Annotated in this window: 48 protein-coding genes, 1 tRNA gene and 1 riboswitch (1 of these 50 only partly in view); of the genes, 25 read left to right on the plus strand and 24 right to left on the minus strand. The window is 67.0% G+C overall.

What is annotated here, in order from left to right:
* Positions 1-391: 391 nt before the first annotated feature.
* The 4 genes from AC1D14_RS17305 to AC1D14_RS17320 are packed head-to-tail and all read left to right on the plus strand — an operon-like array spanning position 392 to position 4,453.
* Positions 392-1,111, plus strand: a complete 720-nt coding sequence (locus AC1D14_RS17305) for an ABC transporter ATP-binding protein (RefSeq protein ID WP_230121485.1) — start codon at positions 392-394, stop codon at positions 1,109-1,111.
* On the plus strand, positions 1,108-3,144 hold the full coding sequence (locus tag AC1D14_RS17310; RefSeq protein ID WP_230121484.1) for a YhgE/Pip family protein: 2,037 nt from the start codon (positions 1,108-1,110) through the stop codon (positions 3,142-3,144). The genes AC1D14_RS17305 and AC1D14_RS17310 overlap by 4 nt, the downstream gene beginning before the upstream one ends.
* Positions 3,141-3,824 (plus strand): TetR/AcrR family transcriptional regulator, encoded by a 684-nt coding sequence (locus AC1D14_RS17315; protein ID WP_230121483.1) that lies wholly within the window; start codon positions 3,141-3,143, stop codon positions 3,822-3,824. Before AC1D14_RS17310 ends, AC1D14_RS17315 begins: the two co-directional genes overlap by 4 nt.
* A gap of 8 nt (positions 3,825-3,832) precedes the next feature.
* Positions 3,833-4,453 (plus strand): single stranded DNA-binding domain-containing protein, encoded by a 621-nt coding sequence (locus AC1D14_RS17320; RefSeq protein WP_230121482.1) that lies wholly within the window; start codon positions 3,833-3,835, stop codon positions 4,451-4,453.
* Here AC1D14_RS17320 and AC1D14_RS17325 read toward each other — a convergent pair.
* From AC1D14_RS17325 to AC1D14_RS17345, 5 genes are all read right to left on the minus strand, one after another.
* Positions 4,437-5,864 (minus strand): D-alanyl-D-alanine carboxypeptidase family protein, encoded by a 1,428-nt coding sequence (locus tag AC1D14_RS17325; protein ID WP_230121481.1) that lies wholly within the window; start codon positions 5,862-5,864, stop codon positions 4,437-4,439. The genes AC1D14_RS17320 and AC1D14_RS17325 overlap by 17 nt on opposite strands.
* Positions 5,865-6,032: 168 nt before the next feature.
* Complete coding sequence (locus AC1D14_RS17330) at positions 6,033-6,560, minus strand: SixA phosphatase family protein (RefSeq protein WP_230120200.1); 528 nt, start codon at positions 6,558-6,560, stop codon at positions 6,033-6,035.
* 45 nt (positions 6,561-6,605) lie between these two features.
* Positions 6,606-6,809, minus strand: coding sequence for a dodecin family protein (locus AC1D14_RS17335; protein WP_230120199.1), 204 nt, complete (start codon positions 6,807-6,809; stop codon positions 6,606-6,608).
* A 330-nt stretch (positions 6,810-7,139) separates the two neighbouring features.
* Positions 7,140-8,012: a winged helix-turn-helix domain-containing protein gene (locus tag AC1D14_RS17340; RefSeq protein WP_230120198.1), complete on the minus strand. Its 873-nt coding sequence runs from the start codon at positions 8,010-8,012 to the stop codon at positions 7,140-7,142.
* 607 nt (positions 8,013-8,619) lie between these two features.
* Entirely contained in the window at positions 8,620-9,570 is a 951-nt protein-coding gene (locus AC1D14_RS17345) for a hypothetical protein (RefSeq protein WP_476875154.1), read from the minus strand.
* A gap of 196 nt (positions 9,571-9,766) precedes the next feature.
* Here AC1D14_RS17345 and AC1D14_RS17350 point away from each other — a divergent pair, with 196 nt between their 5' ends.
* The 6 genes from AC1D14_RS17350 to AC1D14_RS17375 all read left to right on the plus strand — a co-directional run bounded on the left by AC1D14_RS17350 (position 9,767) and on the right by AC1D14_RS17375 (position 18,524).
* Complete coding sequence (locus tag AC1D14_RS17350; RefSeq protein ID WP_230120196.1) at positions 9,767-10,507, plus strand: response regulator transcription factor; 741 nt, start codon at positions 9,767-9,769, stop codon at positions 10,505-10,507.
* 3 nt (positions 10,508-10,510) lie between these two features.
* Positions 10,511-12,058 carry a HAMP domain-containing sensor histidine kinase gene (locus tag AC1D14_RS17355; RefSeq protein WP_230120195.1) on the plus strand — a complete coding sequence of 516 codons (1,548 nt, stop codon included), beginning with the start codon at positions 10,511-10,513 and terminating at the stop codon, positions 12,056-12,058.
* 94 nt (positions 12,059-12,152) lie between these two features.
* A riboswitch (cyclic di-AMP (ydaO/yuaA leader) is annotated at positions 12,153-12,316 on the plus strand.
* 5 nt (positions 12,317-12,321) lie between these two features.
* A complete protein-coding gene (locus tag AC1D14_RS17360) occupies positions 12,322-13,140 on the plus strand; it encodes an aggregation-promoting factor C-terminal-like domain-containing protein (RefSeq protein ID WP_476875153.1) in 819 nt (272 codons plus the stop codon).
* A 225-nt stretch (positions 13,141-13,365) separates the two neighbouring features.
* The gene (locus AC1D14_RS17365; protein WP_476968885.1) at positions 13,366-14,772 is read left to right on the plus strand and encodes a bifunctional glycosyltransferase family 2/GtrA family protein; all 1,407 of its coding nucleotides are present in this window, start codon (positions 13,366-13,368) and stop codon (positions 14,770-14,772) included.
* Positions 14,769-16,796 (plus strand): glycosyltransferase family 39 protein, encoded by a 2,028-nt coding sequence (locus tag AC1D14_RS17370; RefSeq protein ID WP_230120189.1) that lies wholly within the window; start codon positions 14,769-14,771, stop codon positions 16,794-16,796. Before AC1D14_RS17365 ends, AC1D14_RS17370 begins: the two co-directional genes overlap by 4 nt.
* Positions 16,797-16,802: 6 nt before the next feature.
* Positions 16,803-18,524: an ArnT family glycosyltransferase gene (locus tag AC1D14_RS17375; protein ID WP_476875150.1), complete on the plus strand. Its 1,722-nt coding sequence runs from the start codon at positions 16,803-16,805 to the stop codon at positions 18,522-18,524.
* Positions 18,525-18,583: 59 nt separating this feature from the next.
* On the opposite strand, the gene AC1D14_RS17380 is transcribed toward AC1D14_RS17375, so the two are convergent.
* The 4 genes from AC1D14_RS17380 to AC1D14_RS17395 are packed head-to-tail and all read right to left on the minus strand — an operon-like array spanning position 18,584 to position 21,190.
* The gene (locus tag AC1D14_RS17380) at positions 18,584-19,267 is read right to left on the minus strand and encodes an HAD-IA family hydrolase (RefSeq protein WP_476968886.1); all 684 of its coding nucleotides are present in this window, start codon (positions 19,265-19,267) and stop codon (positions 18,584-18,586) included.
* A 14-nt stretch (positions 19,268-19,281) separates the two neighbouring features.
* Positions 19,282-19,677: a VOC family protein gene (locus AC1D14_RS17385; protein WP_476875148.1), complete on the minus strand. Its 396-nt coding sequence runs from the start codon at positions 19,675-19,677 to the stop codon at positions 19,282-19,284.
* Positions 19,678-19,735: 58 nt separating this feature from the next.
* A complete protein-coding gene (gene upp, locus AC1D14_RS17390) occupies positions 19,736-20,371 on the minus strand; it encodes a uracil phosphoribosyltransferase (protein ID WP_476875147.1) in 636 nt (211 codons plus the stop codon).
* 12 nt (positions 20,372-20,383) lie between these two features.
* Entirely contained in the window at positions 20,384-21,190 is an 807-nt protein-coding gene (locus tag AC1D14_RS17395; protein WP_230120184.1) for a phosphatase PAP2 family protein, read from the minus strand.
* 59 nt (positions 21,191-21,249) lie between these two features.
* Here AC1D14_RS17395 and AC1D14_RS17400 point away from each other — a divergent pair, with 59 nt between their 5' ends.
* On the plus strand, positions 21,250-21,819 hold the full coding sequence (locus AC1D14_RS17400) for a nucleoside deaminase (RefSeq protein ID WP_230120183.1): 570 nt from the start codon (positions 21,250-21,252) through the stop codon (positions 21,817-21,819).
* 3 nt (positions 21,820-21,822) lie between these two features.
* Here AC1D14_RS17400 and AC1D14_RS17405 read toward each other — a convergent pair whose 3' ends face one another.
* From AC1D14_RS17405 to AC1D14_RS17420, 4 genes are read right to left on the minus strand one after another with little or no spacing between them, the layout of a single operon-like run.
* Positions 21,823-23,073 (minus strand): DNA glycosylase AlkZ-like family protein, encoded by a 1,251-nt coding sequence (locus AC1D14_RS17405; RefSeq protein WP_476881431.1) that lies wholly within the window; start codon positions 23,071-23,073, stop codon positions 21,823-21,825.
* 4 nt (positions 23,074-23,077) lie between these two features.
* Positions 23,078-24,211 (minus strand): glycosyltransferase family 4 protein, encoded by a 1,134-nt coding sequence (locus AC1D14_RS17410; protein WP_230120181.1) that lies wholly within the window; start codon positions 24,209-24,211, stop codon positions 23,078-23,080.
* Between the two features lie 7 nt (positions 24,212-24,218).
* Positions 24,219-24,617: a 6-pyruvoyl trahydropterin synthase family protein gene (locus tag AC1D14_RS17415; RefSeq protein ID WP_230120180.1), complete on the minus strand. Its 399-nt coding sequence runs from the start codon at positions 24,615-24,617 to the stop codon at positions 24,219-24,221.
* Between the two features lie 3 nt (positions 24,618-24,620).
* The gene (locus tag AC1D14_RS17420; RefSeq protein WP_230120179.1) at positions 24,621-25,640 is read right to left on the minus strand and encodes a zinc-dependent alcohol dehydrogenase; all 1,020 of its coding nucleotides are present in this window, start codon (positions 25,638-25,640) and stop codon (positions 24,621-24,623) included.
* A 127-nt stretch (positions 25,641-25,767) separates the two neighbouring features.
* Here AC1D14_RS17420 and AC1D14_RS17425 point away from each other — a divergent pair.
* Positions 25,768-25,857 (plus strand) — tRNA-Ser (locus AC1D14_RS17425).
* Positions 25,858-26,049: 192 nt separating this feature from the next.
* On the opposite strand, the gene AC1D14_RS17430 is transcribed toward AC1D14_RS17425, so the two are convergent.
* Both AC1D14_RS17430 and AC1D14_RS17435 read right to left on the minus strand, forming a co-directional pair.
* The gene (locus tag AC1D14_RS17430) at positions 26,050-26,829 is read right to left on the minus strand and encodes a type 1 glutamine amidotransferase domain-containing protein (RefSeq protein WP_230118794.1); all 780 of its coding nucleotides are present in this window, start codon (positions 26,827-26,829) and stop codon (positions 26,050-26,052) included.
* Between the two features lie 77 nt (positions 26,830-26,906).
* On the minus strand, positions 26,907-27,245 hold the full coding sequence (locus AC1D14_RS17435) for a hypothetical protein (protein ID WP_230118793.1): 339 nt from the start codon (positions 27,243-27,245) through the stop codon (positions 26,907-26,909).
* Between the two features lie 158 nt (positions 27,246-27,403).
* Here AC1D14_RS17435 and AC1D14_RS17440 point away from each other — a divergent pair, with 158 nt between their 5' ends.
* Positions 27,404-27,970, plus strand: a complete 567-nt coding sequence (locus AC1D14_RS17440; RefSeq protein ID WP_230118792.1) for an SRPBCC family protein — start codon at positions 27,404-27,406, stop codon at positions 27,968-27,970.
* 19 nt (positions 27,971-27,989) lie between these two features.
* On the opposite strand, the gene AC1D14_RS17445 is transcribed toward AC1D14_RS17440, so the two are convergent.
* Genes AC1D14_RS17445 through AC1D14_RS17455 form a run of 3 tightly spaced genes read right to left on the minus strand, consistent with a single transcriptional unit; the run spans position 27,990 to position 34,748 of the window.
* A complete protein-coding gene (locus tag AC1D14_RS17445) occupies positions 27,990-31,127 on the minus strand; it encodes an efflux RND transporter permease subunit (protein WP_476875127.1) in 3,138 nt (1,045 codons plus the stop codon).
* 1 nt (position 31,128) lies between these two features.
* Positions 31,129-31,578, minus strand: coding sequence for a hypothetical protein (locus AC1D14_RS17450; protein WP_230118790.1), 450 nt, complete (start codon positions 31,576-31,578; stop codon positions 31,129-31,131).
* Positions 31,575-34,748: an efflux RND transporter permease subunit gene (locus tag AC1D14_RS17455; protein WP_476968887.1), complete on the minus strand. Its 3,174-nt coding sequence runs from the start codon at positions 34,746-34,748 to the stop codon at positions 31,575-31,577. The genes AC1D14_RS17450 and AC1D14_RS17455 overlap by 4 nt, the downstream gene beginning before the upstream one ends.
* Before the next feature lie 500 nt (positions 34,749-35,248).
* On the opposite strand from AC1D14_RS17455, the gene AC1D14_RS17460 reads away from it, so the two are divergent.
* From AC1D14_RS17460 to AC1D14_RS17475, 4 genes are all read left to right on the plus strand, one after another.
* Complete coding sequence (locus AC1D14_RS17460) at positions 35,249-35,935, plus strand: DUF4232 domain-containing protein (RefSeq protein ID WP_476968888.1); 687 nt, start codon at positions 35,249-35,251, stop codon at positions 35,933-35,935.
* Positions 35,936-36,081: 146 nt separating this feature from the next.
* On the plus strand, positions 36,082-37,578 hold the full coding sequence (locus tag AC1D14_RS17465; RefSeq protein ID WP_230118787.1) for an FAD-dependent oxidoreductase: 1,497 nt from the start codon (positions 36,082-36,084) through the stop codon (positions 37,576-37,578).
* Positions 37,579-37,652: 74 nt separating this feature from the next.
* Positions 37,653-42,833 (plus strand): Lhr family helicase, encoded by a 5,181-nt coding sequence (locus tag AC1D14_RS17470; RefSeq protein ID WP_476968889.1) that lies wholly within the window; start codon positions 37,653-37,655, stop codon positions 42,831-42,833.
* A complete protein-coding gene (locus tag AC1D14_RS17475) occupies positions 42,826-43,749 on the plus strand; it encodes a DNA-formamidopyrimidine glycosylase family protein (protein WP_230118785.1) in 924 nt (307 codons plus the stop codon). Before AC1D14_RS17470 ends, AC1D14_RS17475 begins: the two co-directional genes overlap by 8 nt.
* A 101-nt stretch (positions 43,750-43,850) precedes the next feature.
* Here the strand turns inward: AC1D14_RS17475 and yczE are convergent, their stop codons facing one another.
* On the minus strand, positions 43,851-44,504 hold the full coding sequence (gene yczE / locus AC1D14_RS17480; RefSeq protein ID WP_230118784.1) for a membrane protein YczE: 654 nt from the start codon (positions 44,502-44,504) through the stop codon (positions 43,851-43,853).
* 59 nt (positions 44,505-44,563) lie between these two features.
* Here yczE and yczR point away from each other — a divergent pair, with 59 nt between their 5' ends.
* Positions 44,564-46,048 carry a MocR-like transcription factor YczR gene (yczR, locus tag AC1D14_RS17485; protein WP_230118783.1) on the plus strand — a complete coding sequence of 495 codons (1,485 nt, stop codon included), beginning with the start codon at positions 44,564-44,566 and terminating at the stop codon, positions 46,046-46,048.
* 326 nt (positions 46,049-46,374) lie between these two features.
* Here the strand turns inward: yczR and AC1D14_RS17490 are convergent, their stop codons facing one another.
* Positions 46,375-47,067: an SRPBCC family protein gene (locus AC1D14_RS17490; protein ID WP_476875124.1), complete on the minus strand. Its 693-nt coding sequence runs from the start codon at positions 47,065-47,067 to the stop codon at positions 46,375-46,377.
* Positions 47,060-47,755, minus strand: coding sequence for an ArsR/SmtB family transcription factor (locus AC1D14_RS17495; RefSeq protein WP_476875123.1), 696 nt, complete (start codon positions 47,753-47,755; stop codon positions 47,060-47,062). Before AC1D14_RS17495 ends, AC1D14_RS17490 begins: the two co-directional genes overlap by 8 nt.
* Before the next feature lie 144 nt (positions 47,756-47,899).
* Here AC1D14_RS17495 and AC1D14_RS17500 point away from each other — a divergent pair, with 144 nt between their 5' ends.
* On the plus strand, positions 47,900-48,904 hold the full coding sequence (locus AC1D14_RS17500; RefSeq protein WP_230118829.1) for an RluA family pseudouridine synthase: 1,005 nt from the start codon (positions 47,900-47,902) through the stop codon (positions 48,902-48,904).
* 48 nt (positions 48,905-48,952) lie between these two features.
* On the opposite strand, the gene AC1D14_RS17505 is transcribed toward AC1D14_RS17500, so the two are convergent.
* Complete coding sequence (locus AC1D14_RS17505) at positions 48,953-49,510, minus strand: O-acetyl-ADP-ribose deacetylase (protein ID WP_476968890.1); 558 nt, start codon at positions 49,508-49,510, stop codon at positions 48,953-48,955.
* A 189-nt stretch (positions 49,511-49,699) separates the two neighbouring features.
* Between AC1D14_RS17505 and AC1D14_RS17510 the strand changes: the two genes are divergently transcribed.
* Complete coding sequence (locus tag AC1D14_RS17510) at positions 49,700-50,815, plus strand: serine hydrolase domain-containing protein (protein ID WP_230118779.1); 1,116 nt, start codon at positions 49,700-49,702, stop codon at positions 50,813-50,815.
* A 39-nt stretch (positions 50,816-50,854) separates the two neighbouring features.
* Positions 50,855-51,484 (plus strand): DedA family protein, encoded by a 630-nt coding sequence (locus tag AC1D14_RS17515; RefSeq protein ID WP_230118778.1) that lies wholly within the window; start codon positions 50,855-50,857, stop codon positions 51,482-51,484.
* 19 nt (positions 51,485-51,503) lie between these two features.
* Here AC1D14_RS17515 and AC1D14_RS17520 read toward each other — a convergent pair whose 3' ends face one another.
* Both AC1D14_RS17520 and nicT read right to left on the minus strand, forming a co-directional pair.
* Positions 51,504-51,809, minus strand: coding sequence for a hypothetical protein (locus tag AC1D14_RS17520; RefSeq protein WP_230118777.1), 306 nt, complete (start codon positions 51,807-51,809; stop codon positions 51,504-51,506).
* Between the two features lie 76 nt (positions 51,810-51,885).
* Positions 51,886-53,016 carry a Nickel transporter NicT gene (gene nicT / locus AC1D14_RS17525; protein WP_230118776.1) on the minus strand — a complete coding sequence of 377 codons (1,131 nt, stop codon included), beginning with the start codon at positions 53,014-53,016 and terminating at the stop codon, positions 51,886-51,888.
* 137 nt (positions 53,017-53,153) lie between these two features.
* On the opposite strand from nicT, the gene AC1D14_RS17530 reads away from it, so the two are divergent.
* The 4 genes in view from AC1D14_RS17530 to AC1D14_RS17545 are tightly spaced (at most 29 nt apart) and all read left to right on the plus strand, a layout consistent with a single transcriptional unit that may run on beyond the window.
* The gene (locus tag AC1D14_RS17530) at positions 53,154-53,483 is read left to right on the plus strand and encodes a hydrogenase maturation nickel metallochaperone HypA/HybF (RefSeq protein ID WP_230118775.1); all 330 of its coding nucleotides are present in this window, start codon (positions 53,154-53,156) and stop codon (positions 53,481-53,483) included.
* Between the two features lie 3 nt (positions 53,484-53,486).
* The gene (gene hypB / locus AC1D14_RS17535) at positions 53,487-54,377 is read left to right on the plus strand and encodes a hydrogenase nickel incorporation protein HypB (RefSeq protein WP_476968891.1); all 891 of its coding nucleotides are present in this window, start codon (positions 53,487-53,489) and stop codon (positions 54,375-54,377) included.
* Between the two features lie 29 nt (positions 54,378-54,406).
* Positions 54,407-55,465, plus strand: coding sequence for an NADH-quinone oxidoreductase subunit B family protein (locus AC1D14_RS17540; protein ID WP_230118773.1), 1,059 nt, complete (start codon positions 54,407-54,409; stop codon positions 55,463-55,465).
* 27 nt (positions 55,466-55,492) lie between these two features.
* A protein-coding gene (locus AC1D14_RS17545; RefSeq protein ID WP_230118772.1) for a nickel-dependent hydrogenase large subunit crosses the window boundary here: on the plus strand, positions 55,493-57,057 show its 5' portion. Its footprint extends 232 nt past the window's final position; the window shows 1,565 of its 1,797 coding nt (coding positions 1-1,565); it begins with the start codon at positions 55,493-55,495; its stop codon lies beyond the right edge, outside the window.

Genomic DNA, 57,057 nt, shown 5'->3' on the forward strand with positions numbered 1-57,057 from the left:
TTCATCCCGGCCAGGATGGGGACCGGACCCGCGTTTCCCGCGGCCCTTCAGTCCCGCCTTCCGGACCCAGCCTGCACAGGTGAACCGGTTCAACCCCAACTCTCTCGCGGCCGCCGCCGTACTCCCCAAGCGGTCAAACACCGCGAAAAATGCATCCTTCTGATCCTGCGAGTACCACCCGGATCCTGATGAATCACCGCTTAAACGAACCACGGTCGTTGCAACTCCCAAAAGCCGGGGTGTTGCAACGACCGCTAGAACCCAAGCATGGATTTAGGGGCCTCACGTGTTCGTTCGCGCTGTCTCTTGGGCCACAGGTGTTCCGTTCTATTTGAACTGACTGGTCAGTTTAGTTAGGCTTGACGCAGACAACCTCTGCGAAAGGCTCCACTTGCTCTCCGTACACCAGCTTCGCGTGAACGGCCGGCGGGACGATCTGCTCCCGCCCACGTCCTTGCAGGCAATCCGCGGCGGACTCCTGCTGGTCACCGGCGACCGTCAGGATCAGCGCACGGCCCTGGCCCTTACCCTCAGCGGCAGGATGAAACCGGACAGCGGAACCGTGAGCTGGGACAGCCAGCCCAAGATCAAGCCGCTGCGCCTCGCCAGCGCATTGGTGGACTCCCCAGGTGTCAACGAGCCCGAACGGCACCTGAGCGTGCGGGACCTCGTCACCGAGGATCTGTCCCTCATCCCGCGCCGCTACCGCGGAGCACTCCTCAGCAAACCCTGGCTCAAGATCAACCGTTTCGAGGACATCTCGGACATGTGGGCGGAACAGCTTCCGCCGCGGCGGCGCACCGAACTCCTCACGGCCCTGGCGCTGGCCAATCCCCGGACCGACCTCCTGGTCCTGGATTCCCCCGACCGGCACGGTGCCGACCCTGCTGACTGGCTTCCCCGCCTTGAGGCGCTTGCGTACGACGGCGGCCGGCCACTCGCGGTCATCGCGACCGTTACTGCCCTCCCGGACAGCTGGACGGGTCCGACGGCGACGATCGGCAACGCTGTGATCGGCACTGCGGTCCCGAAAGCTGCGGCGCCGAACGCTGCCGGGCCGGACGAAGAAGAAACCACCGAAAAACAAGCCGAAACCGAGGACGCCAAGTGACTGTGCTGCGGCTGGCCCGTTCCGAACTCAAGCGCATGACCGGCGGGCTGCTGCCCAAGCTGACCATCCTTGCCCTGACCATGGTCCCGCTGCTCTATGGCGCCGTGTACCTCTATGCGAACTGGGATCCGTACGGGAACCTGAACCAGATCGACGCTGCGCTGGTGGTGGAGGACACCGGCGCCGCCACGAGCGACGGGACGCGGCTGCAGGCCGGCCAGAAGGTCGCCGACAGCCTCATCGAGGGGCACGTGTTCAACTGGCAGTCCGTCCACTCCGCAGCAGAGGCGGACCAGGGCGTCAGCGAAGGAAAGTACGCCTTCGCACTGAAGATTCCGCGCGACTTTTCCGCCAACCTGGCTTCGCCCGGCAGCTTCGATTCGGCAAGCCAGGCCATGCTCAACGTCACCACCAACGACGCCAACAACTACCTCCTCAGCACCATCGTGGACAAGCTGACCACCGCCGTCCACGCGTCCGTGGCGAAGGAGGTCGGCGAAGAAACCGCTAACCAGCTCCTGACTGGCTACGGGACGATCCATGCCCAGATGGTCAAGGCGGCGCACGGAGCAGGTGAGCTGGCTGACGGCGTCGCGCGGCTGCGCGACGGGAGCGCCACCCTGCACCAGGGCTCCACCCAGCTTGAAGCGGGCGCCACCGAGCTGTATAACGGCCAGGTCAAACTTCGCGACGGCGCCACGCAGCTCTCCGCGGGAGCCGGCCGGCTGAACAGCGGCCTGGCCCAGCTGCGGGACAAGACCGCCTCGCTCCCTGCCGATTCGCAGCAACTCGCCGACGGCGCGGCGCAGGTGGCCGCCGGCAACGCGGCGCTGAACACGAAAGTCCAAGACGTCGTCGGACAGTTGGAAGCGGCAGACAACGGCCTCCGGACCCGCGTCCAGGAGTCCAATGCGCGGCTGGTCGCGGCCGGCGTCCTGACGCAGGAGCAGTCAGCCAGGGTGCTGGCCGATTTTGATGCCGCGGCCGCTTCCAGCCCCGTCGCTGAGGCCCGGGGGAAGATCCAGACGGACTCGGCGCAGATCCAACAGCTTTCCGACGGTTCCGCGGCTGTGAGCGCCGGGGCTGCCAAGCTTGCCGCGTCTGCACCGGCCCTGACGGAAGCCATCGCCGCGGCTTCCACCGGGGCGGACCAGCTCGCCGCAGGCTCAGCCACTCTTGCCGCCGGAGAGCAGTCCGCAGTGGACGGTACGGCACGCCTCGTGGACGGGGCGCGGAAGCTCGACGACGGTGCCGCGCAGCTTGAGACCGGCGCGCGCACCGCCGCAGACGGTTCCAGGACGCTGGCAGGCGAGCTCGCGAAGGGCGCCAGCAAAATTCCGAACCCGGATGCAACGCAGAAAAGCGATATCTCGGAGGTGATCTCCGATCCCGTGGCCGTCAGTAACGTCTCGCAGGCGAAAGCCGGCTCCTACGGCGCCGGGCTGGCTCCGTTCTTCCTGACCCTTGCGCTCTGGATCGGGGTGTTCATGCTGATCCAGGCCATGCGTCCCGTCACCCAGCGCGCTCTCGCGTCAAACGCTCCGGCGTGGAAGATCGCCATTGGTGGCTGGCTGCCATTCCTGGCGGTGTCCGCACTTCAGGCTAGCCTGCTGACCCTCGTGGTTAACGCCGGGCTGGGACTGAATCCGGCCCACCCGGTGCTGATGTGGCTTCTCATGCTCGCCGCGGCCATGGCCTTCAGCGCCATCATCCAGGGCGTGGTGGCGCTGCTGGGATCACCCGGAAAGCTCGTGGTCCTCATTCTCCTGGTCCTGCAGCTCGTCTCCTCCGGCGGCACCTTTCCGTGGCAGACCACGCCGCAGCCGCTGCACGTGGCCCACCAGATCCTGCCCATGGGCTACGTTGTCACCGCCATGCGGCACCTCGTCTACGGTGCCGACCTGTCCATGATCCCGGCCACCGTGGCGGGGCTGGTTGGCTACACTTTGCTGGGACTGGCGCTCTCAACGCTGGCCGTCCGCAAGCACAAGTTCTGGACCCTTAAGACCCTGAAACCGGAGATCGCAGTATGACCACATCCGAGGCAGACCCCGCCGGTTCGAAAGACGCGGCCGTTGGGTCCACTACGGACGTTGGGTCCAAAAAACTGCGTCCGGCACGGACCAACGCCACGAAACAGAAGCTCTTCGAGGCCTCCATGGAGCTGATCGGCGAACGCGGCGCAGCCAATGTGACCGTGGACGAGATCGCGGCCGCCGCCGGGGTGTCCAAGGGCACGGTCTACTACAACTTCGGCAGCAAGTCGGATCTGATCGCCCAACTGCTGCGGCACGGGGTGGACATCCTTGAGGCCAGGCTCCTCAGCGTGAAGGGTGAGAAGGCGGATCCCCTGGACGGCATGGACGCCATGATCGGCCAGGCCATGGACTTCATGGCGGAGTACCCGTCCTTCGCGCGGCTCTGGGTGAGCGAGAACTGGCGCACGCCCAGCGAGTGGCAGGACACGTTCGCCGAACTCCGTGCACGTCTGCTGGCGGTGATCGGCGCGGCCATTGAAGACGTGGCCGCGAAGTACCCGGTGGATGCGTCCATCTCCAGGGGAAGCCTGGAAACGGCGATCTTCGGGGCGTGCTTCGTGGTGGGCCTGGACCGCCAGACGTACAACCCGGAGCGGACCCGTGACCAAAGTGTTGCGGCCATCATGGCGATCATGCGCGGCTACGTCCTGCAGCAGCATGATCCTCATGGATGATTAGTCCCATGAGTCACATGGGTAACAGCGGGAAGATCGCTATCGGAGCGTTTTTCGCTGCCCTCGGCATGCTGGTACTAACGTCCATCACCCTTGAAGAAGCCGTACTTGTCACGTTCCTCGGACTAGTGGCGGTGGGGTACATGGCATCGGTGGCGGAAGCATTTGCCCGCCGCCGCTACTTGGCCCTGCTGGCAGGTGGCGCGGGAACGAGCCTGTCTATCGGGTGTTCCATCGCATTCCTGCGTATGTGGGGGCTTGCCTTCAACCAGGATCCGTCGGCGCTCGGTCCAGCCGTGACCGCCAAGGATTCGGACGTCTACTTCTACCTTGCCGCCGCCTCCGGATCGGTCACGCTGCTGGTGCTGTTCGCCGCTGCCGTCTGGCCGGCCGGCCGGCGGCAGCGGAGACGGTCCGCGTCGGCTCAGAGGCGGCGGTCCTCGCCCGCCGGAACTTCCGGAGGCAGACCTGCCACCAGGCGCCCCGTCCCCCCGCGCCAGCCGGGGGCCAGGCAGGCAGCCCCGCGGCAACCGGCGGCTCGCCAGCCGGCCGCACGCCAGCCTTCCCCACGCCAGCCGGCAGCCCGGCCACCGGCACCACGCGAACCCCGGGTTACCGGAAGACGCTGAATGTCTGCCAGCCCGGACCCACGGTTCGGGTGCCGGTAAACAGACCGCTGCCGAGGCTGAAGTACAGCAGGCGGCCGTCGGCGGCTTTGGCCGTGAGGCCGCGTGTTCCCGGGCCCTGGAATCCAAAGGAGGCGTGCGACTGGGCAACGGCATTCCAGCCGCTCCCCACCTTCCGGCGGGTTTCGGGCACGAACTTGCCCGCCCCGTCGGACCTGAAGAGCACCAGGTCGCCTCCTGATTTGGTGACCAGCAGGTCCTGACGGCGGTCGTTGTCGAAGTCGGCCAGGACCAGCTTGAGTCCCTGGAACCCCTGGCCGATCCGAAGCCGGGTGCCGAGGGCTCCGCCGGCAGCGTTCGGGTAGTAATACATGGCGCCGTCGGCAGCGGTTCCCACCACGCCCGGGAAGCGGTGGCCGTTGTGCCACTTGCCCACCGTGATGTTCATGGACTGCCAGCCGGCGGTGCCCACCCTGATGGCACTGAGGAAGCCGCCCGTGAGCTTGCCCCGGTACACGGTGAGAGTCCCGTTGTTCCACTGGGCAACGATGTCGTTGACGCCGTCGGAATTCCAGTCGGCCACGAAGCCGGATTTCAGGCCCGCCCAGCCCGGTCCGATCTTCACCCGGGTCCCGAAGCCGCCGCGTCCGTTGGCCGGATACTGCCACAGGACGCCGCTGCTGTCGGCGGCAAGCACGTCAGCGCCGCTCTTGATGGTCGGACGCGCGGAGAAGTACTGCTCCAGGGTGGGAATGCCCCGACTCTTCATGGCCGTGGCCAGCTGCACGCCGACGTAGCGCAGGTGCCAGGGCTCATAGGCGTAGCCCGTGATGTTGGTGTAGCCCGATGGGTATCTGACGATGAATCCGTAGCGGTGGGCGTTCGCAGCAACCCAACGCCCGCCGGGAGTGGTTCCGAAGCAGGCAGTGAGCCCGCAGCCGCCGCCCACATTGCCGACGTCGGCGGCCAGGCCCGTCTGGTGTTCGCTGTAGCCGGGCCGCGCCGAGATCTGGTCAGCGTACGCCTGGCCGTACATCTGCACGTAGGAGCTGTAGAGGCTGCTTTGCGTGGCATAGGACCGGTACGCGCTGACGACCTCCAGGGAGTGCCCTGCGGCACGTGCCCCGGCGAAGAGCTGGTTGATGGCGCCCGCGGTCTGGCTGCGCAACAGATGGCCCGTCCCATTCCAGCGGACCAGGTCCGGCGGCACGAACTGGGCAGGGCTCAGGGGGCGTGACTTGTTGACTAGGACCCAGGAATTGTTCGGGTCGGTCACCACTCGCGTCGACAGCTGTTCGCCTGAGGGCGCTGCCTGGGCAACCGGCGCACCGGCAAGGAAAAGCGATAGGACTACGACGACGGCGGCGCACCGCCGGACGTAGTCCCGCCACCGGGTCAATCCAGAAATCAGCATGGCGGGCCCTTCCCCACTAGACGACGCTCAGGTACAGACTACTCGGGTGCCCGACATTCACTTCTGCCGCCGCGACAGGTCCGAACGTGAGGCGCCCAGTCTGCCGTGCTGCCTGCCGTGCCGCCCTGCCACCGCCCTGCCACCGCCCCACCACCGCCCCGCCGGAGCTTAGTGGGCGCGGGGGACCTTGAAGTGGGTGATGCGCGCATCCTGTCCGTCCAGCTCCGCCCAGGATTTTTCCGTCTCGAGGACGGTCAGTCCGCTGGTAGGAAAACGCGTTGCCGCGTCCATGTAGGCATCGTGATTCGAATCCCGGGACGCCAGGTGCATGGCCAGGTCCTGCACGCCCGGCATGTGGGAGATCACCATCAGCGTGGTGACGGTGTCCGGAACGTGGTTGATCACCGAAAGCATGCTCAGCCCCGAAGCGCCGTAGAGTCCGTCCTCAAGTTTCGGCGTCGGCGCTTTGTCGCCCAGCTCGCTGCATACCCAGGTGCAGGTCTGGCGGGTACGCAGCGCACTTGAGCACAGGATGAAGTCGGGGACGATGTGGTGCTTGAGCAGCCACTTGCCGGCCAGCGGAGCCTCGCGGTGCCCGCGCTCCTCCAACGGCCGGTCGTGGTCCGCCACTCCGCCCGGCCAGTCGGCCTTGGCGTGGCGCATGATGACCAGCCGTTTCTTGTGGTGCCCGCTCATGGACTCACCCTACTACCCAACCAACCGGCAGCCGGGCGCGCCGACTCAGTCTTCGAGGACGAAGGTCACTTCCAGCACGACGTGCCAGGCCACCACGTTGCCGTCGGAGATTTCGACTTTCTGCTCCTTGACCCAGGCGCCGGACACACCGCGCAGTGTCTTGCTGGCGCGTGAAATGCCTTCCTTGATGGCGTCGTCAAAAGAGGTTTTGGAGTTGGCGCTCAAGGTGGTGATGCGTGCGACAGACATGGTTCCTCCTCATAGTCGGATCAACGATCCGAGCCTACGCCGGAGGAAGAGAAGGCAATAGAGTTCAAAAAGACCAGCCGCGGAGGCACATGCTCGTTGGCGCCGGACGCGCAAAAGCGGCAGTTCGGGTGGGAGAGGGTGCTGCAACGCAGCGGTACATCCCGAAAGCGCCGTTGTTGCGCGAACACCGCTGTCGAGGTTCCCTGACCGAGCTTGCGAGGTGAGGGGGACGGCGGGGGGAAGCGAGCGCAGGCGCCGAGGGATCGTGGCGCGAAAGCGAAAGCGCCCGCTCCCGCTGAGGGGAACGGACGCTTTTGCACGAAGTTAAGGCTAGATCGAGTATTCCGGAGCGGCCCAGACAACAACTTCGGGGTGCTCGTAGAACCGGTAACCCTGGCCGCGGACGGTACGCACGGTGTTGGCGAGGCGGCCCAGTTTGGAGCGGAGGCGGCGGATGTGGACGTCGATGGTGCGCTCGTTCGGCACTTCCTCGGCGTTGCGCCACAGGCCCTCGAGCAGTTCGTCGCGGCCCACGGTGCGGGTTCCGTTCTCCACGAGGTAGTTGAGGAGCTCGAATTCCTTGAACGTCAGGTTCAGGGATTCGCCGTCGAGGTGGACTTCGCGGCGGGCGAGGTCGATCAGGACACCGGAAGGACGGGGATCCTGGGCCGGCTGGAGACGCGCGGTTTCAGTGCGCTGACGGGTGTTGACGGTGGGGTCACCGAACGTGGAGCGGACGACGTCGAGCGCGGAACCCTGGGCGCTGGCCGGCGCCACTGCGACGGCGGCGTAGCTCTCAGCGCCGGAAACGAGCGACTGGGCGTAGGCCCGGATCTCCTGGGCAAGCTTGGCTATGGAGGTGCCGGCAGCAGCCGCGGTTTCCTCGTCAATCCCCATGTAAAGGACAAATCCGCGGGCCACGTTGTCGTTCGGCACCGGGCGGACGGACGTCCCGGGAGCGGGAGCCAGCAGGGGCGTCGGGGCAGTCAAAGGGGCGGCTTCCTCAGCCGGAACAGCGCGCAACTGGCCGTAAGAATTGGGGTTGTATCCCTGGGGCGCGTAGCCCGGGGCCGGAAAGTTGTTTCCCTGGCCGGCCGGGGGAAACGCCGGGCGGGCGCCGAACCCCTGGCGGAGGCCGGAGGCCTGTCCGGCCTTGTTGGCGTTACGGACGGAGATGTGGACGTATCCAGATGCAACTGACATGAATGCTTACCTCAATGTGAATGGCCGTCATCGCGGCTCGAATGCTTGGTTCCCCGCAATGAGTTCTGGGGAGGGCGCCCGACGCTGGGCTGGGGGGCGAATGCCTAAAAACTTCGTGGGGTAGAAAGTCAGGCGTGCATTCGACAACAGCGCATGTCGGCAGCAGCGGGTGTGCTGGGCCAATATTCTGCGGTTGCAGGTGCTGTTGAGTTCTTGTTCACATTTGAAGTGTGCAACGTAACAATGAAAACTTGCAAGTAACAATGGACGCTCACGTCCGCATCGTGAGACGAAAGCCCCCTTTGTGGGTCAAATCACAATTCTGAACGCCTCAATTTTCGGCGGTCTTTTTCCAGAACGAACGTTCAGAAAGCGACTTTTGTCGAATTTTGTGCGTGAAACTCCTCTTTTTCCGGTGAATATTCAGTCAGATCCGAGCGGCCGGAATTCGGCAACCGCCAATCGGCGGTTGTCCAGCTACGACGCGATCCGGACTGGAAATTTTTGCCGGAGCACTCCCGGTCGCCACGGTCAAGCGCCCGCGGGTTTGCCGGAATCCTCCGTTCCCCGGACCCGGCAAACCGGCAGCCGAACTGCTGCGCTGGTCTCAGCTGGTCTGCCCGGCCTGCGTGGCGGCGGTCACCAGGACACTTTCCGCCGTCAGCGTCGATCCTTCCTTGGCCGCCACGATCCTGACGGCAGCCCCGGAGACGATATCGGCGACGGTCAGCCCGCCGGTTCCGGTCTGCTGGCGACGTTGTTGCTGATTGCCCACGACTGTGGCGTCGTCGAGCGTGTAGGTGCTGGTGAAGCCATCCGCGCTCTTGACGGTCACTGAGTCCGAGGCGACGCTGGAGACCGTACCCAGCTGCGCCACCTTGGTGACGTACTGGCCGCTCTCCTGGACCACGTACTCCGAGTGAACGGCAGACGAGACGCCGCTGGCCATGCCGCCCAGCCCGCCGGCAGTGAAATCGCCGGGGGCGCCCTGGCCCGGCACCGCTCCGCCGTCAACACCGCCGCCCCGCCCGCCAAGCGTCCCGCTTCCGTCGGGAGCCGTCCCGCCCGGGACGGTGCCATCCGGAGCGGTACCGCCTTGGGGCACCCCTCCTTGCGGCAGTACGCCCTGGCCGAGGCCGCCGGCGCCCGCGGCGCCGTTGGCAGCGGCAGCATTATTGCCCAGGCTGTAGACGCCCACTCCGGCACCGGCCGCCAGAACGGCGGCCGCACCGGCCACAAGCAGCCCCCGCTTCAGCGTCCACGGCTTGCCGGCGGAAGACGCCGCACCGGCAGTACCGGCCGACGGCGGCGCTCCCCATCCGGTGCCCCAGCCTGCGCACTTGCCAGTCGGCTCGGCCGAAGCGGCGGTGCCTGAGGACGCCGACGGCGGCGCTCCCCATCCGGCGCCCCAGCCCGGCGACGGCTCCGGAACGGGGGTTGTGGCAGGCACGGGTTCAGTGGCCGCCGCCGGCTGGGCCAGGGACACCGGTTCGGTGGCGGGATGAGACTGGGGTACGGGGCGGGCCTCGGGAACAGGTGGTTGCTGCTGTCCGCTCATAGCTATCTCCTTTGGGGTGCTGATTATGGCCCTTCCAGACTGGGAAGCCTTCCTGTGACTGGCCTGTGCAGGGCAAGAGCCATGCCTGTGATCTCGAAAAGCCCCTCTCCCCTGTCCAGCTCGCTACGCTGGGATTCACAGCCGGCGCACAGGAACCCCAAAGCGCCGGCTAAACCGCAGAACGGAGAGTTGTCCCATGGCCACTTCGCACTCCATGACCAACAACCTTCCCCAGCTCACCCATCCGGACGGCTCCCCCATCCGTGCCCTGGTGGTCGACGACGAACCCAGCCTGTCCGAGCTCATGAGCATGGGACTGCGCATGGCGGGCTGGTCCGTTGCCGTTGCGGCCGACGGCCCTGAGGCGGTCAAGCTCGCCAAGGAGTTCCGCCCGGACGTCCTCGTGTTGGATGTGATGCTTCCCGGCTTCGACGGCGTTGAGCTGCTCGGCAGGATCCGTGCCTTCGCACCGGAAGTGCCGGCGCTGTTCCTGACCGCCAAGGACGCAGTACAGGACCGCATCGCGGGCCTCGCTGCCGGCGGCGACGACTACGTCACCAAGCCCTTCAGCATGGAGGAAGTCCTGCTGCGCCTTCACCGCCTCGTGCAGCGCTCCGGCGTGGCGGCGATGGACTCTGCGGAACTCGTGGTGGGAGACCTGGTCCTGAACCTGGACACCCGTGAAGTCACCCGCGCCGGTGACGAACTCCAGCTCACGGCCACCCAGTTCGAGCTGCTGCGCTACCTCATGGAAAACCCCAAGCGGGTGGTGAGCAAGGCCCAGATCCTGGACCGTGTCTGGAACTACGACTTCGGGGGCCAGGCCAACATCGTCGAGCTCTACATCTCGTACCTGCGCAAAAAGGTGGATGCCGTGCACCCGCCGATGATCCACACGGTCCGCGGAGCGGGCTACGTCATCAAACCGGCAGACTAGGCCGTGACAAGCCTTTCCGGAGCCACCCGAACGCCGCGCCGCAGCGTGCTGAAGCCCGGCACCTGGCATCTCCGCACCCGGCTGGTCCTCGTTGCCATGGCGCTGCTCGTGGCCATCTGCGCCGCGGTGGGCCTGTTCAGCTACGCCAGCATGGACTCGTTCCTCACCCGCCAGCTCGACGATCAACTCACCGGCGCAGCTGACAGGGCCCGGGACTTTGGCCGTCCCCCGCTCGGCGGATCGGGCAATAAGCCCGATCCCCTCGAAGGCAGGGGCCAACGCGTCGGCACCATAGCAGCCAGGATCCAGGACGGCGAGGTCAGCAGTGCTGGTTTCCTGGCCGCCGATCTCACCCGCAAGACACTGTCGGCGGCAGACGACCAGGTTCTTTTGGGCCTGCGCCGCGACGGCGTCCCCGTTGACCGCACCCTGTCCACGGGGGCCTACCGGCTGGTTGCCGCCCAGTCGCCCTATGGCGACGTCATGGTGACCGGGCTTCCCCTCACCGAAAAGCAGAACACCCTGACGTCCCTTGTTGTGACCATCACCTTGGTGTCGCTGGGTGGCCTCGTCCTCATCGGCCTCGCCGGAACCGTGCTCATCCGCCGCACCATGAAGCCGCTCGAACAGCTCTCGGAGGTGGCCACGCAGGTTTCCCGCCTGCCCCTCGACGCCGGTGAGGTGGCACTCGCCGTCCGCGTCCCGCCGTCGAACGCCCACCCCGGAACGGAAGTGGGCAGCGTAGGCCATGCCCTCAACCTCATGCTGGACAACGTGTCCAATGCCCTCGAGGCGCGGCAGGAGAGCGAAATGAAGGTCCGCCAGTTCGTGGCCGACGCGTCGCACGAGCTCCGCACGCCGCTCACGGCCATCCGCGGCTACACCGAGCTGATGCGCATGACCGAGAAGTTCACGCCCGACGGCCAGCGCTCCCTCGCCCGCGTCCAGAGCCAGTCCGTGCGGATGACCACGCTGGTGGAGGACCTCCTGCTGCTCGCGCGGCTTGACGAGGGGCAACCGCTAAAGCTCAGCGACGTGGACCTCACGCAGCTGGTGATCGAGACAGTTAGCGATGAAAAGGTCATGGCGCCCGACCGCAACTGGCACCTCGAACTTCCCGAAGAGCCGGTAGTGGTGCGCGGCGACGCCTCACAGCTTCACCAGGTGCTGGTCAACCTGCTCTCCAACGCGCGCAAGCACACCGGGCCGGGCACCACGGTGGTCACCGGAGTCATGAGGTCCGCCGACGGCAGTGCAGTGATCACCGTGACGGACGACGGCGCGGGCATCCCCGCGGAGTTCGTGGACCGGGTCTTCGCGCGTTTTGCCCGCGCAGACGCGGCCCGGGCGACCCCCGTGCCGGCGGCGCCGGGCGCCCAGACGGCGGCCCCGTCCGGGCAGGCTTCCGCCGAAGGAACCAGCGGGCTGGGGCTTTCCATTGTGCAGTCGATCGTGGAAGCCCACGGCGGCACGGTGGAGGTCTCCTCACGGCCCGGCCGCACCGAATTCGCGGTCCGACTGCCTGCACAAGGCGACGCGCCGTCGTCGTGATCTCTGTTACCTAAATGTGACTTAAGCGTGAGCCTCCTGTACGGTCGATAGAGTGCGGCCACCACCAGGGCCGCATATCCGGATGGACGCCCAGCTCTGCCGCTTCCCGGATTCCGCTTGACCAGGCAGAGGCGGGGGAACCAGAGTCCCGGGCAATCCGCATCAAGCCCTTGGGGTGAAGCCGACACGTGAATCGCCGTGCGGCCGGATGACCTCATCCGAACCCGACAGCTAACTCCGCAGGTGTTGAGAGGCAATCCACCATGTCTGAATTCAAGGTACAAACGCGCCCTGATCGCGCTTCCACGCAGTCCCGGCAGAAGCTTTCACGCCACCGCGCCGAACCTGTCCGGCCCATGTCGGCCTGGGGCCGGCTCACTGCTGACATCCCGTCATTCGGCCGCCGCGCGGCCGTGGTGACCACGGCGTGTGCCGTGCTCATCGGTGTCGGTGCGGCCAGCCAGGCCGCCGAGCAGGCTGCCCCGGTAGCCAGCCCCGCAGCGGCCTCCGCCACGGCCGACGCGGCGTCAACGCTCAACTTCGACAAGACGCTGATCTCCGCCCTGCCGGCGCCGACATCAGCCGCTTTGGCCCCGCAGTCCGCCGCCAAGCCGGCCGCCGCCGCGAAGGCTCCCGCTGCCAAGGCCGCCCCGAAGGCAACGGCAGCCAAGCCCGCCGCTGCTCCGGCGAAGGCTGCTGCCGTGCCGGCTGCCAAGGTGGCCCCGGTCCGGGCTGCCGCTCCGGTGGCTAAGCCCGCTGCTCCTGCCGCGGTGGATGACCCCGCCGGCGCTCAGGCTTATGCAGCCAGCAAGCTGTCCTCCTTCGGCTGGGCCGCGGACCAGATGCAGTGCCTGCAGAGGCTCTGGACCAAGGAGTCCGAATGGCGCACCACCGCCACCAACGCGAGCAGCGGCGCCTACGGCGTGGTGCAGTCCCTGCCTGCCGAGAAAATGGCGAGCGCCGGACCGGACTACCGCACCAACTACCGCACGCAGATCAACTGGGGCCTGGACTACGTCAAGGAACGCTACGGCTCCCCCTGCAGCGCCCTGAACTTCCACCTCGCCAACAACTGGTACTAAGCCGCCAGTCGGTGGGAAGCGGAGCGCGCGTTTCTGCACCCCTTTGAGTTTTTCGACGGCCCCCGGATCCACGTGATCCGGGGGCCGTCGGCGTCCCTGCACGTGGGCGCGGCCGGGAAGCGGTGCAGAAATGCGGCGGCCGCCCTTCCAAGGGGCCAAAACTTCCACAGCCCCCGCACAGCTTCGCCCTAAAACCCTCATATGAGGCCCCGCCACTGTTGAAGCATGACCCTCACAGACCAGGCCTCAGGAACCCAGCCGCACCCTCCACTGCACCCCCAGCCGCCCGCGCGGGTCCACTCCGCGCCGTCTGACGGGCACAGCCCGGCCGTTGCCCGTGCACGGCATCTGCGGCGCTCACCCATCGACACCGCCGCCGCGGTTCCCGTGCTGGACGTGACCATCCCCGTCTACAACGAGGAACGCGACCTGGAGGAGTGCCTGCGCCGGCTGCATGCGCATCTCCGGGGCAGCTTCCCGCACCCGTTCCGCATCACCGTGGCGGACAACGCGAGCACGGACGACACCCTCAAGACCGCCGAGCGGGTGGCCAGGGAGCTGCGAGAAGTGTCAGTGGTGCACCTCGAGGAGAAGGGCCGCGGCAACGCCCTCCGCAAAGTGTGGCTGGCCTCGCCGTCACCCGTCCTGGCGTATATGGATGTGGACCTCTCTACCGACCTCGCGGCTCTGGGTCCCCTCCTGGCACCGCTGATTTCCGGGCACTCAGACCTCGCCATCGGCACGCGGCTGACACGCAATTCCAGGGTGGTCCGCGGGCCCAAGCGCGAGTTCATCTCCCGCAGCTACAACTTCCTGCTCCAGTCCGTGATGGGGGCGCACTTCAGCGATGCGCAGTGCGGTTTCAAAGCGATCCGGGCGGACATCGACCAACAGATCCTGCCGCACACCGTGGACAACGCCTGGTTCTTCGACACCGAGCTCCTGGTCCTGGCCGAAAAGTGCGGGCTCCGCGTCCACGAAGTTCCGGTGGACTGGACGGACGATCCGCATTCCAGTGTGGACATCGTCCAGACCGCCCTCGCGGATGTCCGCGGCATGGCCCGGCTCAGCAGGGACATGGTGTCCGGGCGCATTCCCGTCGCCGAGCTTCGCGGTGCGCTGGCCCGCGGCCCCCTTCCCGCGGCCTCCCGCAGCCAGGAACAGAGCCCCAGCGGCAGCCTGTTCGGCCAGCTGGTCCGCTTCGGTACCATCGGCGCAGCGTCCACCCTGGCCTACCTGCTGCTCTTCTTCCTGTGCCGCAATTTCATGGATCCGCAGCTCGCCAATTTCCTGGCCCTGCTCACCACGGCCGTGGCCAACACCGCGGCCAACCGGCGCTTCACCTTCGGCATCGCCGGCGGCAGCGACGTTGCGCGCCATCACTTTGAGGGTCTTCTGGTCTTCGGGATCGGTTGGGCCCTCACCTCCGGGGCGCTCGTCCTCGTCCATGGAAGCACGACGCCGGACCGCTGGCTTGAGCTGGTCACCGTCACCGCGGCCAACCTCGCCGCCACGGCGGTGAAGTTCCTGCTGTTCAGGCTATGGGTGTTCCGACGGCGGCAGTCGCCGCCGGTGCACCAGGCTTCCGCCGCCACAGACTCCAAGACCGCTGAAGAAGAGGCAAGCAAATGACCACCACAGTGAGCCGTGCAGAGCACCGCACGGAGGCCGAATCCGGCGCAGAACAGGAACGGGGCGTCTCCGGGCAGACGCCGGTGTCGCGTTCACGCCTTCATTCCCTGCTGACGGGAAACCAGTCCCGCTGGGTCCGACCGTCAGCCGCGCTGCTGCTGGCCTTCTCGGCGGTCCTGTATCTCTGGAACCTCGAAGCCACCGGATACGCCAACTCGTTCTATGCCGCGGCCATCCAGGCCGGCACCAAGGACTGGACCGCCTTAGTGTTCGGCTCCCTCGATGCCGGGAACGCGATCACCGTGGACAAGCCGCCGGCGGCACTCTGGATTCCTGCCCTGGCCGGGCGGATCTTCGGCTTCTCGCCGCTTAGCATGCTGGTGCCGCAGGCACTCATGGGTGTGGCCGCCGTCGGGCTTCTCTACCTGACCGTGAAACGTGTGTCCGGTCCGGCCGCCGGGCTGCTGGCCGGCGGTGCACTGGCCCTGACCCCCGTGGCCGCGCTGATGTTCAGGTTCAACAACCCGGACGCCCTGCTAACGCTGTGCCTGGTGCTGGCAGCATATTTCACCACCCGCGCCATCGAAAAGGCCGGCTGGAAGTGGCTGGCCGTGGCCGGTGCCGTGATCGGACTCGCGTTCCTGACCAAGATGCTGCAGGGCTTCCTGATTGTGCCCTGCCTCGCGCTGGCTTACGTCTGGGCCGCGCCCACCACCCTGGGCCGGCGGGTGCTGCATCTGCTGGCGGCTGCCGGCGGTATCGTCCTCGTCGCGGGCAGCTACATCGCGCTGTTCCAGCTCACGCCCGCCTCAGCACGTCCTTACATGGCGGGCTCGGAAAACAACAGCTTCCTGGAACTCACGTTCGGCTACAACGGTTTGGGCCGCATCACCGGTTCGGGAGGGGGCACGCCCGGCGGCGGAACCGCCCCAGGCGCCGGCGGCGGCATGTCCGGCAACGTGGGCTTCGGCGGAGCGGCCGGCATTACACGGATGTTTGGTGGCAGCTTCGGGGGCGAGGTGTCCTGGCTGCTTCCGGCTGCGCTGATCCTGCTCGTTGCGGGCCTCTGGTTCACACGCCGCGAGACCCGCACCTCCCGGACCCGGGCGGCCCTGATGCTGTGGGGCGGCTGGCTGCTGGTGACGGCTGGAATCCTGAGCTTCATGGGAGGAACGGTCCATCCCTACTACGTTGTGGCGCTGGCACCGTCCATCGCGGCGCTGGTGGGAATCGGTTCCGTTGAACTGTGGCGCGGGCGGTCCTACTGGCCAGCCAGGACCGTTCTGGCCGCAACAGTCCTGACGGCCTCCGTTTGGTCCGCAGTGCTGTTGGGCCGCGACGCGTCCTGGCTGCCCTGGCTCAGGCCGGCCGCAGTTGTCCTCGGCGTGCTGGCGGCGGCAGCGCTGGCGCTGCGGCTCGACTCGCTCCAGAACGTTTCCGCACGGCTGCGCAAGTCTGCGGCGGCCGGTGTTGTGGTCGTTTCGCTGCTGGCGGGCGGGCTCGGCAGCACGGCCTGGACCTTCGCCACCGCCGCCCAGCCCCACTCCGGTTCCATTCCGACGTCGGGACCCACCGCGTCCGCCATGGGCGGTCCCGGAGGCCAGACGGGCAGGGCGGACATCGCCGGCGGTGCGGGCATCAACGGAGGGCAGGGCGGCCCGGCAGGCGTGGCCGACGGCGCCGGATCGGCCGGCTCCGAGCTCACCGCGCTTCTCAAGTCGAGCACCGCGAAGTGGTCAGGAATCGTCTCGGGGGCCAGTCAGGCCGCGAGCCTGGAGCTGGCGACGGGCACCAACGTCATTGCCCTGGGCGGCTGGAACGGCGGCGACCCGTACCCCACCCTGGCGCAGTTCCAGGAAATGGTGGCCAAGGGCGAGATCGGTTACTTCATCTCCGGCGGAGGCATGGGCGGCATGCGCGGAGGCGGCATGCGCGGGGGGAACTCCGAGGTTGCCACCTGGGTAGCCGCCAACTTTGACGCCCAGACCGTGGGCACTTCCACCGTGTACAAGCTGAGCGAGTAGGCCGTCATGACCAACACCATTTCCCGCCTTAGCTTCCGGCGCCCCGGTTCCACGGCACCCGGCGTGGCCAGACAATCCGCAGGTGCCGGGCAACCAGCGGAAACCGGGCCGCCCGCCCAGCTGCGGAGCCGCCTCGAGCTTGCCGGGCTCCTGCTGGGTACTGCCGTCCTCTACCTGTGGAACCTGGGAGCTTCGGGCTGGGCCAATGCTTTCTACTCGGCCGCGGCGCAGGCCGGCTCACAGGACTGGGCGGCGTGGTTCTTCGGCTCCTCCGATTCCGCCAACGCCATCACGGTGGACAAACCGCCAGCAGCCCTCTGGATTATGGGCCTGTCCGTCAGGCTGTTCGGACTGAACTCCTGGAGCATCCTGGTGCCGCAGGCCCTGATGGGGGTGGCGACGGTCTGGCTCGTGTACCTTGCGGTGCGCCGCGCCGCCGCACCCGCCACCGGCGATGACCGGCCCGCCCACTGCGGCGGCCTGCTGGCGGGCGCCGTTATGGCGCTGACCCCGGCGGCTGCGTTGATGTTCCGCTTCAACAACCCAGATGCCCTGCTGGTTCTCGTCATGACCGCGGCTGCCTACGCAGTGCTGCGCTCGATCCAGGATGGCCGCTTCCGCTGGCTCCTGCTGGGCGGTGTGCTGCTCGGCCTCGGATTCCTGACCAAGCAGTTCCAGGTCCTGCTGGTGGTGCCTGGCCTGGCCGCCGCGTACCTGCTCGCTGCACCCGGCGGCCTCGGCAAAAGGCTGTTGCGGCTCGCCGGCGCGGGCGGTGCCATGGTGGCCGCCGCCGGGTGGTGGCTGGCCGCCGTCGAACTCATCCCGGCAGAAAACCGGCCGTATATCGGCGGCTCGCAGAACAACTCCATCCTGGAACTCACGCTCGGCTACAACGGCCTGGGCCGGCTCAACGGCGACGAGACCGGCAGCGTGGGCGGCGGGAACGGCTGGGGAACGCCCGGGCTTCTGCGGTTGTTCAACAGCGAATTCGGCGGCCAGATCGCGTGGCTTCTGCCGTCGGTGCTGATCCTTGCCGGCGCCCTGCTGTGGGTCGGCCGGCGTGCCCCGCGGACTGATGTGGTGCGGGCCTCCGTGGTGATCTGGGGCTTGTGGGTGGCGGTCGCCGGCCTCACGTTCAGCTTCATGGCCGGCATCATCCATCCGTATTACATGGTTGCCCTGGCCCCCGGCATCGCAGGCCTGGCGGGGCTGGGCGGCATCCTTCTGTGGCAGCGCCGCGCCCGTCCCGCGGCAGCCCTGCCGCTGGCTGCAGCTGTGATCGCTGCCGGGTGCCTGGCCTTCCAGCTGCTGGGCCGCTCCCCCGCGTACCTGCCCTGGCTGCGCTGGACGGTGCTGCTCGCGTCGCTGGCCGCGGCGGCCCTGCTCCTGCTGGCGCTGGCGGGGCAGGACCTCCGGACGTCATCGGCGCAGCTCCGGAAGGCATCGCAGCGCACGACGGCGGGAGTCGCGCTCGCGGCGGTCCTCGCGGCGCCGCTGGCCTCCGGACTTCCGGTGATGGCGGTGGGAGGGTTCAACGGAACGGATCCCGCGCCGAACCTCGAACAGTTCCAGAAGCTGGTGGCCGCCGGTGAAATCCACTACTTCATCGGCGGCAGCATGATGCAGGGCGAGACGGGGTCGGACGCGGCGGCCAGGATCTCCGACTGGGTGGCGGCGAACTTCACGGCCAGGACGGTGGGCGGCGCCACGGTCTACGACCTTTCCTGACCGCAGCGTGCGCCAGAGGGGCAGGGGCTCGAGGGGGCCGGCGCCCTAAGGGGCGTGCGTCAGAGCCGGAAGGAGATGACCGGTCGGCCGTCCGTGCCGGACCCCACCGAAGCGGTGACCGCAGAGTAGTCGGGGATACGCAGCACGCCGTCGGGTACTACACCGGTGTTCGGGCCGACCGCCACCGTGCGGATGCCGGCCGCCACACCTGCCGCGATGCCGGCAGGGGCGTCCTCGAAGACCACAGCTTCCGACGGTTCCACGCCCAGCAGTTCGGCGGCCCGCAGGTAGCCTTCCGGATGCGGCTTGCCCCGGGTGACCAGGTCCGCGGTCACCGCCGTGGCAGGCATCGCCAGGCCGGCGGCGCCCATGCGGACGTCCGCCAGGATGCGGTCGGCGGACGTCACGAGGGCCACAGCGTCCCCGGGCAGCGTGCGCAGCAGCTCAGCAGCACCGGGCAGGGCGACAATGCCCTCGGTCCGGACCCGCTCCATTGCGCCGAGTTCCTCGGTAAGGGCCACCACGTCCGCGCCAGCAGGAGCGAAGCGCCGCACTGTGTCCCCGGCCTGGACACCGTGGGAGGTCCGCAGGATCTCGGCGATGTCCAGGCTATAGCGCGCGGCGAACTCGCCCCACACCTGTTCCACCACCGCGGTGGAATCCACCAGGGTGCCGTCCATATCGAAAAGGACGGCACGGGCCGTGAGGGTCCGGGCCGGAGCAGGTGTTGTGCTGGAAGTCATGCCCCCATTTTGCCCTACTGTCCGGCGGCCTCGGGGGCGGCTTCCCTGCCGGGGATGAACTGCACGGCCCATTTGTTGCCGTCAGGGTCGGAAAAATACACGAAATGTCCCCAGTCCTGGACGTCCACGTCGCTCACATCCACGCCGTTGGCCTTCAGCTGCGAGTGAGCCGCCTGGATGTCATTCACCACGAGCTGGAGGCTCGGGGCCGTGCCCGGCGGCGCATCGTTGAGTCCCTCCCCGATGGCGATCGAACAGCCGGAGCCGGGCGGGGTCAGCTGGACGAAGCGGATCCCGTCCATGGGACGCTCGTCGTAGTCTGCATTGAAGCCGACTTTGTTGACGTAGAAGTCCTTGGCGCGGTCCACATCGGACACGGGGACGAACACAAGTTCAAGTTTCCAGTCCATGGTGCACAGGCTAGCCCGGCACGAAAGGATCCGGAAGACCCGGGAAGCCCGGCCCCTCTCAGCCGGCGATGCCGTACAGGCGGTCCCCGGCGTCGCCGAGCCCAGGCACGATGTAGGACTTCTCGTTCAGTTTTTCGTCGATCGAGGCCAGCACGATGGTCACGTTGGCGTCGGAGAGTTCTTCCTCAAGTTTGGCCAGGCCCTCAGGCGCGGCCAGCAGGCAGATGCAGGTGACGTCGGAGGCGCCGCGCTTGAAGAGGAATTTGATGGCCTCGCGCAGGGTGCCGCCGGTGGCGAGCATGGGGTCCAGGACAAAGATCTGCCGGTCCGTGAGGTTCTCCGGGAGGCGCTCCGCGTAGGTGATGATGTCAAGGGTCTCCTCGTCGCGGGCCATGCCCAGGAAACCGACCTCGGCCGTGGGGACCAGCTTGGTCATGCCCTCAAGCATCCCCAGGCCGGCGCGGAGGATGGGGACTACCAGGGGCGTCGGCTTGGTGAACGCGGTGCCGACGGTCGTGGACACCGGGGTTTCGATCGTGACCGGCTCGGTGCGGACGTCGCGGGTTGCCTCGTAGGCGAGGAGGGTGACGAGTTCCTCGGTGAGCTGGCGGAAAACCGGCGAGGGGGTGTTTTTATCCCGCAGGACGGTGAGCTTGTGGGCGACCAGCGGATGGTCCACGACGAGTGTGCGCATGGGTCAAAACTATCACCCGGAGGCTGCCTTCCCGCCGCGGCTTCCGGCTCCTCCGCCGGCGTCGGGAAGCTCCTTGTCCGGCAGGTGGGCGGGGTGTTCGAAGGTGGGCGCCGGACCCGCATGCTCCCTGCGGCGGATCACGTGGAACAGCCGGTGGGCCAGGATCACCATGCCCACCCAGGCCAGCCCGAGGAGCCATGCGGCCATCACGTCCGTCATCCAGTGATGGCCGAGGAACACCCGGCTGAAACCCATGGCGATGATGAACACGGACCCCGCGGTGATGGCCGCCACCCTGAGCCGCCTCGTGCGGACCTGCAGGCACACGAGGTACACCACCACGCCGATCACCACCGTGGTGTTGAGCGTGTGGCCGCTGGGGAACGAGGGCGAAAACTCGAACGGCGGCACGGCGTCGATGTGGTCCGGGCGGGTGCGGCCCAGGAGCGTCTTGCCCACGGTGGTTGCCGTCACCGAGACAGCGGCGGCGCCGCCCACGAGGATGAGGGGCCGCCAGCTGCGGCTGACATAGATCAGCCAGGCCACCAGGATGCTCGCCAAAATGGGCATGCCGATGCCGCCACCGATGTTGGTGAAGGCCGTGACGGCGCTGTCCAGCCAGGGAGTCCGGTACTGTTTGGCGAGCTCCAGGGCTGGTTCATCCAGGCCGGACACACCCTTCTGGTCCACCACGCTGTCGTACACCTCGGCTCCGAGCAGCGTTAGGGTGATCACCAGGATGCCGCCGACGATGAGCGTGATCCACAGTGCCGCGTAGGGGCCAAGCCACCGCCCGAATCGGTCAGTCACGGATTTCATCATCGCTCCCGGCAAGGTGCTGTCTGAAACTAAGTACCCTTCGAAACTATAATTGACCCATGGCCCCGGCAGATCCGCAACACCTCGAATGGATGGGCCTCGCCCTCGACGAAGCCCGGCGGGCTCTGGCCACCGAGGATGTGCCCATCGGCGCCGTCGTGATCGGGCCTGACGGCGCGGTGCTGGGTTCGGGGCGCAACGAACGGGAGGCGCTCGGGGACCCCACGGCCCACGCCGAGGTCGTGGCCATCCGTGAGGCTGCCGCGCGGCTCCGCGAACGGGCCGCGCAGCACGGCGGTCCCGGGGACGGCTGGCGGCTCGAGGACTGCACCCTGGTGGTGACGCTGGAACCGTGCGCCATGTGCGCTGGGGCGATAGTGCTGGCACGGATCCACCGTGTGGTCTTCGGCGCATGGGATGAAAAGGCGGGGGCCGCGGGGTCGGTGTTCGACATCCTCCGCGAGCGCCGCCTTAACCACTGGGTGGAGGTCTACGCGGGAGTGCAGGAGGAGGAGTGCGGCGCCGTGCTGCGGGATTTCTTCGCCGCGCACCGCAGGACGGGGCCCCTGAACGGCGGGGTCAGTACGGAGCCCGGAAAGGCCGAACCCCGGGGCATCGAACGCCCCTAGCCCTTACGGCTTGCCCCGGCCGTTGGCGGCGTCCAGGGCGTCGATCCGCTCCTGCCGGGACGCCGGCGAATCGAGGCTGAAGGACCGGAAATCGCCCAGGTCCTCCTGGATCCAGGCTTCCACCTCGGCAATCCGCCGTTCAACGGCCGGCGTGGGGCCGTCAAAGAGCCAGAACGCGATCCGCGCCTTTACTGGGTCGTACTGCCACAGCCCGATGATCCGGCCGCGGTCGAGAATGGGGTGGTCCGGCAGATCGGCCTGAATCGCCAGAGTGGAGTTGAGCACCTTTCTGCCCTTGTCCGCCTCGGCAAACAGGTCTCCGGAATTCCGCCGCTGCAGGACCAGCGAATCGGTTCCGGCCAACAGCTGGATCTGCTCCGCGTCCGGCGGCGTGAACCCGGCGAGGCGTTCGACGTCGTCGGGCAGCATCCAGAGCACGTCACCGCCGGCGGTGGGAACCTCGACGGCGCCGACGGCGGCCAGTGCGGCTTTGCTCTGGGCGACGGTGAAGCCGGTGAACCATTGGGACTGTTTGAGGGTGGCCCCGCCGGTCCAGCCCAGATAGCGGCGGATCAGCTCGGCGCGGGCGCCCTCGGGGTCGAGGGTGCTGGGCGGCAAGGCCCAAAGAGTGTAGGCGTAGCGCTGCTGGTCCAGGCGCCCGTTGATGGGGACCCGTCGCACCCGGCCGTCGGCCTGCAACAGCCCCAAGGCCGTGGGCAGGGTGGTGGCCGCGCCCTTTTTCTTGCCCTCCTCGCCGAGGTTCCGGACCGATTCGCCCAACTCATCCTTGAGCTGTTTGGGGTCCATCGCCCCGGCAGCCTCGGAGAGCACGTGCAGGATCTGCTCTTCGAGCAGGGTCATTTCGCCGCGGTCCACGCCCAGCCTGCCCAGCACCCTGAAAGCCTCTTCCGCGTTCTTGCCCAGGCTCAAGGCCCACGCGAAGTCCTCCCGGCCCAGGACGTACGTGCAGCCGCGGGCCGTGGGCAGCTCGTGGATCCGCAGGTCCAGGACGTCCTGGTCCACCTGATCGCGGCGAATGCCGGCACGCGCAAAGAGCGTCAGGTAGGGATTGGCGCCGCCCACAGAGCGTGCCCAGCCTGCCCGGGCGAACACCTCGTCCGAGGTGAAGCCGGCCAGCGTGCCGTCCAGTCCCTGCTTGTGCCAGGCCCACGCCCGGAGCAGTTCGGGAGTGAGCGCCTCTGGTTGGACCTCCCCGGTGCGGATGCCATCGGACTGCGAGACGTGGATAGTCATGCGCTCATTGTCCACTAGCAAGCCGGTCCGAGGAATGGCCGGGCCCCGGAGCCGTTCCGCCGATGATTTCCAGGACGTGCCGGGCGGTCGCGTGCCAGCCGGGAAGCCGGTCCCGTCCGGCGAGCGCCGCCTGGCGCCACTGCGCTTGCAGCTCCGGCGTGGTGAGCCAGCTGCGCAGCACCGCTTCGAGTGGTGCCGGGTCTGTGTCGAGGACGACGGCGGCCCCCGGCAGCCGCATTCCGCCGCGTTCCGGCGCATCCGGGTTCACGGCACCCAGGTTCAGTGCTTCGACGGCGCCCGTGCCGCTGCGGACCACCACGGGAACGCCGTGAGCGAGCGACTCGGTAACCACCATCCCGAACGCCTCCACCCTGGACACGAGCAGACTTAGATCCGCCGCATGCCACTGCTCTTCCAGCGCGGATCCCGTCAGTTCGCCGGCAAGCCGCACGCGGCCCTCCAGCCCGTACCCGCCCAGCGCCGCCCTGACTTCCCGCGCGTAGTCCGGGTCCGCCTCATCAGAACCGACCAGCGCCGCCGTCCACGGCAGGTCCTGCACCTGGGCCAGGGCGCCGAGGAGGAGCAGCTGGTCCTTGTTCGGCAGCAAGGCGGCCACGGAGAGAATGTGCGGCGGCTCGGAACCCGCGGCCGGCTCGGCTTTCTCCGTTCCGGGCAGCGCCACGTGGACGCGGGCGGCGCCGTGACGCCGGGTGATCTCAGCCGCGGCAGAGCCGCTTGTGCAGATCACGCCGGCGGAAGCGCGGAGGGCGCGGATCTCCAGTTCCGGATGGTCGATCAGCGGCATGTGCAGCAGGATCCACGGGCGTTGCCCGCCGGCGACGGCCGCTTCCAGCGCTTCAGGGGCGCCGGAGGCGACGAGCCCGTCCAGGATCGTCACGGTTCCCCCTGCCGATAATCCCCGGGCCGGGTCACCGGTGCCGGACCGCAGCAGGCCAGCCAGCCGCCGTCGTTCTTCACTGCTGCCTACCGGCCAGGTGCCCCCCACCGGTTCCACGTCCACGCTGACGCCCAGCTGCGAGAGTCCGTGCGCCAGTGCCGCGTTATAGACGTTGCCGCCCGAATTGTGGCGGATGTTCCCGGGGACGAGCAGCCGGACGGCGGCCGGACGGGGTTGCATGGTGCAGCTAGCCGCGGGACAGGTCGAGGGCGAAGGAGGCCCAGGCGTCCGGGTTTTCCCGCAGCGTGACGTCCAGGCCGGACAGCTCGCGGCCGTCGGTGTCGTCCCGCAGCTGATCCGCCACGGCCTCGGCGATGTACTGGGCCAGTGCCTCCGTGGTGCTCAGTTTGCCGGCGAAGTCCGGGTGGTCGTCCAGGTTGCGGTAGTTGAGTCCCGCGAGGACCTCTTCGATGATCCCGCCCGCGGCGCCGATGTCCAGGACGATGGCGTCGTCGTTGAGCGAACGACGACGGAAGGTCACCTCCGCCACGAAGGTTGCCCCGTGCAGGGCCTGGGCGGGCCCGAACGCCTCCCGGGGAAGGCTGTGGGCGATCATGAAATGGCGTCGGACGGTCAGGCTGAACACTGGTTACCTCTTCGTTTCGGTTGACGGGTACTTGCGTGAGTAGTCAATGACGTGGCACAGCGCATCCAGGCTGCCGTCCGAGAGCCGCTGGACGACCTCGGGCAGCTCCCTGAATGCTGAGGCGCCGGTCAGGAAGGCATCAAAGACAGGGTCCTCCAGCAGCGACACGGCAAGGTCCAGCCGGTCGGCGGTGGTGCGGCGGTGGCGGCGGGCCCGCGCAACGGCTCCCACCTGGCTCGCACGGATGGACAGCCGGCGGGCGTGGAAGTCCTCCCCCAGTGGGAGGGTGACTTTGCGGTCCGCGTACCAGGACATCTCGATGATCTCGCCTTCGTCGCCCACGAGCTTGAGGCTGCGTTCCAGGCCGCCCTCCGAGGCCGAGCAGTGGAAGACGATGTCGCAGTCCGGCAGGGCGTCGTCGGGGTGGGCAAAGTCCACGCCCAGGGCATCGGCGAGCTCCTTGCGCGCCGGGTCCAGGTCCACAAGCTGGAGCCTCGCCAAGGGGAACGTGCGGAGCAGCGTGGCCACCATGCCCCCCACCAGTCCCGCGCCGATCACCGCGATGCGGTCGCCCAGCCTCGGCCCGGCCTCCCACAGCGCGTTGACGGCGGTTTCCACGGTGCCGGTGAGCACCGCCCGGCGGGGAGGGACGGCGTCGGGAACACGGGTCAGCGCGGAAACCGGAACAACGTACCGGTCCTGGTGCGGGTGGAGGCAGAACACCGCCTGCCCGACCCAGCTCTCCGGGCCCTCCTCCACGACTCCCACGGAGAGGTATCCGAACTTCACCGGCGAGGGGAAGGAACCCTCCTGGTACGGGGCGCGCATCTGCTCCGCCACACAGGGCGGAACAGCGGCACGGTGCACCACGAGTTCGGTGCCCTTGCTGATGCCCGAATACAGGGTTCGGACCATAGCCTCATCGGGGCCAGGACGGCGAAGCTCCTCGGTGCGGAGCTCACCCTGGTCCGGGCCGGTGGTCCAATATGAGGTCGCTTGTGCGGTCTGCTGGGAAGTAGTCATCTTGCTTATGAATCTAGTGCCCGGCCGCGTTTCCGGGGAAGAGGAGGCCCGGCGTGGCCCACCTGGCGGACCGCTGCAGAGTGCCGTTTTGGGGATGGAGGCCTTGCTCCGGTACCCTATACAGGTTGGTGACGTGTCCGAGCGGCCGAAGGTGCAACACTCGAAATGTTGTTTGGTGTCAAAGCCAACGTGGGTTCAAATCCCACCGTCACCGCCAAAGCGAAAGGCCCTGCTTCCCTTGTAAACGAAGGGAAGCAGGGCCTTTCGCTTTGTCTGGAACGTACTCGTAGGCACTGAGCGCAGCGGAAAATCAGATGCGTTGGACTGTGTGGTTGCCGGCGCGCACGTACGGCGACTGGCGGCCGCCCTGTCGTCGGGGCGGCCGCCAGTATCAGTGCGCTGCGGGCTTTTAGTGCTCGGTGCCTGCCGCAGCAGCCTTCTTGGCGTTCTTCTCGGCGTCCTTCCCGGCGCGCAGAGCCTCCGTCTCGTGCTGTTCCTCGGCTTTTTCCTGGTGGATGACCTCTGCGAAGAGCTTCTCCATCTCCTTGGCCACGCCGGCGGCTGAGGCCGGGTTCTGGCCGGTCACCAGCCGGTCGTCGACCACGACCTTTTCCTCAAAGACACCAGCGGAGACATGGGTGGCGCCCTGTTCCTCAAGTCGGTCTGCCAAAAAGAACGGGATGACCTTGTCCTTCCCTGCGGCAACCTCCTCGTCGTTGGTGAAGGCGGCAACCTTCCTGCCCTCGACGAGGCGGAACCCGTTCTCCAATTCCACCTTCAGCAGGCCGGCCGGTCCGTGGCAGACCGCGCCCACCAAGCCGCCGGCGTTGTAGACGCTGGCCACCAGATTCTGCAAGCCTTCGCTGTCCGGGAAGTCCCACATGGTGCCGTGGCCGCCCACGAGGAAGACGGCGTCGTACTGTGCGGGATCAACGACGTCGACGCGGGCAGTGTTGTAGAGACCGGCGCGCGTGGTCTCGTCCTCGGTGAAGGCGACCTGGATGGGATCTGCTGAGTCCACCTCGTCACGCGGGGGCTGGCCGCCCTGGATGGACGCAAAGTCGACGAAATGCCCGGAATCCTTGAAGACCTTCCAGGGATGTGCAGCTTCGGCCACGTTGTAGCCGGTCTTCTCTCCGGTATCGCCGATCTCGGAAACGCTGGTCAGTACCATAAGGATTTTCTTCATGAAGTGTTCCTTTCGTCTAACTTCCACCCATTGCTTTGCCCGTCTGCCTTGCCCGTTCCGGCGGTGGGCGGCCGGTCCTACATTTCGTCCGGCCGCTGGTCCCCCTTGTGGCCGCGCAGATTCTCCTGGACCTTGCCAAACAGATCCTTGATGGTGGTTTCGGTGTTGGTCAGCATGTCCGGCTGGACGTACACTTTCTGAGTCGGGGACACGCTGTAATTCGTCTGCAGCCCTGCGGTGCCATCCACACCGTCCAGGGCGATGATCACCCCAGTGTCCTTACGCACGATGGCGCCGATGCGGCCAAATACCAGGGTGGCGTCGTCGGGCTGGAAACTGACTGTCAGCCCGACGTGTGTCCTGTTGAGATCGGTGGCCGCCACAGCTTTCTCGTTGCCGGTCCCTGCGTAGTTCATGACTTCTCCTTGCGTTAGAGAGCGACGTACGTCAGCAGTCTATGGCGGGGTGTTAAGTCAGTACAGGCCGCCCCAGCCAGGGATATAGACGGGGGCATTGAGCCGAGGGGCGGACAGCGCTTGAATGGACTACAGAGCGCAATCAGCAGGAGGCCACGGTGGATTCGCACGGCACCAGAAGTACCGACTATGTGTTCCGTACTGTGTGGCGTGTGGCCGGAACGCCGGACGAAGTGGCAGACATCCTGGGCGAACCCTCCACCCTGCCGGACTGGTGGCCCTCGGTCTATCTGGCGGTGGAACGCATCCACCCGGGCGGGGAGAACGGCGTCGGGCGGATGGCCAGGCTGCTCACCAAGGGATGGCTCCCCTATACCCTCCGCTGGACATTCACCGTCACGTCACCGATCACCACCAGCGGCTTCACGATCCGGGCTGCCGGCGACCTCGACGGAACGGGCCGGTGGGTTTTCGAACAGGACGGCCCGGAAACCGTCGTCACGTACGACTGGCAGGTCAGCGCCCACAAACCGCTGCTCCGGCGCCTGAGCTGGCTGCTGAAGCCGGCGTTCGCAGCCAACCACCGCTGGGCCATGGCGCGGGGGCAGGAAAGCCTGGCACTCGAACTGCGCCGCCGCCGGTCAGGCGCGGAACCCCACTCCGTACCCGCGCCACCGCCGCCCACGTTCCCGCGTGTGGCGGGGCGTGGGCGGCGGACGGCTTGATTATCCTCACGGGTTCAGGTCAGGCATTGGCCAGCTCTGGCTCCTTCGGTGCCTCGTCGCGGCGCCCCTTCGGCCTGGCGAACCTCAGGTAGAGCGACGGAACCACGAAGAGGTTGAGCAACGTGGACGTCACCAGTCCGCCGAGGATGACCAGCGCCATGGGATGTTCGATCTCGTGGCCCGGGATGTTGCCAAGGACCACCAGCGGAACGAGGGCCAGCCCCGTCGCGAGGGTGGTCATCAGGATCGGCGAGAGCCGCTCCCCGGCACCGCGCAGCACCAGCTCGGGACCAAACTTCATCCCCTCGTGTCTCTCCAGGTGCTGGCAGTGGTTGACGAGCAGGATGCCGTTGCGTGCCGCGATGCCCATGACGGTCAGGAAGCCCACAATCGAGCCCAGTGACAGCACCCCGCCTCCCATGAAGGCGGCGAACACGCCGCCCACGAGGGCGATCGGCAGGGTGAGGATGACCAGCGTGGCCAGGCGCCAGCTCCCGAAGGCAACCTGCAGGAGCAGGTAAATCACGGCAAGAGCCGCGATGGCGAGGGTCAGCAGCGTCCGGGTCGCTTCCTGGCGCTCCGCGAACTCTCCCTTGATTTCCGTATGGAAACCCGGAGGCATTTCCACCTTGGTGAGCCCTTCCTCCATCGCCGCCACCACCGTGCCCAGTGAACCGTCCTTCACGTTGGCCTCGATGTCGATGCGCCTGGAATGGGCATCGCGCTCGATGACGTTCGGTGTCGGCCTGAGCTGGACGCTTGCCACATCGGACAGCAGGACCCGCTTCCCGCTGGGGGTGTCTATGGGAAGGTTCCGGATGCTGGTGATGTCGGAGCGGAGACCCACGGGGCTCCACACCTGGACGTCGTAGGCCTTGCCACCCCGGTAGACGTCGCCCACTTCTTCACCGGCCACCAGCGTCGCCGCGGCCCGCCTGACGTCGCCCGGCTTCAGCCCGAGGCTCTGGGCTTTTGCCAGGTCAACTTCGACTTCGATCTGCGGCACGTCCACCTGCAGCGCCGTATGGACATCCGTCGCACCCTCGGTACTGCTGAAGATGCCCTTGATTTCCGCTGCCTTCTTGCGCAGGAGCGCCAGGTCATCGCCGTATAGGCGTACGACGACGGCGTTGCTGGCGCCCGTGAGAACCTCACGGATTCTCTCCTTCAGATACGTCTGGACGTCGCGGTGAATGCCGGGATAGCCTTCCACGACTTCCTTGACGCTGGCGAGCGTCGTGTTGTAATCCGCGGCGGGGTCGATGCTGATCCAGTTTTCGCCGAAGTTCACCCCCACCACTTCGTCGGCCGCGAACGCCTGGCCGATGTGTGAGCCGCAGTTCCGTACGCCCTTGATGGTGAGGAGTTCTGCGCAGGCCTTCTGGCTGACGCGGTACTCCTCCTCCACCGACGTACCAGGCTGGGTCACCCAGTGCATCAGGAAGTCCCGCTCCTTGAAGTCCGGCAGCAGCGACTGGCCCAGCAGCGGTGCAGTCAGGGCGCCCACCGCCGCCATGGCGCCGAACGCCGCATACCCTGCCACCGGACGCCGGACCATCTTGCTCAGGATCCAGCGGTAGCCCCGCTTGAGCACACGGACCAGCGGCGGCTCCTGTTCCTTGAGCGGGACCTTGCGCATGAAGATCAGCGCAAGGGCCGGCGTGACGGTCAGTGCTACCAGCATGGAGGCCAGCACGGCCAGGGTGTAGGAGATGGCCAGCGGCCTGAAGAAAGCACCCGTCAGGCCCTGGAGGAAGAAGATCGGCACCGCGGCGGCGATGATGATCAGCGTGGCGTAGATGATAGGTCCGCGCACTTCCAGCGAGGCCTCCAGGACCACCGAGGCGGTGGAGCGGGTTCCGCCCTGTGCCCGGTGCTGCCTGAGTCTTCGGATGATGTTCTCGATGTCGATGATGGCATCATCGACCACGACCCCGACGGCAATCACCAGCCCGGCCAGGACCATGGTGTTCACCGTGGTGCCGGTGAGGTAGAGGACGGACGCCGCCGTCACGAGCGACAACGGGATGGCGATCAGGCTGATGAGTGCTGTCCTCCACTGGAAGAGGAAGGCTCCCAGCACGAGCACCACGAGGATGCAGCCGAGCAGGAGCGCGCGGCTGAGGTTGTTCAGGGACTCCTCGATGAAGCTGGCCGGCCGGAAAATTTCCGTGTCAACGTTGATGCCGCTGAGCCCGGGCTGCATCTGCGCCAGCGCTTCCTCGACACCCTTGGTGACTTCCAGGGTGTTGCCCCAGGGGAGCTTTTCGACGATGAGCATCAGCCCGTCACCCTGGTTGATGACGGCGTCACCGATGAGCGGCTGCTGGTCTTCCACCACTGTGGCGACGTCGCCGAGCTTCAGGGGTGTGCCGTTGCGCTGCTCAATGGTCACCTCCGCGAGGTCCTTTGCGGTGGTGATGGGCAGCACGTGCTGGACGCTGATCCGCTGGTTCGGCGTGCCGATGAAGCCGCCGGTGCCTATGACGGCACCGGGCGAGTACTTCAGCAAACCGGCATCCAGCGCATCGGCAGTGACTTCCATGACCTCGTTCAGGGTGACGTCCTTGGCCTTCATCTTTTCCGGGATGGCCTGGACCTGGAGCATCTGCAGGCGTTCGCCCCAGATGGCAACGTTTGCCACGCCGGGAACCCGCAGCAGGTGTGCCCGGATTTTCCAGTACGTGATCATGGACATCTCGATCAGCGAGCGTTCATCCGAGGTCAGGCCGATTTTCATGACCCGGCTCGTGGATGAAAGCGGCTGCAGCATCACCGGCGGCGCCGCCCAGGTGGGCAGCGTCGGGGTGACCGTAGCTATCCGTTCTGAGACGAGCTGGCGGGCCTTGAGCAGGTCCGTGCCCGGTGCGAAGATAAGCACGATCGAAGACAGCTGGGGTACCGATTTGGACCGCAGGTCCTCCAGCCGCTCAACGCCGTTCAGGGCATCTTCGAGCGGAACGGTCACCAGCTGCTCCACCTCGGAGGCGGTCAGGCCGATGCAGATAGTCTGGATTTCGACCTTCGGCGGGGCGAATTCGGGAAAGACGTCCACTGAAGCCGTGCTGAGCTGGACGCCCCCGAACGCCATCATGCCCACCGCGATGGCCACCACCAGCGCCCGGAATTTCAGGCTGAACCCGACAATCCGGCGCATCTCAGTGCGCCGTGTCGAATTCGGCGCCGAAGAGTTCCGCGGCACCTACGGTGACAACATCAGTTCCTGCTGCCGGGCCGGTGCGGAGCCGGACCACGTTGGCCGTGATCCGGTCAACCGTGACGGCAGCCCTGATGTACGTCCGGGGCTCCGGGTTGGTGTAAACCCAGGTCTTGCCGGTGGCATCGTAGATCAACGCCCCGTACGGGACTTCCAGTGCGCCGCCTGCGCCCTTTGTAACCTTGGCAGTCGCCAGCGACAGCCTCTCAACAGCCTTGTCCGTCAGTGTCAGCCGGCTCAGGTCCCCTCCGGCCTCTTCCTTGGTGGCCGCGGCCACCCCTGCCGGCGCGGCTTCTTTCTTGACTGCGGCGCATCCGCTAAGTCCCACGGAGACTGCCCAGGCCAAGACGAGAAGAAGACGCCAGCCCCCAAAACCACCATTGCTTTTCATGACAATTCCGACCTCTCTTGCAAAACCGGACCGTTGTTAATCACCAAAGAACTTCCCCAGTCCGTGTTGGCGGCCGGACCAAGACGAAGGAAGAGGATTGGCAGGATGTACAGGGTCAGCAGGGCCGTGGTGATCAGGCCGCCCCACACGATAAGCGCCAGCGGAAGCAGCATGCCTGCACCGACGGGACCACCCAGCAGCACCAGCGGTACGAGCGCCAGGCCGGTAATAACAGTGGTCAATACCGTCGGCTGGAGACGCTCGGAGGCCGCCCGCTTCATGTTCACCGACGCCGGCGCCGAGGGAGCCTGCGCCTGCAGGGACTGATAGGTCCCCATCAGCACGACCGCATCCCGGATGGCAAACGCCAGCACGGCTGCCAGCGCCACCAAGACATACACCGAGCCGAAGCCCCCGGTCAGATCGGCCGCAACCACGCCGCCGGACAAGGCCACCGGCAGCAGCACGAAGACCAGCCCCGCAAGCCGCCAACTGCCAAGGACCGTCAGCAGCAGCACCAGGATGCCGATCGCCGCAGCCGCGGCCAGCCACCAGATCAGTGCGCCGGCGGACTGCTGCTCGCCGAACTGCTTGGGGATCTCCGCGTGGTATTCCAACGGGAACTGCATTCCCTTGATCGCAGCCTGAACTTCATTGGTGACGTCGCCAAGGCTCCTGCCCTGCAGATCAGCCACCACATCCACACGGCGGGACGTGTCGTCGTGGTTGATCACGGTCTGGTTCGGGCTGAGCCTGACCTTCGCTACGTCGCCAAGCCGGACCTGCCCGCCCTCTGGCTTGTCAACCAGCATGTCCTCGACGCTGGTCAAGCTGTTGCGCGTGCTCTGCGTGCCCTTGACGATGACCTGGAACACCTTCTGCTGCTCGAACAGGAACCCAACCTCGATGCCCTGCAGCACAGTGGCAGCGGCACGCCTCACATCGCCGGGCTTGATGCCCTGCTTCTGGGCAGCCGCCAGATCCACCTCGATCTCGGCTACGGGCTGGTCGACGGTGACATCCACCCGCGGGTCAACGACGCCGTTCGTGCGTGACAGGATCTGGCGGATTTCATCGGCCTTCTCCCGCAGAATCGCCAAATCAACGCCATAAACGCGCACCCTGAACTGACGGTCGTCCACCGCGGCGGCGGCGCTAACCTGCTGCTCCGGGTAGGTGGTTACCTTCGCTGTCAGGCCGGGGTAGCCCTCCACGATCTCGCGGACATCAGACCGTACCCTGGTGAAGTTCATGCCTTCGTCCATGGTGACCCAGAGTTCACCGGAACTCACGTTCGACGAGTGGTCCGAGGTGATGGCCCGTCCCACATGGCCGCCCACCGCCGAGACTCCACGAACCTTGCTCAGCTCTTCTCCGGCGTTCGTCATCACCCTGTTCATAACATGCGGACTCGTCCCCGCGGCGGCTTCCCACTCCACGAGGAGGGTCCGGTCAGGCACGGAACCCACAATGGGCAAGTCCTTGGTCAGGCCCGGCACCACGGCAACCGCTGCGATCGCCATGACCGCCGCCGTGATCGCCACGATGGGAGCAAGGGCCCCGGTGAACGAACCCGTTGACCGGCGGTAACCGAGCTTCATCTTGCGGATTGCCGACAGGCTCCGGCGGGGCCGCCTGGCCCCGCGCAGCAGCAGGCTGGCCAGCGCCGGCGTGACGGTCAGGGCCACCAGCATCGCCACAGCCGTGGCCAGCAGGTAGGACAGCACCAGCGGTTTGAGGAAGGCCCCGTCCACGCCCGGCACAAACAGTGCAGGCGCCAGCGCCAGCAGCGCGGCCAGACCGGCGAACAGGACAGGAACCCGGGAACGCTGCAGCCCATGCGCGAGAAGGCTCTCCCGCGCCGCCCTGTCACCGGTCGCTTCGCTCCGGAAACTGTGCAGGTCCAGAATGACGTCACCGATGACGACCACCAAGGCCAGGATCAGTCCGGCGAAGGCCATCGTATTAAGCACGGCCCCCTGGAACTGCAGCACCAGTGCCGCGGCCATCGCAGCCACAGCAATGGCAACAAAGGCAAGCAGCGCATACCGCCAGGACCGGAAAGCCAGCCCGATAGCGGCCGTCACCACCAGCAGGCTTACCAGCAACGCCACACCCAGCCCGCTCACAGCGGACTCGACGAACGATGCCGGACGGAACACGGTCGAATCCACCGTGATCCCCGTGAGGCCCGGGCGGAGTCCGTCAAGAACATCCTCGATGCGCTTCGTCACATCCCCAACGCTGGTATCCGGGAACTTCTCGATTACCAGCAGCAGGCCCGGCGACTTGCCGGTAACGGCATCGCCGATCAGCGGCTGGTGGTCCTCGCTCAGCGTGGTCACATCGGAGAGCTTCAGCGACTTGTCAGCCGCACCCTCGACGCTGACTTTTCCAAGGTCCGCGGGAGTCCTGATGGGAAGCACGTGCTGGATGCCGATTCGCTGGTTCGCGGACTCCAGGAACCCGCCGGTGCCTGGCGTGGACGCCTCAAGGAAACTGAGGGGCGAAACCCACACAGCGTTACCGGCCGTCTCAATCACCTGGCCAAGCGTGACGTTCTTCGCGCGGAGCTTTTCCGGATCCACCTGGACCTGGAGCTGCTGCTCGCGTTGGCCGTAGATGGACACGTTCGCCACGCCGGGAACGCCCATGAGCGCGGGCTTGATGTCCCAGCGTGCCAAGACCGACATGTCGATCGGCGAGACTTCGTCGGAGGTCAGCTGGACCATCATGACGCGGCTCGTCGAGGACAGCGGTTGCATCAGCACCGGCGGAGTGGAGACGTTCGGCAGGGCAAACGCCTGCGTCAGCCGTTCCGCCACCAGCTGGCGTGCCCGGAAAATATCCGTGCCCGGCTCAAAGACCATCTCAATGGATGACAGGCCCGGAACGGACTTAGAGCGTATCTCGTCGAGCCAGGCTACGCCGTTGAGCAGGTCCGCCTCCATGGGCGACGTGATGAGCTGCTCAACTTCGACGGCGGACAGGCCCAACGCCTCGGTTTGAATTTCCACATGCGGTGGAGCAAATTCGGGAAGATTATCCACCGGCATGGACGGCAGGGCGGTAATTCCGAACCCTAAAATGCCGGCAGCAGTGGCCAAAACGATCAAACGAAACTTAAGACTCCAGCGGACAAGCCAACCGGTCATATCCTCAGCCCCCATCGCGATTGGCTCCGGCAGCGTTGCCGGGTCCAATAACTGATGCGCCTTATTCAGGATCACCCGCAGCGGCGTTGCCGCGGGTGAATGCCGAGCTGCCTCCCACAACCCTGCACGCCTCCGGCAGAGCCGGGGGCGGTGCTGGCTGCGGGAGTGATGGACAAGCGCGGCCAGACTATGAGCTGTAATTCCTATCCGAATTGAACTTATCCAATTCGTGGACAAGCGAGACCAAGTTCATTCTGACATAGGGAAATGGGCATATCAACGGACTTTCCGCCTATTTATCGGGCGTTTTATCGGTCCTGGCATGATTTATCGTTGCATCATTCATTGGCCGCACCCGGCCATCCGATCGGCAACGCCGCAGGCCACCCGGCGGCCGGTTCACCCGGCCGAGCTCCGCATGCTTCCAGGGTCCGGATGTCACAATCCGGGCACCAAATCGGCCAGGGGGCCGTGGCTTCGTTGACTCAGGCAAAAAGGGCCGCAATGTTAATGCCATGAGGCTTCAGCGAATCAACAATGGACTGATAGGCACGACGGCGGCTGCCGCCCTGGCGCTTTTGCTCACCGCCTGCGGACCAAGCCAGCCGGCCGGCCAGTCGGGCACGGAACCGGCGGCAGGATCCGCCTCCGCGAGCACCGGCCAAGCGGCCCCCGAAACGTCCGCCCCGCCGTCGTCCTCGTCGGCAGCGGCGCCTTCAGCGACGCCGACCAGGCCCACAGCCGCCAGCGCCACATCCTCGCCGGCATCCACCGGTGCCGGAAGCCAGCTCTGCAAGACATCCGCCCTGAAAGCCTCCACGGATTCCACCGGCGGCGGCGCCGCCGGCAGCGTCTACATGCAGCTGATCCTGACCAACAGCGGCACGGCTTCCTGCCACCTCAAGGGCTTCGCCGGCGTCTCGCTGACCAGCGGCCCCAACGGCAAGCCGATCGGCGCGCCCGCCCAGCGGGACACGTCCGCGCCGGTGACCGATGTGCTGCTGGCTCCCGGACAAGCGGGAAGCGCCGTGCTGCGCTACACGCAGGCCCACAACTACCCTGACTGCGTCCGTGTGCAGGCTGCAGGATTCCGGATCTACCCGCCCGAGGACACAGCTTCCCTTTTCGTGGCCAGGCCGTCAGACGCCTGCAGCAACGCCTCCATTGAGCTCTTGACTGTCGGTGCGTTCCAGGCCCGCTGATTAGGGCACATGTTCCGGTCCTGCAGCTGTTTCTCCGCCGTGCATCCGTCAGTACACTGTCGGTTACGTCAGGTCTTTGCCGGCAGGCCGGGCCCGACGCAGGTTTGGGCCCCGGGCTGGCTACCGTTTAAGGCAGGTTGATCTACGTGACGTCGCTTTGGTTGGACCGCACCGACACTTTCAGCGGAGACGACTTCCGCCAGGGGGAGGCGTACGACACTGTCATCGTTGGCGCCGGCCTCACGGGACTGGTCACGGCGCTCCTGCTGGCACGATCCGGTAAGAACGTCCTCGTGCTCGAAGCCAGGAGCCCTGGCGCCGTGACCACCGGCAACACCACAGCCAAAGTCACGCTGCTGCAGGGAACCGTCCTCTCGGAGCTCCGGCAGCAGTACTCCGAGAAGATTGTGGATGCCTATGTGGCGGCCAACCGCGAAGGGCAGGCCTGGCTGCTGAGGTATCTGGAAACCCGCAGGCTTCCGTTCCAGGAACGTGACGCCTATACCTACGCCACCACGCCGAAGGGTGCCGAAACGCTACGCGCGGAGCTCGCCGTGGCACTGGCCGCCGGCGTCGAGGTGGACTACGTGCGCGACGCCGGCCTCCCGTTCCCCGTCCACGGATCCGTGCGCCTCCGCGGGCAGGCCCAGATTAATCCCATGGACGTTGTCCTTGCCCTGGCCGAGGACGTCCGCTCGCACGGCGGCACCATCGTGTCCGGCGTCCGGGTCCAGAATGTGAGCGGAACAGGCCCGTCCACGGTCGAGACGGACCGCGGTGCGGTGCGCGCCAACGAAGTGGTGCTGGCCACCGGCACGCCGATCCTGAACCGCGGCCTGTACTTTGCCAAGCTCAAGCCCAACCGCTCCTACGCCGCCGCGCTGGAGCTGTCCGGATCTTCGGCGCCGCCCGAGGGCATGTACCTGTCCGTGGAGCAACCGGTCCGGTCGTTGCGCGACTACCCGGCGGACGGCCGGCGCCTGCTGCTGGTGGGCGGCAACGGCCATCCGGTAGGGACGTCAGGGTCGGAGCAGGCGCACCTGGACGAGCTCCTGGCCTGGGCGGGCTCGCACTTTCCCGGCTCCGCGGTGACGCACACGTGGTCCGCCCAGGATTACCAGGCCTCGAACCTCATGCCTTTCTTCGGAAAACTTCCCCGCGGCCGGGGCCGGATTTTCTTCGCCACCGGGTACAACAAGTGGGGAATGACCAACGCAGTGTCCGCGTCGCTCAGCATCGCCGCGGACATCCTCGGCGGCCACTTGCCGTGGGCCGACACCATCCACCGCCGTGTCACGTCCCCGCTGGGCGCAGCATCCGCCGTGGCGCTCAACGCCGGCGTGGCAGCCACGATCGCGAAGGACTGGGGCAAGGCCGGACTGAAGAAACTGCCCCAGTACGGCACCGCCGCGCCGGCGGAAGGCACGGGCACCGTCACCCTTCGCGGCCGCAAGCCGGTGGCAACGTCGACAGTGAACGGGGCATCCTGCTCCCTGTCCGCCGTCTGCACGCATCTGGGTGGAATCGTGCACTGGAACGACAATGAGAAATCCTGGGACTGCCCCTTGCACGGCTCCCGCTTCAGCAGCGACGGGCAGCTGCTCGAAGGGCCGGCAACACACAACCTTCCGCCGGCCGAGTAGCCGCTTCTGGCCGGCTCACGCCCGCAATCCAAGGCGCCGGGAATACTGTCAGTGCGTTAGGGCATGATGGAGGCATGCAGTCGCAGGGGACCGCCGGCACATCCGGCGGCACATCTTCGGTGGACACCATGGGCCAGTTCAGCCGGCCCACCCGCGAGTGGTTCCTTGGTGCCTTCGCCGAGCCGACGCCCGCCCAGCAGGACGCCTGGAAAGCCATCTCCTCGGGTTCGCACGCCCTGGTTGTTGCCCCCACCGGCTCCGGAAAGACGCTCGCCGCCTTCCTGTGGGCGCTGGACCGGCTGCTGGTTTCCGGAGCGGCGGTGGCCGCCGAATTGCCCGGGCTCGAGGCTTCTTCCGAGGGCAAACGGCCCAGGGCCAAACGGCCGAAGCGGAAAACCCGCGTACTGTACATTTCGCCGCTCAAGGCGCTTGGCGTCGACGTCGAACGCAACCTCCGCTCACCCCTCATCGGCATTACGCAGACAGCCAAGCGCCTGGACCTCCCTGCGCCGCTCATCACCGTGGGCGTCAGGTCCGGGGACACCCCCGCATCCGACCGGCGGGCCCTGCTCAGCAACCCGCCGGACATCCTCATCACCACCCCGGAATCACTGTTCCTCATGCTTACCTCCAAGGCCCGGGAAACGCTCAGCGAGGTGGACACCATCATCGTGGACGAGGTCCATGCCGTGGCCGGCACCAAGCGGGGCGCCCACCTCGCGGTGTCGCTGGAGCGGCTTGATGCACTGCTGCCCACGCCGGCCCAGCGGATTGGACTCTCCGCCACAGTAGAGCCACGGGAGCTCGTGGCGCAGTTCCTGGCCGGCTCCGCCCCGGTGGAGATCGTGGCACCCCCTTCCCGCAAGAACTGGGACCTCACAGTGTCAGTCCCGGTGGAGGACATGTCTGACCTCCAGGGCGCCGCCGGCGCCTTCGACTCCGGCCCTGCCTCGGGGCTGCAGCCCCAGGCCTCCATCTGGCCGCACGTGGAGGAGAAAATCGTGGACCTGGTGCTGGCCAACCAGTCCACCATTGTTTTTGCCAACTCGCGGCGGCTCGCGGAGCGGCTGACCGCACGGCTGAATGAGATCCACGCCGAACGGCAGCTCCTGGCCGTCGGGGGCGGCGGCTGGGAGGACCCGGTGCCGGCACTGTCCGGGGGCGTCCCGACGTCCACGGGCACGCCGGCACACATGATGGCCCAGGCCGGGAGCACCGCAGGCGCCGAGCCGCTGCTCGCCAGGGCCCACCACGGCTCCGTGTCAAAGGACCAGCGGGCACTGATCGAGGACGATCTGAAGTCCGGACGGCTGCGCTGCGTCGTGGCCACGTCATCGCTGGAACTCGGCATCGACATGGGCGCCGTTGACCTCGTGGTCCAGGTGGAATCGCCACCCTCGGTGGCCAGCGGGCTGCAGCGCGTGGGCCGCGCCGGGCACCAGGTGGGCGAAGTCTCGCAGGGCGTCCTGTTTCCGAAGCACCGGGCGGACCTCGTCCATACGGCCATCACCGTGGAGCGGATGCTCGGCGGAAAAATCGAGCGGCTCAGCGTTCCGGCCAATCCGCTGGACATCCTGGCCCAGCAGACGGTTGCGGCCACCGCGCTTGGCAGCATCGACGTCGAGGAGTGGTTCGCCACCGTACGGCGTTCGGCGCCGTTCGCCACTCTCCCCCGCTCCGCCTTCGAGGCCACCTTGGACCTCCTGGCAGGCCGTTATCCCTCCGATGAATTCGCCGAACTTCGTCCGCGGATTATCTGGGACCGGAACGCCGGGACCATCGAGGGCAGGCCCGGAGCACAGCGGCTTGCCGTCACGTCCGGCGGGACCATCCCGGACAGGGGCCTGTTTGGCGTGTACATCATCGGCACCGAGTCGGAGGGTGCGGCCTCACCCGCCGGACCAGGCGCGGATGGCAGAGCGTCCGGCACACCGTCCCCGGCCAAGGGCGGGCGGCGCGTTGGCGAACTCGACGAGGAGATGGTCTACGAGTCCCGGGTCGGCGACATCTTCGCCCTCGGTGCCACGAGCTGGAAGATCGAGGACATCACCCACGACCGCGTGCTTGTCTCCCCCGCTTTCGGCCAGCCGGGGAAGCTCCCGTTCTGGAAAGGGGACTCCCTGGGCCGGCCGGTCGACCTGGGCCGCGCCCTCGGCGCGTTCGTCCGGGAACTGTCAGCGTCCGACGTCGGCCCTGCCACCGACCGCTGCAAGGCCAGCGGCCTCGACGACTTCGCCGCCAACAACCTGCTGCAGTACCTCAGCGAGCAGAAGCTGGCCACCGAAGTGGTGCCCAGTGACACCACCCTCGTGGTGGAACGCTTCCACGATGAACTCGGCGACTGGCGTGTCATTCTCCACAGCCCCTTCGGGATGCCCGTGCATGCGCCGTGGGCACTGGCCGTGGGCCAGCGGCTTCACCAGCGCTACGGCCTGGACGGCTCCGCCATGGCCGCGGACGACGGCATCGTGCTGCGCGTTCCGATGATGGAGGACGAACCGCCCGGGGCCGAACTGTTCCTGTTCGACCCGGAGGAGCTCGAACAGATCGTGACGGCCGAAGTGGGCGGCAGCGCCCTGTTCGCCTCCCGCTTCCGCGAATGTGCAGCCCGCGCCCTGCTGCTGCCGCGACAGACTCCGGGCAAGCGGCAGCCGCTGTGGCAGCAGCGCCAGCGGTCCGCCCAGTTGCTCGACGTCGCCCGGAAATACCCGACCTTCCCGATCGTGCTGGAAACTGTCCGCGAATGCCTTCAGGATGTCTACGATCTGCCGGCCCTGAAAGAAATCGCCGCGTCCGTGGAACGCCGTGAGCTCAGGATCGTGCAGACCACCACCCAGCAGCCTTCGCCGTTCGCCAAGTCGTTGTTGTTCGGGTACGTGGCACAGTTCCTTTACGAAGGCGACTCCCCTCTGGCCGAGCGCCGGGCCGCCGCGCTGGCGCTCGATTCCACCCTGCTCAACGAACTGCTGGGCCGCGTAGAACTGCGGGAACTGCTGGATGCCAGGGTCATTGAGGGCACGGAGCTGGAACTGCAGCGCCTGGCCGCCGACCGGAAAGTCCGCGGACTCGAAGGCGTCGCCGACCTCCTGCGGCTGCTCGGTCCGCTGTCGCCGGAAGAGGTGGCGGCCAGGCTGGCTCCGCCGGTTGAGCCCGTCGAAACCGCGCCGGTTGGGCCCGTCGAAACCCAGGTCGCCAGCCCGCTGGTTGAGCCCGTCGAAACCGCGCTGGTTGAGCCTGTCGAAACCTCGCTGGTTGAGCCCGTCGAAACCTCGCTGGTTGAGCCCGTCGAAACCCGGGCCACCGAGCCTCCTCTGACGGACGCCGTCGCGCACCTCGCCGCCCTCCAGCGCGCGAACCGCGCCATCAAGGTGAGCATCGGCGGCACCGAGAGATTTGCCGCGGTGGAAGATGCAGCCCGGCTGCGGGACGCCATCGGGGTCCCCCTGCCGATGGGCGTGCCCCTTGCCTTCATTGAGCCGGTGGCGGATCCCTTGGGCGACCTCGTCTCACGCTACGCGCGCACGCACGGTCCGTTTACCGCTGCGGAGGCCGCTGCAAGGCTGGGACTTGGTGTCGCCGTCGTCGGCACGGCACTGAAGAGGCTCGCCGCCGACGGCCGCGTGGTGGAGGGCGAGTTCCGGCCCCACGTCGAGCAGGTTGCGAGCCTGACCACAGGCCCCGTAACCCAAGGTCAAAGCGCCGGCCCTGCCCAGGCTCCTGATGCTGCGATCGCGGCCGAGGTCGAGCCCCCGGCGGAGCCGTCCCCTGCCGAGGACGCTGCCGCACCGGCAATCATCATTGGCCCGGCCGGCAGCGAATGGTGCGAGGCCGAGGTACTCCGCAAGCTCCGCCGCCGTTCCCTCGCCGCGCTGCGCGCCGAGGTGGAGCCGGTGGACGCCACTGCGTACGGGCGGTTCCTGCCCGCCTGGCAAAACGTCCGCGCCCCCGGGGCCGGCCGCGGCCAGCCCGCCCTGCGCGGCCTGGACGGCATCGTCACGGCCATCGATCAGCTGTCCGGCGTGCCCATTCCGGCGTCGGCCTGGGAACCCCTGGTGCTGGCCAGCCGGGTATCCAACTACCAGCCAGCCATGCTGGACGAGCTCATGGCCGCGGGCGAGGTCCTCTGGTCCGGTGCCGGCTCCCTCCCCGGCAATGACGGCTGGGTCAGCCTGCATCTGGCCGACTCCGCGGAACTGACGCTGAATCCGGCGATCGACTTTGAGCCCGGCGACGCCCAGCAGCGGCTGCTGGACCATTTGCAGACCAACGGCGGCGGCTATTTCTTCCGCCAGCTGACGGACATTGCCGGCGGAATGGATGCAGTTCTCAGCGACCAGGACGTCGTCTCCGCGCTGTGGGACCTTGCATGGGCCGGCAGGGTCACCGGCGACACGTTCGCGCCCGTACGGTCACTCATCGCCGGCGGGCACACTGCCCACCGCCAGGTAGCCAGGGCACCCCGATCACGGGCTCCGCGGATGAGCCGGCTGGGACGGTCACACGGCACGGGACTGCTGGGCTCTCCTGGGCTGGCCGGCGGACGGTACGGCTCAGTCACCGGTTCGGCTCCTACTCCGCCGCTGGCAGCCGGGCGGTGGTCTGCTCTGCCGTCCCCGGAGCTCGATCCCACGATCCACGCGCGCGCCATCGCGGAGCTGCTTTTGGACAGGTACGGCGTGGTCACCCGCGGCTCGGTCATGGCGGAGAACATCCTGGGCGGATTCGGACTCATGTACAAGGTGCTGGCCAGGCTCGAGGAAGCCGGACGCTGCCGGCGCGGCTACTTCATCGAACACCTCGGCGCGGCCCAGTTCGCCGTGCCGGCCACGGTGGACCGCCTGCGCTCATACTCCGAGGACACACAGCTGGCCAAGCCGGAGCCGGTGGCCTTGGCCCTGGCCGCCACTGACCCTGCCAACCCGTACGGTGCCGCACTGTCCTGGCCGGCCCTGAGCGTGGAAGCGGGCAGCGGGCACCGTCCGGGCCGCAAGGCGGGGGCCCTTGTCGTCCTGGTGGACGGCGCCCTGTCACTTTACGTCGAACGCGGCGGCAAGACACTCCTCGTCTTCACCGAAGACGAACCCGTCCTTGCCGCGGCCGGCGCGGCCCTCGTCGACGTCGTGAAGCGCGGAGCCGTGGACAAGCTTGTTATGGAAAAGGTCAACGGCCACGGCATCCTGGACACGCCGGCCGCAGTGGCGCTGACGGCGGCAGGCGCCTACTCCACCCCGAAAGGACTGAGGATCCGTGCCTGAGGGCGATTCCGTGTGGCGGGCCGCCAACCAGCTGCACGGCGCCCTGGCCGGCCAGAAACTCATCGCCTCGGACTTCCGCGTGCCGCGCTTCGCCACGCTGAACCTTCAGGGCTGGACCATGGAAGAAGTGGTGCCGCGGGGCAAGCACCTGCTCATGCGCCTGGTCAGTCCGGCCGAGGAACGGCTGACCATCCATTCGCACCTCAAGATGGAGGGCAGCTGGCAGGTCTACCCGCCCGGCGGCCGGTGGCGGAAACCGGGATTCACCGCCCGGTGCGTGCTCCGCACTCCCGCGGCAGACGCCGTCGGCTTCTCCCTCGGACTGCTTGAGGTCATCCGGACGTCCGAGGAGGACAGGGCCGTGGGGCATCTGGGGCCGGACCTGCTGGGCCCTGGCTGGGATCCGGCCGAGGCGGAGCGGCGCGTGGCTTCAGCGCCCGAGGTGCCGATCGGCGTCGCCCTCCTGGACCAGCGCAACCTTGCCGGCATCGGCAACATCTATCGCTGCGAGGTGTGCTTCCTCGCAGGAATCCACCCGGCCTCGCCAGTCGCGGCCGCGGCGGATCTGCCCGCCATGTTCGCAGATGCGAAGCAGCTTCTCGAGGCCAACCTCGGCCCGGGCCGCCGGACTACCGTGCTCAACGCGCGCGGGACGCCGGTGGGCCGGGCTGCGGGCCGTCCGGGGTACTGGGTCTACCGGCGTGAACACCAGCCGTGCCTTCGCTGCCGGACTCCAATCCGCCACGGGGTATTGGGCAAGAGCGTGCCGCGCGGCGGTGCGCCCGGGTCAGCCACGCCCGCATCCACCGCGTCGAAGTCGGGCGCTCCGCGTTTGGCGCCGGACCTGGTGACCGAGGAGCGCGACATCTACTTCTGCCCCAAGTGCCAGCCCCTGCTTGGAACCGGCGGGGCCTGACAGGACGCGCAGACCGCGAGGGGTACACGGAAACGGCGTGACGACGCGTGCATTCGCGCGTCGCCACGCCATTTGCTTGTCACGGCGGGCCATCCGCCTCGTCAGGACGCGGCCACCGGCGCTTCGGCCTCTTCCACGCGGCCGGCAGCGTCCCCGCGGGCACCGCGCCCCGTCCCGGCGGCGGGGACCATGAAGCGCGGCAACAGAACCTGGACCAACGGCCCGATGGCCAGGGCGTACACCACGGTACCCACACCCACGGAGCCGCCAAGCAGCCAACCCGTGCCCAGGACCACCACTTCGATGAGGGTCCGGGACATCCGGACGGACCATCCGGTGCGCCGGGCCAGGCCGGTCATCAGTCCGTCGCGGGCTCCCGGACCGAACCGTGCACCGATGTAGCAGGCGGACGCGATCCCATTGAGCACCACGGCCCCGCCGAGCATGGCAATCTGGCCGCCGAGATGGGAAAACACCGGGATCAGCGCCAATCCAACGTCGGCGAACACGCCCACAAGCACCGCGTTGCAGAGTGTGCCGAATCCGGGCCACTGCCTCAGCGGGATCCAGAGCAGCAGCACCAGGAAACTGACGATGATCACCACCAGGCCAATACTCAGCCCGGTCCTGCCGGCAATTCCCTGGTGAAACACGTCCCACGGATCAAGGCCAAGTCCGGCGCGGATGAACAACGCCAAGGAAAGGCCGTACATGGCAAGGCCGGTGAAGAGTTGGAGGAGTCTGCGAGTCATCATTGAACCATCCTGACCGCAACTGGCATTGATTTCCATAGCCAGTCTGAGATACTGGCCTTATGTCCGGATCCCTCAGCCCCACGGCCCTCGCGCGCCTTCTGGGCCAGTGGCACCTCGGTGCCACACCCGCCTACCGCGAGCTGGCCGACGTCGTCCGCCTCCTCGTCCTGGACGGACGCATTCCGCTGGGAACCGCGCTCCCGAGCGAGCGGACGCTGGCCGCGACTCTGGCCGTGAGCCGCACCACCGTGACAGCGGCCTATTCAAGCCTGCGCGAGCAGGGCTTTCTCAGCAGCGGCCAGGGCACCCGCGGACGCACCTGCCTGCCCAGCAGCTCGGACCGTGCTCCCGGGACCGAAGCAGCAGCCCGCGCGGGACTGTCGGGCGCGCCGGGACTCGCAGTCCCCGACGGTGTCATCGACCTGGCCTACGCCTCCCTCCCGGCCAGCGGCGAAGTAGTGCACCGGGCGTTTGCTGCCGCCCTGACCGAGCTGCCGGCACTGCTGCCTGGTTTCGGCTATGACGCACTGGGCGTCCCCGCGCTCCGGGAGGCAATCGCCGGCCGGTACACCGCCGTCGGGGTATCCACCACGCCCGCCCAGATCCTGGTGACGTCCGGTGCGCAACATGCGCTGAACATCGTGCTGCGTGCCATTGTGGGCAGGCAGGACAAGGTGCTGGTGGAGCACCCCACCTATCCGAACGCCCTCGATGCCATCCGGGCAACGGGCTGCCGGATGGTTCCGGTGGCCCTGCGTCCCACACCTGAAATGGGGTGGGACCTGGACGCCGTGGAGGCAGCGCTGATGCAGCAGCGCCCCAGACTGGCCTACATGGTCCCCGACTTCCACAACCCCACCGGCCGGCTCATGTCCGACGCCCAGCGCCGCCGGCTGGTCCGCGCCGCCACCGCGTCCGGCACGGTCCTGGTGGCGGATGAAACCCTCCGTGAGTTGAACCTCGACGGCGGGACCGCGGCGCCGCTCGCTTCCTTCAGCCCCGCGGTGGTTTCCATCGGATCACTGAGCAAGTCTCACTGGGCAGGATTGCGTACCGGCTGGATCCGCGCGTCAGAAAGCCTGATCCAGCGCTTCGCCGCCGCCCGGACCACCATGGACCTGGGCGGACCGGTGGTGGAGCAGCTGGCGGCCGCCCATCTGGTGCGCACCCTCACAGAGCCCCTGCCGGCCCGGCTGGACGCGATGAGGGAAAGCCGCGCCGCACTGCTGGATCTGCTGCGGGCGCACCTGCCGCAGTGGCAGCCTGAACGGCCCTCCGGCGGCCTGGCCGTCTGGTGCCGGCTGCCCGCCGCCAGCAGCACGGCACTGACCGTTATCGCGCCCGAGTTCGGCATCCGGCTCGCGGCCGGCCCGCGCTTCGGCGTGGGCGGCGTCTTTGAGAACCATCTCCGCGTGCCGTTCACCCTGCCGCCGGACAAGCTCGAAACGGCCGTCCTGGCTTTACGCTCCGCCCAAGAGCGGCTGGACGCGGCCCCGCAGCTGCGCAGAACACTCAAGGACTCCCCGGCCGCAGCCATCGCGTGATACCCAATGGCTTGCCGACGCTCTCTCACCTCACGCACGATCCGGGCTGACGCTCTCTCACCTCCTGCACGATCCGGGCCGACGCTCTCTCATCTCACGCACGATCCGGGCCGACGCTCTCTCACCTCACGCACGATCCGGGCCGACGCTCTCTCACCTCCGGCACGATCCAGGCCAACGCTCTCTCACCTTTCGCCAGAAACCGGAACGCTCCCTCACCGCGTGAGAGAGCGTTTCGGTTTCAGCGACAGGAGGTGAGAGAGCGTTCCGGTTTAAGCCGCAGGAAGTGAGAGGGCGTCCCAGACCGTTTTCGGGTCCTGAGGCTGTTAGGCGTAGACCCTGGCCAGGAAGCCGCCCCAGGCTGCGGCCGTGGCCTCGGAATCGCCGCTGCCGCTGAAGTCGTGCACAGTCATGCCAACCGGCGCGCCGAAGGAGTTGCGGCCGAAGAACCGGTACAGGGCGTTCCCGGTACGCAGGCCGAGGAAGTGCTCATTGGAGAAGTCCACTACCCCCGACAACCGCCCCACGCCGTCGAGCTCTGTCTCCACCGCATCGCCCGCGGACGAGCCTTCCACACGGAGCGCTTTCTTCAGCTGCATAAAGCCGTCCGGCGTCTGCGAGGACGCGGGCGCCTGCACGTCCGTAAACACCACCGGCCTGCCGTCGAAGTGCCTGAGGTACTGCCCCAGGGTGTGCAGGTAGAACTCGGTGTGCTTGCTGGCGCCGTCATACTGTTCATCCCAGTTGTCCACGAAGATGCCGCTGTGGACGTAGTGGAGTTTTGTGCGACCGCCGTCGAGCGGTTCCAGCACGTGCTCCAGCTGGTTGAACCAGCCGTCCGGCCCGTCCATGCGCGTCACGAGGTGGCCGGGGTATTCGTCGACCGTGCGGACAGCGGGCCACTGGTCCGTGGGGAACATCCACGCCGGGGTGTCCTTGGTGACGGCCTCCCAGACACGCTCCGGAGTGCCAGGCAGTTCGGTGTCGAAAACAATCTCGAATTCGCGGTCGTCAGTCATTGTCCTGCTCCTTAGCTGGTGATGTTGCGGTTATGCCTGTGGTGGTGGCCGGGCTGGGCTCCGCCAATGTTGGTTCGACCGGCTTGAGCGTCGGATGGAGCGCGACGACGAGCCGGTGCTTTCGTCCGCCCCCGCCCGAGGCCGCACTGCGTGCGCCGGCGGCAGCACCGCCGTCGTGATACTTGTCCACGAGCCGTGTGACAGCGACACCGAGCTCTTCGGCGAAGGCCGCACGCTCCGCGGCGGAACGGAACGTGATCTCGCCGTCGATCGCGAACGTGGCGAGCTTTTGCCTGGCCGCGGCAGCACCGGCGATAAGCTTGCCGACTTCCTGGACCATGCGGCCGGCGAGCGCCAGCAGCCAAAAGGCCGAGAAGCGGTCCGAGAACCTGTGCGGGTCCGGCGCCACGGAGGCCAGCGCCGCCGGTGAGATCAGGTACGATGCGGCCGTGGCCTGCAGCACCCGCTCGGTGACATTGCCCTTGCGGCGCTCCTCCACGAGCTCCACCAGGCCGTGCCGCTCGAGAGCCTTGAGGTGGTAGTTCACCTTCTGCCGCGGCAGCCCCACCTTGCCTGCAAGCTGCGTGGCGGACCCCGGCTCTGCGAGCTCACAGAGGATGCGCGTGCGGATGGGATCCAGCGAAGCCTCGGCCGCTGAGGGATCCTCAATCACTTCGATATCCAACATGCCTCCAGTCTGCCCACCGACAACTTTATTTGTCAAGAATTTTTTTCTCGTCGGTAGCTCGCGGTTACTCGATGTGCGCAACATCCAGCAGTGCAGGAACCGTCGAAACGGCGCCCAGGGCACGGCACGTAGAATGGACCGGTGATGCAATCCCCCCTTCCCGTGCGCGACGGCGTGAACGCGACCCGCCTCCGCCTGCCGGACGAAGGGCCGTGGACCACCGCGATGGACTACATGATGCACCGCTGGGGGCACATCGATCCGCAGGGCATCGAGGACAGGTTCGCGGCCGGCGAGATCGTGGGCGAAGGCGGCGTCCCCCTGGACCGGCGCACCAGGCTAGAGGACCACACTTTCATCTGGTACTACCGCACGCTTCCGACGGAAACACGCTTGCCAGTCGAGCTGAGCATCCTCCACCAGAATGAACATCTCCTGGTGGTGGACAAGCCGCACTTCCTGCCCACCACGCCCGGCGGCACCTACATCCAGGAGTCGGCGCTGGTGCGGCTGCGGAACCAGCTGAACCTTCCGGACCTGATCCCCATGCACCGGCTGGACCGCATGACAGCCGGCATCCTGCTCCTCTCGACCAACCCGGAGACCCGCGGCAGGTATCAGGTTCTCTTCGAAAAGCGCCAGGTGCAGAAGGAGTACGAGTGCGTGGCCGCCGCGAAGCCGTCGGCAGGGCACGCCGCCGTCGAGTTCCCGGCCGTTGTCCGGAACCGGATGACCAAGTCCCGCAGCTACCTGCTCGCCGAGGTCATCGACGGCGAACCCAACGCCGAGACCCGGATTGACCTGCTGAGGACGTTCGACGCCGGAACTCCCGACGGCGGTCATCCCGCCGCTGCCTCCCCCGCCGCCGGCAGGCACGGCGGCACAGCTGCCCACCACAACCCCGCCCGGCGCCGCGGACTTTATCGGCTGGAGCCGCACTCGGGCAAGACGCACCAGCTGCGGGTGCATATGGCCTCGCTGGGCCTGGGCATCCTGCACGATGCGTTTTATCCGGAGCTGCTGGACAAAGCCCCCGACGACTACACGAAGCCCCTCCAGCTCCTCGCCCGGGGCATCCGCTTCGTTGACCCGATCACCGGGAAGCCCGTGGAGTACCGCAGCAGGCTCGAGCTGAGCGAAGCCCGTTAACCGTCCGGCCCGTAACCGTCCGGCCTGGTGTGCTGGCCCCGGTTGGCGTTACGCCTGGCCGGAGCCGCCACTGCTCTCGTCGAGAGCTGCCCGGAAAATTTCCGCCGTCTCATCGCCGAAGAGCACGAATTCCGCGAGCTCCACCCTCGGCACCCCGGCTTCGACTGGGCGGCTGGTGTAGGCGCGGACCGCCTCGAATCCCACCTGCGCAACCTTGCGGGCATCCCAGCCGTAAACGCCTGCACCGACGGCAGGAAACGCCAGGGACCGGACGCCGAGCTCCTCCGCAATCCGCAGGCTTTCGGTAAAGCAGGAGGCAAGCAGCGCCGGATTGGTCTGCCCGGCATGGCGGTTCGGGCCAACGGTGTGGATGACCCACCGGGCCTGCAGCCGGAATCCGGGAGTGGCCACGGCCGCACCGACCGCCAGTCCGTGCTGCAGCTCCGTAGCCCGCAGCAGGCGGCAGGCCTCCAGCAGTTCCGGCCCGGCTGCACGGTGAATCGCGCCGTCCACACCGCCGCCGCCCAGAAGCGAGGAATTGGCCGCGTTCACAATGGCTTCCACTTGCCGCGCGGTGATGTCGCCCTGAACAATGTCAATCCGCATGCAGCCAGTGTGACACTGCAGCGGGCAGTGGCGAAGAGCGGTGGCGAAGGGCAGTGGCGAAGGGCAGTGGCGAAGAGCCGCGCGCCAAGGTCGTGAAGCGGGCGCGGCCATGGACACCGGCAGGGCTTGACGTGCCGGAGTCCGGCCCTTCTACTGAATGCGGGACCCTGCAACAACGGAGCCTTGACGATGCCCGATCCAGCCGCGCCTGAATCCACCGGGGATGACCGCCGGGACGCCATCCGGGCGGAGATGCGGGAGCTCATGACCCGTGCGCACGTTCCCGGGATGTCGCTCGCGGTAGTCTCCCGGAGCGGCCTGGTGCATACGGACGCACTCGGATTCGCCGATCTTGGCCGCGGCACGCCCGCTACGGCCGATACCGCGTATCTCTGGTTTTCCATGACCAAGCCGGTGACCGCAACCGCAGCGTTGAAGCTCGCAGACGAGGGGCGGCTGGACCTCGACGCTCCCGTCAGCGAGTACGTCGACCTTGTCCGGGCACCGGGTGACCGGCAGCCCACGGTTCAGCACCTCCTCACGCATTCGTCGGGCTTGGGCAACCCGCTGCCGCTCAAATGGATCCATCGGGCCGGGGAGCCCGGCCCGGACCAAGGGGAAATGCTCCGGAGAATCCTGGGGATGCGCCGACCGTTCAGGTATCCCGTGGGCAAGGCCGGCAGATATTCGAACGTCGGGTATCTGGTGGTGGCGGAAATCATCCGGCGGGTCACCGGTGAGCCCTTTGACAGCTACGTCCGGCGGTCAGTCCTGGACCCGCTGGGAATGGCCGCCACCGGGTTTGCCTATGCACCCGGGCGGCCCGCGGCCACGGGCTACGTGAGGGTTCCGCGGACCGCCACCCCGCTTCTTTCCGCGGTCCTTCCGGAAGGCATTGCCGGGCCGCGGCAGGGTTCCCAGACCGCGCTGAATCCCTTCCTGGTGGACGGCGCCGGCTATGGGGGCCTGGTGGGACCTGTGACCGATGCCGCCGCGTTCGTCCAGCTTCACCTCAACGACGGCATGCACGGTCAGCACCGGATTCTCCGGGAGGCCACCGCACAAACGATGCGCAGGCTCACCGTCCAGGGCAACCGTTTCCGGCACGGCCAGGGCTGGTTCCGGAAACCCGCAACCGGCAGCGGTGCGAACTACGTCGAACACTTCGGCACGGGCATCGGGTTCTGGAATGTCATGCGCCTCTACCCCGGCCGGAACCTCGGCGCGGTGATCATGACCAACGGCACGTCCGGCTACAACTACAACGCTCTTTTCAAGCGCATCCTCGTCACTCCGTGGGCCTGACGCGCAAGTCCTGACGCGCAAGTGCGGTACCTTGTGCCAATGGACTTCGGCAACGCGGACACCTGGGGAGCCGCGATCTACTTCTGGATCATTCCGGCGGTACTCGGCGACGCCATCTTCCCGCCAATCCCGTCCGAGATGGTCCTGATCACCGGCGGCGCACTCTCCGCCGAGGGCCGCGCCAACCTGTTCGTGATCGGCCTGCTGGCTGCTGCAGCCTCCTGGGTGGGCGACGTGGTGGTGTTCCAGCTCTTCAAACGCCGGCTGAGCCATGTCCTGGACCACTGGCGGTGGGGCCGGAAAATACACCACGGCATCCACGAAGCCATTGCCAAAGCGGGCCGATCCTCGACGTACGGCACCATCATCGGTGCCCGGTTCATTCCCGGCGGACGGCTCGCGACGTCCGCTGCCGCCGGGATCGCAGACGTCTCGACGCGCGGCTTCAGCCTCTGCGCCGGGCTGGGCGCGGTGCTCTGGGCCACCTGGCTCGTGGGACTCGGCTACTTCACCGGTTCCACCACTGGGCTTCCCTTCTGGGCAAGTTCGCTCATCGGGGTGGCCGCAGGCCTGGTGATCGGCGCCGTCGTCGGGATTATCGCCACCCGGCGCCGCGGCAGCCGGTCCCCGGTGGACGAACCGGGCGGTCCGGCAGAGCCTGCCCCCTAAACGGCAGGGGCCGCTACGGTCAGACGGGCGCCCACCGGCCGCGGCTGCGGCGGAGCACCGAAAGCGAGCCAGTCACCGCAACGCGTTCGACGGCGTCGCGCATCATTGCTGCCGATTCCAGCGCCTGGCTGTTCTCACCGCTGTATTCGGTGGCCTCCACGAGGAAGCGAAGGTTCAGTTGCGGCACGCCGCCCGCGAGGTCAAGCTGATTCGATTCCACGTGATGGCGGGTGCCCAGGGCCTCCACAGCGGCGGCCATGACGGCCTCGGGAGGGTTGCCCGGCTTCAGCCCGGTGATCTTGAGTCTGGTCTGGAACGACGGCATGGGATCCACCCTAGCGTCAGCGCGAACTGGCAGGTAACTCCCGTGGACACCTGCCGGGGGCTGGCGCCGCCGCCCGCTAGCTGCGTTGGCCGGCGTCACCGTTCCTGACGGGACTCGCCCACCGCTCCTCGATGTGGCCGAAGCGCCAGACTCCCAGCGCAAGGATCCAGGTCGAGACGAACAAAGCGACGACCGTGTATCCCACCGAGTTGAGGTCGAGCCCGCCGATGGCAGCCAGCGGCCCCGAACTTATCCCGGCCTTTTCCACGAAGATGGAAATGAGTTCGATGGAGCCGATGCCCAGTGCGACGGCGACGGAAAGTCCCGTGATGACGATGTTGTAATAGATCCTGCGGACGGGCCTGGACAGCGCCCAGCCATAGGCGAAGTTCATGAAGCAGCCGTCGATGGAGTCCAGCAGGCTCATGCCGGCGGCAAACAGCACGGGCAGCGTCAGAATCGCATACCAGGGAAGGGTGGAAGCCGCCGCTCCGCCGGCGAGAATCAGGAGGCTGACCTCTGTGGCGGTGTCGAACCCCAACCCGAACAGCAGCCCCACTCCGTACACCTGCCAGGAGCGCGTAATCAACCGTGTCGCCCGGCCAAATACCCGGATTAACAGGCCGCCGCCGGACACCTCCTGCGCTTCGGTTTCACCGTCTTCGCCGTGGCGCATGCGCCGGACGGACTTAAGGATGCCCAGCAGGACACCGAGGTTCAGGATGCCAATGCAATAAAGGAACAGGCCCGAGACGGTGGTGCCGATCAGTCCAAGTGCCGAGTGGATTTCGGTGGCTTCGGCCGCGCTCCGGTCCGTCAGGCTGCGGATGCCCGCCGCGAGCAGGGCGCACATGCCGAACACCACGCTCGAGTGCCCTAGGGAAAACCAGAATCCGACAGACATCCTGCGCCTGCCCTCGCCGCAGAGCTTGCGGGTGATGTTGTCGATCGCCGCAATGTGGTCAGCGTCGAAAGCGTGGCGCAGGCCGAGGGTGTAGGCCGCAACTCCGAGGCCAATGCCGAACGCCCCGGCGGATCCAGACTGGACGTTTTCCGGCGCCGCCACACCCGCCAGCACGCCCCAGCCCAGGATGTGCAGCAGCACGACGAACGCCGTCATGCCGCCGATCGACGCCCACTCCCGGCCCGTCAGGTCGCGGCGGCCGCCGCGTCTGCGGGCCGAGCGCGCAGCCACCGTTTGCTTCATGGTTCGAGCCTCGGGTTCCACATGCGATGCAGACTGCTGGGATGACTTCGCTATGTAGCGGAAGTATACGCCGGAGTCATTTTGGATGGTTGCGCTTTATCCGCGGCGAGCCTATCTTGGCAGGAAGGAGTGCCGCCATGCACGAACTCTCTATCACGCAGAGCCTTGTTGACACCGTTCTGGACCGCACCGGGGAACGGACAGTAACCGGCGTCAACCTTCGAATTGGACCTTTGTCCGGCGTGCTTCCGGACGCCATGCGGTTCTGCTTTGACATTGTTTCCGCCGGCACGCCCCTGGCCGGCGCCCGGCTCCAGATCGATGAACCTCAGGGCCTGGCCCGCTGCCGGACCTGCGCCCAAAAATTCGAACTTGCCGACCTGATCCTGCTTTGCCCCTGCGGAAGTGCGGACGTCGAAGTTCTCAGTGGCCGCGAACTCATGGTGCTGTCTGTGGAGGTGGCGTAATAGATGTGTACAACATGCGGCTGCGGCGATGAGGCGAACACCAGGGTCTCAACCCTCGAGGAACCCCACCACACCCACGGGCATGAGCATCCGCATCAGCACGGGCACAGCCACGAGCACGAACGCGAGCACGAGCACGAGCATGAGCATGGCCACGAGCACGAACACGAGCACGAACACCCCGGCCATCAGCATGCCCTCTGCCACCCTGAGACCATCTCACTCGAACAGAACCTGCTGGCCAAGAATGACCTGCTGGCGGCAAGGAATCGCGGCTGGCTTGCCGGCCGCGGAATCCGGGCCTTCAACGTCATGAGTTCGCCCGGCGCCGGCAAGACAACGCTCCTGGTCCGCACGCTCACGGACCTGGGCGAGCACTTGCAGGCCGGCGTCATTGAAGGGGACCAGGAAACGTCCCTGGATGCTGACCGGATCCGCGCAGTGGGCCGTCCGGTCATCCAGATCAACACCGGGGCCGGCTGCCATCTCGATGCCGACATGCTCCGGCGCGGACTGGACGCCCTGGACCCGGAAACCGGCTCCACAGTCTTTATTGAAAACGTGGGCAACCTCGTTTGCCCAGCTCTTTTCGACCTTGGCGAAACTGCCAAGGTCGTGGTCGTTTCGGTAACGGAAGGTGATGACAAACCGCAGAAATACCCGCACATGTTCATGGCAGCCGACCTCGTGATCGTCAACAAGTCGGACCTGCTCCCCTATGTCGATTTCGACGTCGACGAGTGCCTGCGCCGCATCCGGCAGGTCAACCCGCGGGCCGAATTCCTGACCGTCTCGGCCGCCACCGGCGAAGGCCTGGCTGCCTGGTACGGCTGGTTGGACGGTTCGACATCCCGGTCAGACCCCTTGACTGAATCTCTGACAGACGCACATTGAGCCCTCACGGGCCACCGAAAGAGGCACCGATGCCTACCGAAGCATCCATCAAGGCCGAAGAAGCCCTTATTCACGTGCTGTGGATCAACGCCGGACTTAGCTGCGACGGCGATTCAGTTGCCTTGACGGCGGCCACACAGCCCAGCGTCGAAGAGATCGCCCTCGGCGCCCTGCCCGGTCTGCCGCGGATTGCCATGCACTGGCCCCTGATCGACTTCGAGTGCGGACCCCAGGAAGGAGCCGACGACTTCCTGGAGTGGTTCCGCAAGGCGGACCGTGGGGAACTGGAACCGTTCGTCCTGGTGGTCGAGGGGTCCATCCCCAACGAAAAACTCCACGACCCCGGCGGCTACTGGTGCGGGTTCGGCAACGATCTCGAGACGGGCCAGCCCATCACCACGAGCGAATGGCTGGACCGCCTGGCGCCGAAAGCCACCGCAATCATTGCGGCCGGCACGTGCGCCACGTACGGCGGGATCCACGCGATGGCGGGGAACCCAACAGGCGCCATGGGAGTCCCGGACTACCTCGGCTATGACTGGAGATCGAAGGCAGGCATCCCGATTGTCTGCGTCCCGGGCTGCCCGATCCAGCCGGACAATCTCTCCGAGACCATGACTTACCTGCTGTACCAGGCCACTGGCCAGGCACCGATGATTCCGCTGGACGACGCGCTCCGGCCCACCTGGCTGTTCGGCAAGACAGTCCACGAGGGCTGCGACCGTGCCGGGTACTACGAGCAGGGCGACTTCGCCACCGAATACGGCTCCCCCAAGTGCATCGTCAAACTCGGCTGCTGGGGCCCGGTGGTCAAGTGCAACGTACCGAAGCGGGGCTGGATGAACGGCATCGGCGGCTGCCCGAACGTCGGCGGCATCTGCATCGGCTGCACTATGCCCGGCTTCCCGGACAAGTTCATGCCCTTCATGGACGAGCCTCCGGGCGGAAAACTCTCCACCAACACCATCCGGCCTTACGGATCCGCCATCCGGGCGTTGCGCGGCATCACCACCCACACCCTGGACCAGGAGCCGAAATGGCGCCGGCCCGGACGCGAGCTCCTTACCGGCGCGCAGCGCACCTGGTAACCACCCACTTCCAGACAGGCGAGAAAAATGACCTCCACGATTCCAATGCCTTCCCGGAGCGGCGCGGACAACAACAACAACCTGGTGGAGATGGCCTGGGACCCGATCACGAGGATCGTCGGCAGCCTCGGCATCTACACCAAGATCGATTTCGCGAACAACCAGGTGGTGGAGTGCAAGAGCACGTCCTCGATCTTCCGGGGCTACTCCATCTTCATGAAGGGCAAGGACCCCCGGGACGCCCATTTCATCACCAGCCGCATCTGCGGAATTTGCGGGGACAACCACGCCACCTGTTCCTGCTATGCGCAGAACATGGCGTACGGGGTGAAGCCGCCAAACCTGGGTGAGTGGATAGTGAACCTGGGCGAAGCGGCTGAGTACATGTTCGACCACAACATCTTCCAGGAAAACCTGGTGGGCGTGGACTACTGCGAAAAGATGGTGTCCGAGACCAACCCCGGCGTCCTGGCCAAGGCGGAAAACACCCGGGCACCGCACGAGGGCGAGCACGGCTACCGGACCATCGCCGACATCATGCGCTCGCTGAACCCCTTCACCGGCGAGTTCTACCGGGAGGCGCTGCAGGTCAGCCGGGCAACCCGCGAAATGTTCTGCCTCATGGAGGGGCGCCACGTGCACCCTTCCACGCTCTACCCGGGCGGCGTGGGTACAGTTGCCACCATCCAGCTGATGACGGACTACATCACGCGGCTCATGCGGTACGTGGAGTTCATGAAGAAAGTCGTCCCCATGCATGACGACCTTTTCGACTTCTTCTACGAGGCGCTGCCGGGGTACGAACAGGTGGGGCTGCGGCGCACGCTGCTGGGCTGCTGGGGCTCGCTCCAGGACCCCGACTACTGCAATTTCGAGTACAAGGACATGACCGAATGGGGCCGGAAGATGTTCGTCACCCCGGGCGTCGTGGTGGACGGCAACCTGGTCACCACGGACCTGGTGCGGATCAACCTGGGCATCCGGATCATGCTTGGCTCCTCCTACTACGAGGACTGGGAAGACCAGGAGATGTTCGTGACCCACGATCCACTGGGCAACCCGGTGGACCGGCGGCATCCCTGGAACCAGCACACCAATCCGCGGCCGCAGAAGCGGGACCTCGCGGAAAAGTACAGCTGGGTCATGTCCCCGCGCTGGTTTGACGGCCAGAACAACCTGGCGCTGGACACCGGCGGCGGGCCGCTGGCGCGCCTCTGGGCAACGGCGCTGGCCGGGCTGGTGGACATCGGCTACATCAAGTCCACCGGCACGAGCGTCCAGATCAACCTGCCCAAGACCGCGCTGAAGGGTCCTGTTTCCTTCGAGTGGAACATCCCGCAGTGGAGCAACACGCTGGAGCGCAACCGGGCCCGCACCTACTTCCAGGCGTATGCCGCCGCAGCCGCGCTGCACTTCGCGGAAAAGGCACTGGAGGAAATCCGCGCCGGCCACACCAAGACCTGGGAAACCTTCGAGGTCCCGGACGAAGCAATCAGCTGCGGCTTCACCGAGGCTGTGCGCGGCGTCCTGTCGCACCACATGGTGATCCGCGACGGCAAGATCGCCAACTACCATCCCTACCCGCCCACGCC

It is taken from the genome of Arthrobacter sp. P1_B11 (genome assembly GCF_056406715.1).

Coding starts and splice junctions, on each gene's coding strand:
- AC1D14_RS17315 (WP_230121483.1), top strand. CDS start 3,141: ATGACCACATCCGAGGCAGACCCCGCCGGTTCGAAAGACGCGGCCGTT.
- AC1D14_RS17320 (WP_230121482.1), top strand. CDS start 3,833: ATGAGTCACATGGGTAACAGCGGGAAGATCGCTATCGGAGCGTTTTTC.
- AC1D14_RS17325 (WP_230121481.1), bottom strand. CDS start 5,864: ATGCTGATTTCTGGATTGACCCGGTGGCGGGACTACGTCCGGCGGTGC.
- AC1D14_RS17330 (WP_230120200.1), bottom strand. CDS start 6,560: ATGAGCGGGCACCACAAGAAACGGCTGGTCATCATGCGCCACGCCAAG.
- AC1D14_RS17335 (WP_230120199.1), bottom strand. CDS start 6,809: ATGTCTGTCGCACGCATCACCACCTTGAGCGCCAACTCCAAAACCTCT.
- AC1D14_RS17340 (WP_230120198.1), bottom strand. CDS start 8,012: ATGTCAGTTGCATCTGGATACGTCCACATCTCCGTCCGTAACGCCAAC.
- AC1D14_RS17345 (WP_476875154.1), bottom strand. CDS start 9,570: ATGAGCGGACAGCAGCAACCACCTGTTCCCGAGGCCCGCCCCGTACCC.
- AC1D14_RS17350 (WP_230120196.1), top strand. CDS start 9,767: ATGGCCACTTCGCACTCCATGACCAACAACCTTCCCCAGCTCACCCAT.
- AC1D14_RS17360 (WP_476875153.1), top strand. CDS start 12,322: ATGTCTGAATTCAAGGTACAAACGCGCCCTGATCGCGCTTCCACGCAG.
- AC1D14_RS17365 (WP_476968885.1), top strand. CDS start 13,366: ATGACCCTCACAGACCAGGCCTCAGGAACCCAGCCGCACCCTCCACTG.
- AC1D14_RS17370 (WP_230120189.1), top strand. CDS start 14,769: ATGACCACCACAGTGAGCCGTGCAGAGCACCGCACGGAGGCCGAATCC.
- AC1D14_RS17375 (WP_476875150.1), top strand. CDS start 16,803: ATGACCAACACCATTTCCCGCCTTAGCTTCCGGCGCCCCGGTTCCACG.
- AC1D14_RS17380 (WP_476968886.1), bottom strand. CDS start 19,267: ATGACTTCCAGCACAACACCTGCTCCGGCCCGGACCCTCACGGCCCGT.
- AC1D14_RS17385 (WP_476875148.1), bottom strand. CDS start 19,677: ATGGACTGGAAACTTGAACTTGTGTTCGTCCCCGTGTCCGATGTGGAC.
- upp (WP_476875147.1), bottom strand. CDS start 20,371: ATGCGCACACTCGTCGTGGACCATCCGCTGGTCGCCCACAAGCTCACC.
- AC1D14_RS17395 (WP_230120184.1), bottom strand. CDS start 21,190: ATGAAATCCGTGACTGACCGATTCGGGCGGTGGCTTGGCCCCTACGCG.
- AC1D14_RS17400 (WP_230120183.1), top strand. CDS start 21,250: ATGGCCCCGGCAGATCCGCAACACCTCGAATGGATGGGCCTCGCCCTC.
- AC1D14_RS17405 (WP_476881431.1), bottom strand. CDS start 23,073: ATGACTATCCACGTCTCGCAGTCCGATGGCATCCGCACCGGGGAGGTC.
- AC1D14_RS17410 (WP_230120181.1), bottom strand. CDS start 24,211: ATGCAACCCCGTCCGGCCGCCGTCCGGCTGCTCGTCCCCGGGAACATC.
- AC1D14_RS17420 (WP_230120179.1), bottom strand. CDS start 25,640: ATGACTACTTCCCAGCAGACCGCACAAGCGACCTCATATTGGACCACC.
- AC1D14_RS17430 (WP_230118794.1), bottom strand. CDS start 26,829: ATGAAGAAAATCCTTATGGTACTGACCAGCGTTTCCGAGATCGGCGAT.
- AC1D14_RS17435 (WP_230118793.1), bottom strand. CDS start 27,245: ATGAACTACGCAGGGACCGGCAACGAGAAAGCTGTGGCGGCCACCGAT.
- AC1D14_RS17445 (WP_476875127.1), bottom strand. CDS start 31,127: ATGCGCCGGATTGTCGGGTTCAGCCTGAAATTCCGGGCGCTGGTGGTG.
- AC1D14_RS17450 (WP_230118790.1), bottom strand. CDS start 31,578: ATGAAAAGCAATGGTGGTTTTGGGGGCTGGCGTCTTCTTCTCGTCTTG.
- AC1D14_RS17455 (WP_476968887.1), bottom strand. CDS start 34,748: ATGGGGGCTGAGGATATGACCGGTTGGCTTGTCCGCTGGAGTCTTAAG.
- AC1D14_RS17460 (WP_476968888.1), top strand. CDS start 35,249: ATGAGGCTTCAGCGAATCAACAATGGACTGATAGGCACGACGGCGGCT.
- AC1D14_RS17470 (WP_476968889.1), top strand. CDS start 37,653: ATGCAGTCGCAGGGGACCGCCGGCACATCCGGCGGCACATCTTCGGTG.
- yczE (WP_230118784.1), bottom strand. CDS start 44,504: ATGATGACTCGCAGACTCCTCCAACTCTTCACCGGCCTTGCCATGTAC.
- yczR (WP_230118783.1), top strand. CDS start 44,564: ATGTCCGGATCCCTCAGCCCCACGGCCCTCGCGCGCCTTCTGGGCCAG.
- AC1D14_RS17490 (WP_476875124.1), bottom strand. CDS start 47,067: ATGACTGACGACCGCGAATTCGAGATTGTTTTCGACACCGAACTGCCT.
- AC1D14_RS17495 (WP_476875123.1), bottom strand. CDS start 47,755: ATGTTGGATATCGAAGTGATTGAGGATCCCTCAGCGGCCGAGGCTTCG.
- AC1D14_RS17500 (WP_230118829.1), top strand. CDS start 47,900: ATGCAATCCCCCCTTCCCGTGCGCGACGGCGTGAACGCGACCCGCCTC.
- AC1D14_RS17505 (WP_476968890.1), bottom strand. CDS start 49,510: ATGCGGATTGACATTGTTCAGGGCGACATCACCGCGCGGCAAGTGGAA.
- AC1D14_RS17510 (WP_230118779.1), top strand. CDS start 49,700: ATGCCCGATCCAGCCGCGCCTGAATCCACCGGGGATGACCGCCGGGAC.
- AC1D14_RS17515 (WP_230118778.1), top strand. CDS start 50,855: ATGGACTTCGGCAACGCGGACACCTGGGGAGCCGCGATCTACTTCTGG.
- AC1D14_RS17520 (WP_230118777.1), bottom strand. CDS start 51,809: ATGCCGTCGTTCCAGACCAGACTCAAGATCACCGGGCTGAAGCCGGGC.
- nicT (WP_230118776.1), bottom strand. CDS start 53,016: ATGAAGCAAACGGTGGCTGCGCGCTCGGCCCGCAGACGCGGCGGCCGC.
- AC1D14_RS17530 (WP_230118775.1), top strand. CDS start 53,154: ATGCACGAACTCTCTATCACGCAGAGCCTTGTTGACACCGTTCTGGAC.
- hypB (WP_476968891.1), top strand. CDS start 53,487: ATGTGTACAACATGCGGCTGCGGCGATGAGGCGAACACCAGGGTCTCA.
- AC1D14_RS17540 (WP_230118773.1), top strand. CDS start 54,407: ATGCCTACCGAAGCATCCATCAAGGCCGAAGAAGCCCTTATTCACGTG.